Here is a 42,033-nt window from a genome sequence, read left to right on the forward strand (position 1 = left end):
CCCGTCCGCCCCGTCTGGCGTCCCGTTGGCGCCTCAGCGCCGCCGGTGAGGGGCTATCTACGGATAACCGCCAAACCCTGCAACAGGAAAAATCACTGATCGTCGTATTTTCTTCATTTAAGCGGATTTGCCAACGAAAACGGGGCTTTGCGGACAAAATATTGCGGTGACCCCGCGTCCGAACGCAAGAAAGATGTATGCCCTCACCGGTCCTCCGGGGGCACTTCGGGCGAGCGCTGCGGATGTGTCCCCGTATGGGGCCTTCGCCCGCTGAATCACCGCCCGAGTCACGCCTCAAATTCCGTCTGAGCCGCCTGAATCGGCCCCCTCGGGTGCGAAGTTCTTACGATTCACCCGGCCCGATCCTCCCGACTCGCCGAGTCGCAGGGGAATCGACGTCGTCGCGCGACCAGGTTGCCGGCTCGTCCCTGCCTCTGACGACTCGCAACATGTCGTGCCCGTGGGCTGAGCGGTCGTTGAGTTCGACAGTCTCGTGGCTCTGCGACCATAGCCCGGCATCAAACGGGAGTTCGGAGATCCCGCTGCATACAGAGAACGCGCGCGTGCGCGCGCGCGAGGGGAAGCGCAAGGCCCGATTATCCCTTTGCGTCGGGACCGATCCGGGGCTGCGCCGAACACGACCACTCACGAACTTGTCGTTGACGGGAAAAATTGGCGCGGCTTAGCGCCAGTCGCCTCTCGGTCAAGCCGGCATTGCGCCGATTTTTGAGAACCGGAACCGCCCGCGCCGCGTAGCAGGGACGACACCAAGCACGGTGTCAGTCATGTAACCTTGAGGAGACACGACATGTTCCGCAGAACGACCCTCGCCCTCGCCGCAGGCGCAGCCATCACCGCGATGACCGGGGCCGCCTACGCCGCGTCGCACGAGTCTGACGACGGCTCGATGGACGGCGCGTCCATGAACATCGTCGAGACCGCGCAGGACGCGGGCGACTTCACTACCCTTCTTGCAGCCGCCGAAGCCGCCGGCCTTGTCGAGACGCTGACCGGCGAAGGTCCGTACACGGTCTTCGCTCCCACGGACGAGGCATTCGACGCGCTGCCCGAGGGCACCGTGGACGAACTGCTGCTGCCCGAGAACCAGGATCAGCTGACCTCCGTGCTCACCTACCACGTGGTGCCGGGCGCAGTGATGTCCGCGGACCTCTCGGACGGCATGGAAGCCGAGACCGTCGAGGGTTCCTCGGTCACCGTCTCGATCGACGGAGATACCGTGATGGTCGGCGACGCCACGGTGACCCAGCCGGACATCGAAGCCTCGAACGGCGTGATCCACGTGATCGACACCGTCCTGATGCCGTAAGACGGCCACTACCCCGCGCCGCCGCGTCCGATACCCGGCACGGCGGCGTGTCTTCTCGGGCAACGTCCGCGCGCTATGTCGTTCTCCATTACCGATACGCCCGCGATCCGACCGGGAAGGAGAGCCAGATGAACCGACGCGATTTCACTCTCACCGCAGCTGCCGCCGTCGCGGGCTTCGCGACCCCCGCCGTGGCGTCTCCGCGGCTCGACATCGCCTCCGAGATCGGCGCGCTGGCAGAGCTTCTGCCGTTGCACGACGCGCTGGTGGCATCAGACCTCATCGGGCTTCTCGCGCATCGCGGGCCCTATACCGTGTTCGCACCGACCCGGCGCGCCTTCGATCGCCTCTCCTACCAGACCAAGGCGTTCCTCATGTCCTCGCCCCGCCGACCCGAGTTGCGCCGGATCATGGCGTTCCACGTGGTCGAGGGGGCGCACTCCGCCTTCGACATGATGGGGCGCACCACGACGCTGCGCACGCTGATCGGCCGCCCGCTTGTGGTCGATGGCCGTGGGTCCGGCCTACGGATCGGCACCACGCATGTGGGCCTCGCCGAAATCCAGGCCTCGAACGGCTACGTGCACCAGATCGACCAAGTGCTGCGGCCGGCCTGAGCCACCCAAGGCTCGCCTCCGTCCGCACCGACGACAGACAGACCGAAAGGTTGCATTTCATGAACAGACGAGACCTTCTCAACGGCGCACTGGCGCTGTCGGCAGGGGCGACCCTTATGCCGAGCGCCGTACTGGCCCAGGCCGACGACACCACAGCCGGGACCGTGGCCGGCATCGTCTCGAACGACCGCGACCTCGACACGCTGGCATCGCTTCTGATCGCGGCGGACCTCGTGGACGCGCTACAGGGCGCCGGCCCTTTCACCGTCTTTGCCCCGGTGAACGCCGCCTTCGAGGCGTTGGGAGAGGCGACGATCGCCGATCTCACCGCCGAAGAGAACCAGGACCGCCTCCGCCGCCTGCTGCAGCACCACGTTGTCCCGCAGCGGATCGAGGCGGCCGGGCTGAACGCCGGAACGAGCCTCGAGACGCTTGCCGGAACCACGATCGAGATCACGGACGAGGACACGCTCCTGATCGGGGATGCCGAACTCCTGCGGCCGGACATCACGTGCCCGAACGGGGTGGTTCACAAGATTGGCTCCGTGCTGCAGCCGCCGGAGGAAACCTGATTCTGTTCCTTCCATATATGCAAAGACGCCATATTGCTGTCGCAAACCCCGCAATACGGTGAGCTGGCGGCAATTGCCATTCGGGGGCGTGGGAATGGCCTCCCACCGTCCCCGATTGTTTCGCGATTCAATGAAATTAATCAAACTCGTTGCCATCCATTCAACTTACGGGCCTCATCGTGACACGCCCGGATTGTCCAGCCAGCCGTATGCAGCATTCGGCATGGACGTGACGGGCCTCGCGGGGGCGCGACACGAACTGGAGCATGGCTCACATGACATATTTCACCGGAACGGCAGGCGACGATTCCATTACCGCAACCGACTCGAGCGACGTTATCGACCTTCTCGGTGGCCATGACTGGGTCATGGCCGGAAACGGGGCCGACGACATCACCGGCGGCGACGGCAACGATACCATCCTCGGCGGCAACGGCAGCGACCGGATGTGGGGCGACGATGGCAACGACGTGATCGTGGGGGCCTGCGGGCACGACACGATCTATGGCGGCCTCGGAGCCGACAGCATCGACGGGGGCAATGCCGACGATTACGTCGAGGGTGGCGACGGCGACGACACGCTCTTCGGCGGCAACAACAACGACACGCTGCTGGGCGGCCTGGGCAACGACCTTCTGGATGGCGGCAACGAATCCGACACCCTCGACGGCGGCGACGGCGACGACACCATCCTGTCCGGCAAGGGCGCAGATGTCTTCACCGGTGGCGCAGGCGCGGACGTGTTCCGCATGACCTCGTGGGAGGCCGACACCGACACAGTCACCGACTTCACCCTCGGCACCGACAAGATCGACGTGAGCGTTCTGGGCGTCGACGTGATCGAGGAACTGACGATCAGCTACGATGCCGGGGGGGCCACGGTCTCGGTCTACACCGGCGCGTCGCTGTATCTCGAGGGTGTGGGCTACTGGACCCTGACCGACGCCGACTTCATCTTCGACGATCGCCCGCCGAGCACCGCCTCGGAAGCCGATGACACCATCATGGGCACTGACGCAGCGGACTGGATCGACGGCTTCGGCGGCAGGGACGCGCTCGACGGCCGCGACGGCGCCGACACACTCAACGGCGGCGACGGCAACGACAAGCTCGAGGGTCGCGGCGGCGAGGATCACCTCGACGGCGGCGCGCAGAATGACCGGCTCTACGGGGGCGCGGACGGCGACGTTCTCGACGGTGGCGACGGCAACGACAAGCTCTGGGGCGGGTCCGAGGACGACCGCCTCGACGGTGGCACGGGCAAGGACCTGCTCTACGGCGGCGTGGGCTCCGACACCCTGGAAGGCGGCGCCGGGCAGGATACGCTGACCGGTGACGCCGGCGCGGACACCTTCGTGTTCGGCGCGGACTGGATCGAGGACGTCATCACCGACTTCGAGGACGGAATCGACCTGATCGACCTCGCCTCGACCTCGGCAGCCGACATGTCGGACGTGACCATCAGCCAGGTCGCGGCGGACACCGTCATCGACCTTGGCTCCAACGGTGCGATCACCCTCCTGAACACGAACGCGGCGCTGATCGGCGCGGACGATTTCAGCTTCTGAGCAACCGTGCCCCGGAAACGAAAAAGGCCCGCCAAACGGCGGGCCTTTCTCATGTCGTATCGGCTGCGACGATCAGTGCACCACGGCGTCGTCGGGACGTGGCCGGTTGCTGGCGGCAACGCGGTCGCCGATCACCAGACCGTCCTCTCCGGCATGGACCGGCACGGTGTCCCCGTCCCCGATCTCGCCCGCGAGAAGCATCTCGGCCAGCGGATCCTGCAGCGCGCGCTGGATCACGCGCTTGAGCGGACGCGCCCCGAAGACCGGGTCGTAGCCTTCCTCGGCCAGCCAGGCCTTGGCGCCCTCGTCCAGCTCCAGCCGGATCTTGCGCTGCGCCAGCCGCTTGAGCAGCCTCGCCACCTGGATGTCGACGATCCCGCCCATGTCCTCGCGCGCGAGGCGGTCGAAGATCACGGTCTCGTCGAGACGGTTCAGGAACTCGGGGCGGAAGTGCGACCGCACCGCATCCATCACGTCGCGCTTGGCCTGCGCCGGATCGGCCCCGTCGGGCAGTTGCGACAGTGCCTGCGACCCGAGGTTCGACGTCAGCACGATCAGCGTCTGCTTGAAGTCCACGGTCCGGCCCTGACCATCGGTCAGAACACCGTCATCGAGAACCTGCAGCAGGACGTTGAACACGTCCGGATGCGCTTTCTCCACCTCGTCGAACAGCACGACCTGGTAAGGCCGACGCCGCACGGCTTCGGTCAGGACGCCGCCCTCGTCGTAGCCCACGTAGCCCGGAGGCGCGCCGATGAGACGTGCGACCGCGTGCTTCTCCATGAACTCGGACATGTCGATCCGGACCATGGCCTGATCGTCATCGAACAGGAACTCCGCGACGGCCTTGGTCAGCTCGGTCTTGCCGACGCCCGTGGGTCCGAGGAACAGGAACGAGCCCAGCGGCCGGTTCTCGTCGTTCAGGCCCGCGCGCGCCCGGCGCACGGCATTGGCAACCGCACGCACCGCCTGGTTCTGCCCGATGACCCGCTTGTGCAGGCCGTCTTCCATCCGCAAAAGCTTCTCGCGCTCGCCTTCCAGCATCCGCGAGGTCGGGATGCCGGTCCACCGCTCGACCACCTGGGCGATCTGCTCGGGGCGCACGGCCTCCTCGACCATCAGCTCGCCCTCGGCCTCGGCTTCCTCGGCCTGGCCCAGCTCGGTCTCGAGCTGCGGGATGATGCCGTAGGACAGCTCGCCGGCCTTGGCGAGATCACCGTTGCGCTTGGCGATCTCGAGGTCGGCGCGCGCCTTGTCCAGCTTCTCCTTCAACTCGCGGGCCGACGCCAGCTTGTCGCGTTCCGCCTGCCACTTGGCCGTCATCTCCGAAGCGCGCTCTTGCAGCTCGCCCAGCTCCTTCTCGAGCTTCTCGAGCCGATCGCGCGAGGCGGCGTCATCCTCCTTCCGGAGAGCCTCCTGCTCGATCTGCATTTGCAGGATCTGGCGGTCCAGCGCGTCGAGTTCCTCGGGCTTGCTGTCCACTTCCATCCGCAGGCGCGACGCGGCCTCGTCCACGAGGTCGATCGCCTTGTCCGGCAGGAAGCGGTCCGTGATGTAGCGGTGCGACAACTGGGCCGCGGACACCAACGCGGAGTCCGAGATGCGCACGCCGTGGTGCAGCTCGTACTTTTCCTTGATCCCGCGCAGGATCGAGATCGTGTCCTCGACCGTGGGTTCCTGCACCATGACGGGCTGGAAGCGACGGGCCAGCGCCGCGTCCTTCTCCACGTGCTTGCGGTACTCGTCGAGCGTGGTCGCACCGATACAGTGCAGCTCGCCGCGTGCCAGCGCCGGCTTCAGAAGGTTGGAGGCGTCCATGGCGCCATCGGCCTTGCCGGCGCCGACGAGCGTGTGCATCTCGTCGATGAACAGGATGACCTCGCCGGCGGCGGCCTCGATCTCTTTCAGGATGGCCTTGAGCCGCTCCTCGAACTCGCCCCGATACTTCGCGCCAGCGATGAGTGCGCCCATGTCGAGCGCGAGCAGACGCTTGTTGCGCAGCGATTCCGGCACATCGCCGTTGACGATACGCAGCGCGAGGCCTTCGGCGATGGCGGTCTTGCCGACGCCGGGCTCACCGATCAGCACCGGGTTGTTCTTGGTCCGGCGCGACAGCACCTGCATCGCGCGGCGGATCTCGTCATCACGACCGATGATCGGGTCGATCTTGCCCTCTTCGGCACGCTCGGTCAGGTCCAGCGCGTACTTCTTGAGCGCGTCGTAGCCGTCCTCGGCATTGGCGGTGTCGGCGGTGCGGCCCTTCCGGATCTCGTTGATCGCGGAGTTGAGGCCCTGCGCGCTCACCTTGCCGGCCTCGAGCGCCTCCTTCGCGGGGCTGCGCACCACGGCCAGCGCCGTCAGCATCCGCTCGACGGGCACGAAGCTGTCGCCGGCCTTCTTGGCGATCTTCTCGGCCTCGTCGAGGACGCGACCGGTGGCACTGTCGAGATAGACCTGCCCCGCGTCACCCGAGACCTTCGGGATCTTGGCAAGCTTGAGATCAAGCGCCTGGCGCACACGGTCCGGTTCGCCGCCCGCGGCCGAGATCAGATTGGTGGCCAGTCCCTCTTCGTCGTCGAGGAGGGCCTTCAGGATGTGCTCGGGCGTCAGCTTCTGGTGACTGTCCCGCATCGCGATCGTCTGCGCGGCCTGGATGAATCCCCGCGCACGCTCCGTGAACTTCTCCAAGTTCATGGCTTTTCTCCTTTTTTCAAAGCGCCCCGTGGCAAACGCCCGCTTTGCGGCACGTCTTCGTGGGGCCTCCGGCACTGAGATGGGGTGCGGATGCGACCGATGCAAGATTGCAACAGAAAGGAAAAGGGCGCCCCGCGGGACGCCCTTTCGAGGATCGTAGGAAAGGTCCGATCACTGGCGGCTTTGCAGCGCCTCGCTGGCCTCGCGCAGACGCTCGAACGCGTCCGCCGCGGCTTCTGCCGCCTGGTCGGCGCGTTGCGCGGCGTTCTCGGCCGCGCTCGATGCTTCCTGCGCGGCTTCCATCGCCTGCGTAGCAGCCTCTGACAGCGCCTGCATGTCCGCAGCACTCATCGCCGGCTCGGACTGGTCCGACCCCGACTGGTCAGAGGACTGCGCTTGCTGGCTGTCGTCGCTCGACTGTTCCTCGGCAGACGAACTGTCGGACGCGGACTGTTGGTCGCCCGAGGACGCCTCGTCGCTCGACGCCTGCTGCCCATCGGCGGATGCACTGTCGCCCGATGCCTGCTGGCCGTCGTCCGAGGACTGCGTCTCATCGCTCGCGGATTGTTCGTCAGAGCTTTCCGACGACCCGCCCTCGCTCGACGACGCCTGATCGGAGCTTTGGCCGGACTGCTCGGCCGTCGCCTGCGCGGCGCCCGCGCCGGCGGCCCCACCCGCAGCCGCACCAGCGGCCTGTTCGGTGCTGCCATCCGAGCCGCTGTCACCCGAGCTGCCCGAAGACTGCGCCTGCTCGGTGTCACCGGACTGCTCGGCCGTCTCACCCGATGTCTCCGAACCGGACTCATCTGATGCGGCCTGCTCGCCATCCTCCGAAGAGGCTGTTTCCGAGCCGCTCTCGCTTTCGCTGCTGGACGCGCTGTCGCTGCTGGACCCGGATGCGTCAGAGGATTCGCCCGAGCTGCCGTCACCTGAGGCCTGCTGACCCGCGGCCGAGCCCGCGGCGCCACCGGCAGCCGCCCCGGCTGCCGCGTCCGAAGACCCGCTGTCGCTGGATTGCGCCTGCTCGCTGCTGTCCGCACCTTCCGAGCTGTCCGATCCGCTGTCCGCAGCGGCAGCGTCGTCCGAGGAGTCCGAACCGCTTTCCGCTTCGGCCGACTGGCCTTCACCCTCGGCGGCTTGCGCCTCTTCCGAACCGGCTTCGCTATCGGCCGACTGCGCCTCTTCGCCCGAAGCGCTTTCGCCCTCGGCCGACTGCGCGTCGTCACCCGATGCTGTATCGCCCGAAGCCGCTTCGCCTTCCGCGGCCTGCATCTCTTCGCCCGAGCCGCTCTCGCCGCCCGACGCTGCGCTGTCGGAACCGGCGTCCTCGCTCGTAGCGGCTTCGTCACCACCGCTCTCGCCCGAGCCGGACTGCGCGGCGTCGGCGCCTTCCTCGTCCGCCTGCCCGGCTTCCGGCGCCTCTTCGGTCGAGGCCTGGGCGGCCTCGTCGCCGGCGTCGCCCGCGGCCTCGGCATCCTCTTCAGACGCGGACGCATCCTCGGCCTGCATGCCCTCGTCGCCGCCTTCCGTTTCGGCGGCCGCCATCTGGGTCTCGGCTTCTTCGCCGCCGCCCTCGGACAGGTTCAACGTGATCGCGATGGCCAACGCGACGACCACCGCCGCGCCGAGTGTGATCGGGGCGACGCTGGACGGCTTCTTGGCCGCCTCGCCCTTCGGTGCGTTCGCCTTCGGACCCGTCTCGGTCGTTCCGGTGGTGTCTTTTTCGTCAGCCATGGCAGTCCCCGAAATAATGCTTTACCTGACACGAACGATCCCAAGGCGTATCCGTTCCCCCTCGTCGCGCGCCTGCACGTGCGAGACAGACGACACGCCGCACGCACCGGCCCGAGACGCGCAGGAGACAGGCATGGCCCCCACCCCCGATGACAGACTGATCGTCGCCCTCGACGTGGCCGACGGGCTCACCGGCCTGACCCTGACGCAGCGGATCGGGCCGCGGGTCTCGTTCTACAAGATCGGGCTGGGAATGCTGACCGGAGGCGGCCTCGCCCTAGCGCACGAGCTGAAGCAAGAACACGGCAAGCGCGTCTTCCTCGACATGAAGCTTTTCGACATCGGCGCGACGGTCGAGGCGGCGGTGCGTGGCCTTTGCCAGTTCGACCTCGACTTCCTGACGGTGCACGGTGACCCGCACGTGGTGCGCGCCGCGAAAGAGGGGGCGTCCGGGCGCGACACGAAGATCCTCGCGGTGACGGTGCTGACGTCGCTCGATCGCGAGGATCTCGACGCCGCGCTGATCCGCGACGGTGCGGTGAGCGATCTCGTGGTCGATCGTGCGGCGCGCGCCTTCGAGGCCGGGGCGGACGGCGTGATCGCCTCGCCGCACGAGGCCGCGGCGATCCGCGCCCTGCCCGAGGCCGAGGGCCGCCTGATCGTCACACCCGGCGTGCGCCCGACCGACTCGGCCCGCAACGACCAGAAGCGCGTGGCAACGCCGGTCGAGGCGATCTCTGCCGGCGCGGACCACATCGTTGTCGGCCGCCCGATCTGGGCCGCCGCCAACCCGGCCGTAGCCGCAGGCGACATCCTCGACACCCTGCGCTGAACCGTCTCCGGCCCGTCCGGAAACGACCGGCGGAGCGCACAATTTGACGCCGTCGAACTTGGCGGACCATCGGGCGTGATGGCCCGCGGACAGAGCGTATAGCGCCGTGCCAGTCGAAGCCCGGCGGCTCGATGGCGCCAGTGGACAGAGCATTGCCGGCCGGGGACGAGCAGTTCTCTGTGTAATCGCTTTCCGGTTCAGCCAACGCTGCCGGCTCGGCCTTGCGGGATGCCGGGACCGACGCTTTCGTCTGGCGAAACCGCCGCCGCGCCCCTCAACGGCACCGACCGAAACCCTTGCATCCTGACCGTTCCGGCACACGACCCGCGCACCGAACGTCGCCCTGCACCGGACGAAACCTCTGTGCAAAGCGCGAAGGCCCGTGCCGGCCTGTCCATTAACCCCGGCACCCGGCGCCTGGATCGCGGGGTCGAAACGGGCCTCGCTTCAGAAGATCGAACCGGGCGCAAGCAGGATTGTGTCGTTTTCGGGAACGAGATGCGTGTCGTGGCGTTATCCACACAAGCAACGATATCGATCGAGGCATAGCATGTACCAGTCCCGTCCCAGCGTCAGCGACCTTCGCTACAACGCCGCGAGCAGCGCGTTCGAAGGCATCGTCACGTTCCATTCCGAGTCCGGCCGCATCCGCATGGCATCCTCATTCGAGGCGCCGCTCGACACCAGCTACGATGCCGCTGTGGCCGGCTTGCGTGAGGATGCGATCCGCTCGCTGGACCGCCCCGACGCCCTGCGTTCGCGCCGCGCCGCGCGCCGCACGCAGGCTCGCTCGGGTAGCCGCGCGCCGGCATTTCCATTTGGCCGTCTCCTCGGCCAATTTTTCGGGAACCGCGCCGCCTGACGCGCAGTTACGTCCCTGTTCCCCCTGAGGTCTTTTCCTGTCCCGAGGACCTCTTGACGGCCGGGACCGGTCCATTCCCGCCGGTCCCGGCCAATTCGTTTCCGGCCTCCGTGTCGTGCTAGTACCGGCCTTCGGCCAGATATGAACGAACGACGTCTCGGAATCGTGGCACGACGTCCCCGCGATGCGGCACCGCCTCGGGCCGGATCAACTGCCAGCCCGTTCCTTCCGATCCTAACCGAACCGCGCCGCGCATTTCCGATCCCAGGTGCGCCGCGAAGTAGCAGGTTGCGCCGTCCGGCCAGTCGTACCAAGCGCGCCAGGAGAGGTCCCCGGCGGTCAGCGCCAGTCCGACCTCCTCGCGTGTCTCGCGCACTACGCAGGCCTCGGCGCTCTCGTTGCCCTCCCGGCCACCGCCGGGCAGGTCGAGCGCCCCGGGGTGGATGAGACCCCCGATCACGTCCCGCCGGATCAGCAACAGACGCCCGCCGATGTGGAGAAGCAGTTTGGCGCCGAGGAAGGGTCTCTCGGTGTCGGGCATGGCGCAGGGCTCCGTTCGATCCTATGCTCGGGGCTACGCCAATCCACGCTTCCGTGACACCCCATGCCCTCGCTCTGCCGCGCCTGCTTTACCCGGTTCGAGACCGGAGCCCGCTGCCCCGCCTGCCGCAGCCCGCGCGTTCTGGCGCACCCTGAGCTCTGGGACCTGCCGGTCGCTCACATGGACTGCGACGCGTTCTATGCATCGATCGAGAAGCGGGACGCGCCAGAGCTCGCCGACAAGCCGGTCATCATTGGCGGTGGCCGGCGCGGCGTGGTCTCGACCGCGTGCTATGTCGCGCGCATTCGCGGCGTGCGCTCGGCCATGCCGATGTTCAAGGCGCTGGAGCTTTGTCCCGACGCGGTGATCGTGAAGCCCCGGATGGACGTCTACGCCGAGGTCAGCCGCGCGGTGCGGGCGATGATGCTCGACCTCACCCCGGCGGTGGAACCGCTGTCGCTCGACGAAGCGTTCCTCGACCTGACCGGAACCGCGCGGATGCACGGCGCGCCACCGGCGGTGATGCTTGCGAAGCTGGTCGCGCGGATGAAGGCCGAGCTGGGGATCACCGGCTCGATCGGGCTGTCGCACAACAAGTTCCTCGCCAAGATCGCCTCGGACCTCGACAAGCCGTCGGGCTTTGCGGTGATCGGCGCCGCCGAGACCGCCGACTTCCTTCGTGACAAACCAGTTCGGATGATCTGGGGCGTCGGAGAGGCCACGCAGGCCAGCCTCGACCGCGCCGGCATCCGCACCTTCGACGACCTTCGCCGCTGGGACGAACGCGACCTGACCGCGCGGTTCGGCGCGATGGGCACACGGCTGTGGCACCTCGCCCGCGGCGAGGACCGGCGCCGGGTCAGCGCGAACGCGCCGGTGAAGTCGGTGTCGAACGAGACCACCTTCCACGAGGACACCAGCGATCCCGAGCTTCTCGACGGCCACCTCTGGCGCATGGCCGAAAAGGTATCGGACCGCGCCAAGGCGAAGGGGCTCGCGGGGCGGGTGGTGGTGCTGAAGCTCAAGCGGGCGGACTTCACGCTCATTAGTCGCCGCCAGTCGCTGCGCGAGCCGACCCAGATCGCCGACCGTCTCTACCGCACCGCGCGCGACCTGATGGACCAGGTGCCGGCGGGCCAGGCCTACCGGCTGCTCGGCGTGGGGCTGTCGGACCTGTGCGACGCCTCCGTTGCCGATCGCACGCCGGACCTTCTCGATCCGCAGGCCGCCCGTCGGAGTGCCGCCGAACGCGCGACGGACCGCATCCGCGCCCGCTTCGGCCCGGACGCGATCCTCAAGGGGCGTGCCCTGCGGTAAGGCGGCACAATTTTAGATAAAATTGTGCGCCGGGGCGCCCTCGGGCCAAAATCTCAGTTAAGATTTTGGCGCCTTCTCAGCCGACGATCCGGTAGTAGAGGCTCTGCGGAAGAAACTGCGTGCTGCGCAGCAGCCACGAGAACGGACGCGGGAAGGCCCGGTGGAACCGGTCCGTCCCCATGTGCTTGAACACGATCTCGGCGGCCTTCTCGGGCTCCATCCGTTGCGGCATCTTGAAGTCGTTCTTCTCGGTCAGCTGCGTCCGGATGAAGCCGGGCGACGCAAGCTGCACCTTCACGCCGGTTCGGCGAAGGTCGCAATACATGCACTCGGCGATGGACATCACGCCCGCCTTCGACGCGGTATACGCGACCGAGTTCGGCAGGCCCCGGAACCCGGTCAGCGACCCGGTCAAAAGAATGTGCCCCCGGTCACGCGCGACGAAGCGCGGCACCACCCGGCCCATCAGACGCATCGGGCCGGCGAAATTCACGTCGGCCATGAGCGTCGCCTTCTCGGCGTCCCACTCGTCGGCGCCGAAGGGCCAGTAGACCGCGGCGAGGTAGACCACGCCGTCCACGTCCCGCAGGTCGTCCAACGTCTCGACCGCGGCGTCGATCGCGCTCTCGTCGGTCACGTCCATCGGCACCACCTGCGCCTCGCCCGGCAGCTTTCCGGCGAGGTCGTGCAGCTTGTCCTCGCTCCGCGCAGACAGCACGAGGCGGGCGCCGGCCGCGCTCATCTTGTGGGCCAGCGCGGCGCCGAGCCCGTCGCTCGCCCCCACCAGCCAGTAGCGTTTTCCGGTCCAGTCGGTCATGCGGTTTCCCTTCGGCGCATGGTGGCCACGAGCTCGGCGACTTTCAGGCCGAACTTCCGGAACTGCGACCGGTTCACGATCGTCCCGTTCGGCGCGAGGTACATCCAGTCGATCGCGTCGAGGACATGGCCGCCCGCATCCTCCTCGAGACGGATACGGTAGCGCAGCATCACCGAGGGGCCGGACTGCCAGCCGTGACCGGTGCCGATCACGTCCTTCGCATGGGCCTCGATCTCGCCGCTGTCCTTGAGCTTGAGGTGCCACGCGCGCCGCTGCACCTCGCCGCTGTCGTAGGTGAACGTTTCTTCCATCACCCCGCGATCGCCGTCCCACGTCACGTTGAAATCGCCAACGAAACGCGACGAGACGCGACCGAGCGGGCCGTAGACCACCCCCTCGCACAGGATCGGCCCGGACAGATGCGTGCGCAGGTCGAACTCGGGCTCCATGTCCGCGTAGTCCTTCGGACGTTGCGCGGCGAAGGAGGCCATCCGGTCGCGCAGGAGCACGAAGCCCAGGATGACCGCGAGTGCGACGGCCAGGCCGGTCATTATCGCCATGTCAGTCCTCCTCGAGGGGGGTTGCGGCCAGGACCGCGAGGGCCGCGAGCTTCAGAAGGCAGGGCAGTCCCGCATACATCAGGGACAGGACCCGGAGCGCCTCCGGCGCGTTCTCCGCGCCCGGCTCGAACCCGGCCCGACTGAGGCTCGGAAGTAGGGCGATCGCGGCGAAGGCCAGTGTCGATTTCTGCACGAACGACCATAACGCGAAGCCGGACGTCGCCGACGGCGCGACCCGCGCCATGCGCGCGGCGAAAATCGCGGGCAGCAGCGTCAGGTCCGCGCCGGTCGCCACCCCGGTCAGAACGCAGATTACCGCGAAGGCCGCGACGTCGCCCGCGCCCAGCGCCAGAACCGCGGCGAAGGACGCCAGCGACAGAACCATCGCCGCCATCAGGGTGCGCTTGGACCCCGTCCGCTCGGCCACGCGGCCCCAAACGGGCGCGGCGGCGGCAGCGGACAGGAAGAACAGCAGAAGGAGCGGCCCCTCCCAGCCCGGCGCGGCCAGTCGGCTCTCCACGAAGAACAGGAACAGCGTCGAGGTCACCGCCACGGGGGCCGCGTTGGCGAAGGCCGCGACCAGCAGGCGCCGCGCCACCCTGTCGCGCAGGATCGGGCGCAGCCCCGCGTCGGGAAGGTTTGCGCCCCCCGGCCAGTCGTGCCGCATGAGCCATAGCGCGCCGAGCGTTGCCATCACGAAGAGCACGGCGAAGAGCGGAAAGGCCGGGAGTCCCGCCCCGGCCAGCACGGTCGGCAACGCCGCGCCCGTCGCCACACCCAGAAGCGACCCGGTTTCGCGCCAGCGGGCAAGGCGCACGTGTCCCGCTGCCCCGAGTTGACCGGCCGCGGTCACTCCGCGCGCGTAGAAGATGATGGTCAGGAAGCTGAAGCTCGTGAACACCAGCGTCATCGTCCCCGCGAACCACCACAGCGGCGCCACCGGCGGCGTCACGGCGAAGAGACCCACCATCCCTGCAGCCAGTCCCGCACCGCCCACCGTCACCGCGAGTCCGCGCTGCGCGCTCACGGCGCCTGCAAGGCGCCCGAGCAGCGGGTCCTGCACCACGTCCAGAAGTCGCAGCACGAACAGGACCGTGCCCAGCGCCCCGAGGCTCACCCCGTAGGCATCCGCGTAGACCTTGGGCGCGTGGACATAGAGAGGCAGCCCCGCCATCGCGAGCACCGCGGCGAAGGCCGCGTGACCCACAAGCCGGGGGCTTCGGGATGCGGGCTCCGGTGCGGTCGGCGAGTTGGTTGCGGCGCTCACGACACATCATGGGCCGGCGGCACGGGCCGGGCGCGATAGACCGCACCCTTCCACCACAGCTTGATCGCCTGCCAGTGGATGAGCGCCAGCACCCGGCGCGACCCGAACGGCCGGCGCAGCATCGCCCGCCAAAGGGCGCCCGAGCTCAGCGGGCGGCGCGGCCCGGCAAGGGTGGCGACCAGACCGCCATCCGCGCCATCGCCGTAATCGATGCGGATCGCCACCCGCTCGGCAGTGATCGAGAAGCGGAAGCGGTAGGTCCCTTCAACCGGCTGGAACGGCGAGACGTGGAAGATCTTCTGGGCCTGCAACACGTCCGAGGTCCGGATCGGGCGGCTTTCGGGATGAACGCAAAGGTAGGAATGGCGGTCGCCGAAGGTGTTGGAGACCTCGGCGATCACCGCCACCAGCCGGTCGATGTGATCGTGCGCCAGCCAGAGGCTCACCGGGTTGAAGACATGCCCCAGAAGGCGCGGCTGGGTCAGAAGCAGCAAAGGCCCCTCGGCCCGGACCTGATGCGCCCTCAGCACCTCGCGGGCCCAGGACGGGCCCCGCCCGGCGCCCGGCGGGCCGCCGTGGTCACGGTCCTGCACGCTGGCGATGTTGCGGCGGTTGCGCGAGAAGTTGAGCGGCGCGGCCACCGGCGCCTCCGCGTCCAGCAGCACGTAGTCCACCGAGTAGGCGAAGGCATTGCGGATCGCCCCGCGCCGGCCGTGCCAGGTCCGGCCGGGGACGTGCTCGACATGGCCGCGGGGGCTCATTCGGCGGCCACCAGTCCGGCCCGCGCGCGGATCGCCCCGGCGACGTCGAAGGCGCTCGACAGCCCGTCTTCGTGGAACCCGTTCTTCATCCAGGCGCCGCAATACCACGTGTTGCGCGTGCCGTTCCAGTCACGCATCGCCGCCTGCGCTTCGAACGCCCCTAGGTCGTAGACCGGGTGGCGCAATTCGCACTCGTCGAAGATCGCCTCTTCGCGCACGGCGCGGCGGGGATTCAGGGTGACGAACAGGGGATCATCCTCGGGGATCGGCTGAAGCGAATTCATCCAGTAGGTCAGATCGATCGGGCCGCCGAGTTCCGAGACATCCTCGGTGTAGTTCCACGACGACCAGCATGCGCGTCGCCTCGGCATGAGCGCGGTGTCGTTGTGCAGGACCATGCGGTTCGGCTGGTACGCGATGGCGCCGAGGATGCGCCGCTCGGCCGCCGATGCATCGGACAGTAGCGACAGGCTTGTATCCGAATGGGTGGCGAGGATCACGTCGTCGAACCGCTCCCATTCCCCTCCGTGGGCGCGCACCTCGGCGCCGCGCACATCCCGGCGGATGCCCGCGACGGCGGCGCCGGTGCGCAGGTCGGCCCCCTGCTGGGTGAGGGACGCCGCGAGGCGGCGGACGTACTCCACCGACCCGCCGCGGACCGTGAACCACTGGTGCTGGCCGGTATGATGCAGAAGAGCGTGGTTCTCGAAGAACCGCACGAGCGCACGGGCCGGAAAGTCCAGCACCTGCTGCGACGGCGTCGACCAGATCGCACCCGAGAGCGGCAGAAGGTAGCGGTCGCGGAACCATGGGCCCGTGCCCATCTCGGCCAGGAAATCGCCCAGCGGCTGGGTATCGTCCCGTGCCGCATCAAGGGCGCGGGCGTTGAAGCGGACGATGTCGCGCAGCATCCGCAGGAACCGCGGATCCACCGCGTTCTTCGGCTGTGCGAAGAGCGCTCGGACCGAGGCCAGCCCGTATTCGAACGCACCGCCCCCGAGGCTCGCGGCAAAGCTCATGTTCGACGGCGCGACGGGCACGTCGAGCCGCGCGAACAGATCGCAGAGCAGCGGGTAGTTGGCGCGGTTGAACACGATGAACCCCGTGTCCACAGGCTGATCGCCATTGCGGCCCGCCACACGGGTCCGGGCATGACCGCCCAGCCGCTGTTCGGTCTCGAAGAGGGTGACGTGATGATCGTCGGCAAGGTAGTGCGCCGCGCCGAGCCCCGAGATGCCACCGCCGATCACGGCGATGCGGCGGGGAGAGGCGGACAGGCGTTCGAATGGCATTCTGGTTCGGTCTCCGAGAGCGAAGTGGTCGCAGCTATTACGGAACCCACGTGGCCCCGGATGACTTTGGTTCACATAAAGTCATAGTGATCCAAGTCCGGAGCCCCTCCGTATGCCGGATATGTTGCGCACCGCCCGATACGTCGATGACATCTCGGACCCGCTCGAGCCTTCGCTTGAAGCGGCGCCCGTCAGTCCGTCCCAGTCACCCGACCCGGGTGCAGAGGCGGCGCTGTGGGCGTCGCGGGTCTTCGACATCCGCGACAACCGAAGCGAAGCCGCCTTCGTTGCGGTTTTCGAGCACTTCGCCCCGCGCCTCAAGGCGTTTCTGATGCGCGGCGGCAACGATGCCGCCACCGCCGAGGAAGTGGTGCAGGACGTCATGTCGACGGTCTGGCGCAAGGCGCACATGTTCGACCCCTCGCGGGCCAGCGTTTCCACCTGGCTGTTCACCATCGCCCGCAACCGGCGCATCGACATCGCCCGGCGCCGCAATGCCCGGCCCGAGCCCGAGGCGTTGCCTTGGGGCCCCGACCATGCGCCGGCGCCCGAGGAGGTGATCGGTTTGCAGGAGGACAGCGCCCGGCTTGGCGAGGCTATGCGCACCCTACCCGAGAAACAGCGCCGCCTGATCGAGAGCGCCTACTTCGGAGAGCTGACCCACCGCGAGATCGCGGCGGAGACCGGCCTTCCGCTTGGAACGATCAAGTCGCGCATCCGCCTGGCGCTCGACCGTCTGCGCCATGCCATGAGCTGAGCGAGTATCATGATTTCACACCACCTCACCGACGAGCTCCTGATGGCCTACTCTGCGGGCACCTTGCCCGAGGCGTTCGACCTGGCCATCGCGACGCACCTGTCGCTGTGCGACACCTGCCGCGCCTCCGCCGAGAGCTATGATGCCGTCGGCGGAGCGTTGGTGGAGGATGGCACCCAGGCCGAGATGTCGGATGGCGCGCTTTCGGAGATGCTCGAGCGGATTCGAAGCGAAGCGCCGGAACCGGTCGGCACGACGCCCCGGCCCGAGGCCGCCGGTGCCCCGTCGGTGCTGCCCGCCCCTCTCGCGGCCTTCATCGGCGGTGATGTCGACGCGGTGAAGTGGCGCCCGGTGGGTATGGGCGTGAAGCAGGCGATCCTGCAGACTGCGGACGACGCGGCCTCGGCGCGCCTTCTGTTCATTCCGGCGGGCACCGCGATGCCCGACCACGGGCACCGCGGCACCGAGCTGACGCTCGTGCTGCAGGGCGCGTTCTCGGACGAGGCGGGCACGTTCGCGCGCGGCGACGTGGAGATCGCCGAATCGGATGACGACCACATGCCGGTCGCCGATGCGGGCGAACCCTGCATCTGCCTCGCCGTCACCGACGCCCCGTTGCGCTTCAAAGGATGGTTGCCGCGACTGGCCCAGCCTTTTCTGAATATCTGAGTCACATTTTAGGCAAGGCGCCGCCGGTCGGGGGAACCCCCGGGCCGCAGTCGCGTTTCCCGAAGCCTGCACCACGGAGGAGGGCAGGCCTCACACCCGGACAAGATATCCGTTCCGGATGCACGGTTTGCGCCGATTTTCGGCAAACCGGGGCACCGTCCGCGCGTTGACGCGGCACCTGCCCGAGACGACGCCGTTTCGCTGCCCTGCGGCGTGACAGGCAGGCCCGGCATCTCTACAACCCTTGGTTGGGGATGCGGGGGAGACAAATATGGGAGGCCGTCATGAAGACAGAAGCGCAGGAAAGCCGGCGCAAGCTGGTGGAACTTCTTGAGGCAAAGCTCGGGAACGAGCGCGCCCGGGAGTTTCTCCGCACGCCGAATCCGCTGCTGGGCTACCAGGCCCCGCGCGAATTGATGGATGCCGATCACCTCGGCCTCATGCGCCTGACCGTTCTGGTCAGCGCGATGGGGACGACGTCACTGGCCGGCTGACGCGCCACGGGCCGCATCCCGAGCCCGACAGAAACAGGAAAGGCGGCGCCGGGGGGCGCCGCCTTTTTCGTGCCGGCCGTCCGCGATGGACCGGATCAGCCCTTTTTCTTCTTCGGCGGCATGAGGTCGGTAATCGTGCCCTCGAACATCTCGGCCGCGAAGTTCACCGTCTCCGACAGCGTCGGGTGCGGGTGGATGGTGTGGCCGAGATCGACCGCGTCCGCCCCCATCTCGATCGCCAGCGCCACTTCCGAGATCAGGTCGCCCGCGTTGGTGCCCACGATCGCGGCCCCGACGACGCGCTGATCCTCGGGATCGAACAGCAGCTTGGTCATGCCCTCGCTGCGGCCGTTCGACAGCGACCGGCCCGAGGCGGCCCAGGGGAACACGCCCTTCTCGACCTTGATGCCCTTCTCCTTGGCCTGCGCCTCGGTCAGGCCGCACCACGCGACTTCGGGGTCGGTGTAGGCCACGGAGGGAATCACCCGCGCGTCGAAGGCGCGCTTCTCGCCCGAGGCGACCTCGGCCGCGACCTTGCCCTCATGCACCGCCTTGTGCGCCAGCATCGGCTGGCCGACCACGTCGCCGATGGCGAAGATGTGGGACTGACCGGTGCGCTGGAACTCGTCCACGGCGATGAAGCCGCGCTCGTCCACCGCGACGCCCGCCTTGTCGGCATCGATGATCTTGCCGTTGGGCTTGCGGCCGACGGCGACCAGCACCTTGTCGAAGCGATCGTCGAAGGTCTCGCCCTTCTCGTCCTCGAAGGTGACCTTGAGACCGGACTTCTGCGCCTCCATCCCCGTGACCTTGGTCTTGAGGTGGATGTTCTCGTAGCGGCCCTTGATGCGCTGCATCAGCGGCTTCACGAGGTCCTTGTCCGCGCCGGGAATGATCTGGTCCATCAGCTCGACCACGGTGACCTTGGAGCCAAGCGCGTCGTAGACGCAGGCCATCTCGAGACCGATGATCCCGCCGCCCAGAACGAGCATCCGCTTCGGGATGTCCTTGAGCTCGAGCGCACCGGTCGAATCGATCACACGCTCGTCGTCGTGGGGGATAAACGGCAGCTCCACCGGCTCGGAGCCGGCGGCGATGATGCACTGGTCGAAGCTGACCTTGGTGGTGCCGTCGTCGCCCTCGACCGCGATCATGTTGGGACCGGTGAACTTGCCCAGCCCGCGCACGACCTTGACCTTGCGCTGCTTGGCCAGACCGTCGAGGCCGCCGGTCAGCTTGCCGACGACGCCGTCCTTGAAGCCGCGCAACTCGTCGAGGTCGATCTTGGGCTTGCCGAAGCTGACGCCGTGGCCGCCCATCTCGTCGGCCTCGGTAATGACCTTGGCCACGTGAAGCAGCGCCTTGGAGGGGATGCAGCCCACGTTCAGGCATACGCCGCCGAGCGACGGATACCGCTCGATCAGGACGACATCCATGCCGAGGTCGGCCGCGCGGAACGCCGCCGAATAGCCGCCGGGGCCCGAGCCGAGCACGACCAGCTGGCCGTGAACGTCGCCCTTGCCCTGATCGCCACCTGCGGGCTCCACCTTTTCGGGCGCGCCCTTGGTGTCCGACCCGCGGTCGCCGTAACCGCCGCCCTGCTGGCCGCCCTGGCCCTTGGGCTCCTCGGCCTTGTCGGCGCCGCCATCGTCCTCGTCGCCGCCCGCGTCCTCATCGGATGCTTCGAGCACGAGGATCACGTCACCTTCGGTAACCTTGTCGCCTTCCTTCACCTTGATCTCGGTGACCTTGCCCGCGTGGGACGAAGGCACCTCCATCGTGGCCTTGTCCGACTCCAGCTCGACGAGCGGGTCTTCCTTCTCGATCGTGTCGCCGACGCTCACCAGCACGGTGATGACGGGCACGTCGGAAAAGTCGCCAATATCGGGGACTTTCACTTCCATGTCGGTCACCTCAGAGCATCAGCCGGCGCGGATCGGCCAGCAGGTATTTCAGATGGGCGCAGAATCGCGCGGCCAGCGCGCCGTCGATCGCCCGGTGGTCGTAGGACAGGCTCATCGGCAGCATGTTGCGGGGCACGAACTGTTCGCCGTCCCAGACCGGCGCCATCTTCGACCGCGTGAGGCCGAGGATCGCCACCTCGGGCGCATTGACGATAGGGGTGAACGACGTTCCGCCGATCCCGCCCAGCGACGAGATGGTGAAGGTCGCGCCCTTCATGTCATCGCCCTTGAGCTTGCCTTCGCGCGCCGCGGCCGAGAGGTTCATCAGGTCCTTCGAAATGTCGACGATACCCTTGCGGTCCGCGTCCTTGATGACCGGCACCATCAGACCATTCGGCGTGTCCGCCGCGAAGCCGATGTTGAAGAAGTCCTTCTTGATCAGCTTGTCGCCATCGGGATGGATAGAGCTGTTGAACTCCCAGTGCTTCTTGAGCGCCGAGACCGACGCCTTGACGATGAAGGACAGCAGCGTGACGCGGTAGCCTTCCTCCTTCGCCTGCGTGTCCAGCTCCTTGCGGTACTTGTCGAGGTCGGTGATGTCCGCGTCTTCGTTGTGCGTGACGTGCGGGATGTTGAGCCACGAGCGGTGCAGCGCGGGGCCGGAGATCTTCTTGATCCGGCTCATCTCGACATCTTCGGTGGGACCGAACTTGGAGAAGTCGACCGGCGGGATCGGCGGGATGCCCATGCCGCCCTGAGCGGCCGCGCCGCCGCCCGCCGCCGCGGCGGGAGCCGCCGACTTGAGCGCTTTCTCCACGTCCTCGCGCAGGATCCGGCCCTTGCGGCCCGTTCCGTTCACGGTGCTCAGATCGATGTCCACCCGGCGCGCGAAGGCGCGCACGGAGGGCGAGGCATGGACCTTGCCGAACCCCTGATCGGTCACGGCACCCGCGGCGCCACCCGGACGCGGACCAGAGCTGCTCTGCTGCTCCGAACCGCCGCCCGACGACGCACCGCCACCGGACTGCGCCTTGGGCGCCTCCTCGGTCTTCGGCTTCTCTTCCTTGGGCGCGTCCTCGGCGGCCTTGTCGCCGCCTGAGGCATCGTCCGAGCCGCTTTCCTCGATCACGAGGATCACGTCACCCTCTGTGACGGAGTCGCCTTCGCCGACCTTGATCTCCTTCACCGTGCCGGCGTGCGACGAGGGAACCTCCATCGTCGCCTTGTCCGACTCCAGCTCGATCAGCGGGTCTTCCTTCTCGATGGTGTCACCCACGCTCACCAGCACCGAGATCACCGGCACATCGGAGAAATCACCGATGTCGGGCACTTTCACTTCAGTCGTCATGTCTTTTTCTCACTCCCTCGGGTGCCGTCAGCTGAGGCGCGGGTTGGGCTTGCCGCCGTCGATGTCGTATTTCTTGAGCGCCGCCTCGACGTCTTTCTTGTCGATGGCGCCCTCACGCCAGAGGTCGACCATAGCCGCCGCTGCGATGTGGTTGGCGTCCACCTCGAAGAAGCGGCGCAGGTTCTCGCGGCTGTCCGAGCGGCCGAAGCCGTCGGTGCCGAGCACCGTGTAGCGCTGCGGGACGAACGCCCGGATCTGGTCGGCGAAGCTCTTGATGTAGTCGGTCGCCGCAATGACCGGCCCCTTCACGCCATCGAGCTGCTGCGTGACGTAGGGCACGCGCTCTTCGCTCATCGGGTTCAGGCGGTTGTGGCGCAGGCAGTCCTGGCCGTCGCGGGCCAGCTCGTTGAAGCTGGTGGCCGACCAGATGTCGGACGTGACGCCGAAGTCTTCCTTCAACATCTCCGCCGCGCGGATCGCCTGGATCAGGATCGTGCCCGACCCCATCAGGTTCACGTGCTTCTTGCCCGGACGAGACGTCTTCTTCATCCGGTAGAGGCCCTTGATGATCCCCTCCTCGGCGCCCGTAGGCATCTCGGGGTGATGATAGTTCTCGTTCATCAGGGTCAGGTAGAAGTACACGTCCTCCTGATCGACGAACATGCGCTGCAGGCCGTTCTGGACGATCACCGCGACCTCGTAGCTGAAGGTCGGGTCGTAGCTGACGCAGTTCGGGATCGTGCCGGCCATGATGTGGCTGTGGCCGTCCTCGTGCTGCAGGCCTTCGCCGTTCAACGTTGTCCGCCCGGCGGTGCCGCCCAGCAGGAAGCCGCGCGCCCGGCTGTCACCGGCGGCCCAGGCGAAGTCGCCGATCCGCTGGAAACCGAACATCGAGTAGAAGATGTAGAACGGGATCATCGGGACGCCGTGCGTGGAATACGCGGTGGCGGCGGCGATCCAGTCGGCCATCGAGCCGGCCTCGTTGATGCCTTCCTGAAGCACCTGGCCGTCCTTCGACTCCTTGTAGTAGGCCATCTGGTCGGCGTCCTGGGGCGTGTAGTTCTGCCCCAGCGGGTTGTAGATGCCGACCGAGCGGAACAGGCCCTCCATGCCGAAGGTGCGGCTTTCGTCCGGCACGATCGGCACGACGTTCTTGCCGATCTTCTTGTCGCGCAGCAGCGTCGTGAGAATCCGCACGAACGCCATCGTCGACGAGAATTCGCGGTCGCCGGACGACTGAAGCTCCTTCTTGAACTTGTCGAGGCCGGGAATTTCCATCTTCTCGACGTCCGAGTGACGGATCGGGAAGCTGCCGCCCAGTTCCTTGCGGCGCTCGCTCAGGTAGGACTTCTGCGCGTTGTTGAGCGTGACGAACGGCACCTTCTCGAGGTCCTCGTCCTCGATCGGGATGCGGAACCGGTCGCGCATCGCCTTGAGCTGGTCGACCTGCATCTTCTTGGACTGGTGGGCGATGTTCTGGCCCTCGCCGGCCGTGCCCATGCCGTAGCCCTTCACCGTCTTGACCAGCAGGCAGGACGGCTGACCGTTGGCCTGAGAGGCGCGCAAGTAGGCGTTGTAGACCTTCTTGGGATCGTGCCCGCCACGGCGGAGCGCCCAGATCTCGTCGTCGGTCCAGTCCTTCACCAGCTCGGCGGTCTCGGGATACTTGCCGAAGAAATGCTCGCGGATGTAGGCGCCGTCCTTCGACTTGAAGGTCTGGTAGTCGCCGTCGATGGTCTCGTCCATCAGCTGGCGCAGCTTGCCCGAAGTATCACGCTCGAGCAGGTCGTCCCAGCCACGGCCCCAGAGCAGCTTGATGACGTCCCAGCCGGCGCCGCGGAACGAGCCCTCGAGCTCCTGCACGATCTTGGAGTTGCCTCGCACCGGGCCGTCGAGGCGCTGAAGGTTGCAGTTGATGACGAAGATCAGGTTGTCGAGCCCTTCGCGCGCGGCGATGGAGATGGCACCGAGGCTTTCGGGCTCGTCCATCTCGCCGTCGCCGAGGAAGGCCCAGACCTTGCGGTCCGACTTCTCGATCAGGCCGCGGTTCTCCATGTATTTCATGAAGCGCGCCTGGTAGACCGCCATCATCGGGCCGAGGCCCATCGAGACGGTCGGGAACTGCCAGTAGTCCGGCATCAGCCACGGGTGCGGGTAGGAGGACAGACCCTTGCCGTCGACCTCGTGGCGGAAGCTGGCGAGGTCCTCTTCGGACAGCCGGCCTTCCATGAACGAGCGCGCGTAGATGCCGGGGATCACGTGCCCCTGGAAGAACACCAGGTCGCCACCGTGCATGGTCGAGCGGGCGCGCCAGAAGTGGTTCAAGCCCACGTCGTAGAGGGCCGCCGAGGACGCGAACGACGCGATGTGGCCGCCGATGCCGTCGGTGGACTTGTTCGCACGCACCACGGTTGCCATCGCGTTCCAGCGATTGATGGTGCGGATGCGCCATTCCATCTCGTTGTCGCCGGGCAGATCGACCTCGTCATCGGGCGAGATCGTGTTCTGGTAGGGCGTCGTGGCCGAGAACGGCAACTTTGCGCCGGCAGCGCGCGCCCGCTGCACCGCCTTGTCGAGCAGGAAGTGCGCGCGGTCGGCACCGTCGCGCATGATGACGTCCTCGACGGCGTCCTGCCATTCCTGGGATTCGACCGGATCGATGTCGTTCGGCGTGTCTTTCATGAGCGATATCCTTCGCGACCGGTAACTGGCGCTGACTTCTGTTTAACGGTGAACATTTATTCGACCACCCCTCCCACGGGTCCGCGTGCCCGGCCAAGCCGGCCGGCACTCTCCTCAATGAACAATGGGATAGCAGGCAAGGACCCGGGGATACACCACGCGCGGCGAATATCAGTCCTGCGGTCGCCGCATGACGGATAGTTCAGCGTTAAACATGTATCTAGCCGGATCGTGTCCACGGCATCCTCCCTCGGTGCGGTCCGGCCCGCCTCTCGTGGGCGGGTCACGGTCCGTCCGGCGCCGGCGGTGCGGCCGAACGCCACGTCAGAATGCGTCAGCTAGACCGCTCCGGCAAAGAGGAAATGCCTGAAAGATCGGGTGTGCGCCCCTGCGCCGGTCAGGAGGACGTGTCCTGGATCAGCTCGCGGGCCTGAAGATTGCGCGGCTCGCCTTCCACATGGCTCACCTGATCGAGGCTCTCGTTCGGCGCCACGACACTCAGGCTCTCGAACTTTCGGGCCGAGGGCAGAACCCGCCCCTCGAGCGAGCCGACCGACTTGTTGTAAGACTCGACAGAGGCACGAAGGCTGCGGCCGACCTTGTCGAGATGGCCGGCAAAAGTGCCGAGCCGCTCGTAAATCTCGCGCGCCACGCGTTGAACCTCGGCGGCGTTCTCGGCCATCTTTTCCTGCTGCCAGCCGTAGGCGATGGCCTTGATCAACGCCATCAGAGTGGTCGGCGTGGCGATCAGCACGCGCTTCTCGAAGCCGAACTCCAGAAGACCCGGATCTGCTTCGCAGGCCGCCGACACGAAGGTCTCGCCGGGGATGAACATGACGACGAAGTCGGGCGTCGAATCGAGCTGGTCCTGGTAGGCCTTCGATGCCAGCCCCTTGATGTGCTCGCGCACTTGCCGGGCGTGCCGGGTGATGTGGGTCTCGCGCAGCTCGGGCGTCTCGGCCTCGAGCGCGTCGAGATAGGCGTCGAGCGGGGTCTTGGCATCGACGATGATGCTCTTGCCGCCCGGAATACGGACCTGCGCGTCGGGACGCCGCCGCCCGTCATCCGTCTCCATCGAGGATTCGGAGAGGAAGTCGACCTCCTCGGTCATGCCGGCCATCTCGAACACCTGGCGGAGCTGCATTTCGCCCCAGCGGCCCCGCGTCTTGGGCGCGCGTAGCGCCTGCACCAGCTTGCGGGTCTCGGCGTTCAGGGTGGTCTGGCCCAGCGTCAGCTGCTCGACCTGAGTGCGGATCGCGCCGTAGGCCTCGTTGCGGGCCTTCTCGATCTCGCCCATGCGCTCGTCGAACCTGGACAGCCGGTCCTGCAGCGGCTTCACGAGATTGCCGATCGCCTCCTGTCGCGTGGACAGTTCCTTGTCGGCGGATTCCTTGTGCTTCTCGAATCGCTCGCTCACCAGATTGAGGAAGCGCTTTGAATTGTCCTCGAGCACCGATCCGGCAAGGGTCGAGAATTTCTCTTCCAGCTGTTTCCGGATATCGCGCAATTCGGCGAGCTTTTCCTCGTTCGACTGTTTCAGCGCCGCCATTTCCGTTTCGAGCCGCGCGTTGATTTCCTGCGCCTCGTAACGAGCGCTCCTCTCGCGGCTTAGCGCCTGCTCGACCTCGGGCAGACGTTCGGCGCGGGTTGTCGCGGCGGAAAGCTGCGTGGCAAGGTCCGAGCGCTGCGCGCGTTCCTCGGCCAGCGCGGCCCGTTCCGCCTCAAGGCTGCGCGACAGGTCCGCGGTCTCGCGCCGTGTCGCGGCCAGGCGCCCGCGCAGGACGATGGCCACCACTGCGAGAACCAGGGCCAAAGCCGCGGCCCCCAGAACGACCGGCCAGGCCGGCCCCAACGTATCGAGCAGGAATTCCATTTACTGACTTTCCGAATATATACTTGCCTTCAGGCGCATTGGACGAGCCGCTGCGAATTCCGTCAAGTGCGGCCGAACAGACGCTCTATGTCCGACAGCTTCAATTCGACGTAGGTGGGCCGACCGTGGTTGCACTGACCGGAATGGGGCGTGGCCTCCATTTCCCGCAGCAGCGCATTCATCTCATCCGCGTGCATCCTCCGGCCCGACCGGACCGAGCCGTGGCAGGCCACCCGGCTGAGGATCGCCTCCACCTTGTCCTGCACCAGCGACGACGCGCCGCCGTCGGCCAGTTCGTCGAGGATGTCGCGCAAGAGCGCCTCGGCATTCACCTCGCCGAGGATCGCCGGCGTTTCGCGCACGGCCACCGCACCGCCGCCGAAGGGCTCCACGGTCAGGCCCATCCGGGCGAGGTCGTCGGCCGCTTCGAGGATCAGGGCGGCGTCGCCTTCGGAAAGCTCGACGATCTCGGGGATCAGCAGCGCCTGCGCGGGCACGCCGCGTTCGGCCATCTGGCGCTTGAGCTTCTCGTAGACCAGCCGCTCGTGCGCGGCGTGCTGATCGACGATCACGAGGCCATCGGCGGTCTGCGCGAGGATGTAGTTTTCGTGCACTTGGCCGCGGGCCGCACCGAGCGGCAGCGCCGCGGGCGGCGTTTCGGGCTCGGGCGTCTCGACCACGGGTTCGGGGTCGGGCTCCACGGTGCGCGCGCTCCACGCCGTCTCCATCTCGGCAAAGCCCGGCGCCTGCGCCGCGTAGGACGCGGCACGCGCCGCCGGTGAGGGTCGGCGGTCCATCTGGTAGATGCGCGGCGCGCCCGTCGCGGTCGGTCCGGGCTCGGGCCGCATGGCGCCCAGCGTCGCCCCCGCAACGGTCGTGGAGGCGCGATGCCCGGCCTCGGCCAGTGCGTGGCGCAGGGCGGTGACGATCAGGCCGCGCACGACGCCGGGCTCGCGGAACCGCACCTCGGATTTCGCCGGGTGCACGTTCACGTCCACGGCGCGCGGGTCGCAGTCTACGAACAGCGCCACCGCCGGGTGCCGGTCCTTGGACAGGAAATCCTGGTAGGCCCCGCGCAGCGCCCCCAGCAGCGTTCGGTCCTTCACCGGGCGACCGTTGACGAAGAGATGCTGCGCCACCGCCGAGCCGCGCGAATAGGTCGGTAGCCCGGCAAGACCGCTGAGGCGGATGCCCTCGCGCGTGGCGTCGATGCTGACCGCGTTGGTGGTGAACTCGGTGCCCATGACCTGCCCCAGCCGCCCCCGCAGGGCGTCGAACAGGTCCCCGGTGACGGGGTCGGCGCGGAAGGTCACGCGGCCTTCGCCACCGCCCGAGACGTCGCGGAGCGTGAAGCCCACGCTTGGTTCGGCCATGGCGAGACGGCGAAGGGTCTCGCCCACCGCCTGGCTCTCGGCGCGGTCGGTGCGCAGGAACTTGAGCCGCGCCGGCGTGGCATAGAACAGGTCCGCGAGCGTGACGGTGGTGCCCCGGTCGCGGGCGCAAGGGCGGGGCGCCGAGGCCACGCCGCCCGAGACACGGACCTCGCAGGCCTCGGCCCCGTCGGCGCGCGACTGCACGGTCAGACGGCCCACGGCGCCGAGCGAGGGCAGCGCCTCGCCCCGGAACCCGAAGGTGTGGATGTTCAGCAGGTCCGAACCGTCGATCTTCGACGTGGCGTGCCGGGACAGGGCCAGCGGAAGATCCTCGGGCGTCATCCCGCAGCCGTCGTCGATCACGCGGATCAGCGTCTTGCCGCCATCGGCGATCTCGACGGTGATGCGGCGCGCACCGGCGTCGATGGCATTCTCCACCAGCTCCTTCACCGCGGAGGCCGGGCGCTCCACCACCTCGCCCGCGGCGATGCGGTTGATCGCGGCGTCGTCGAGTTGGCGGATGACCGGGCGGTCCGCGTGGATATTGGGGCTGTGGGTATTCATGCCACTAAACCTAGCAGCCGCGCGCCGAGTCGGGCAATGGGGTTCACCGGGTCACAAGGCGGAAAAGGCTGGGGTCGGGTCTTGAAAAGGCTGGGGTCGGGTCTTGGAGGTTCGCGCGGCCCGACACATCGCTGCGCGCTTGTTAGAGCGCGAACCGGGGTGGCTGCAAGGTGTCGTTTTCGCTCACAGCCGTGACGCCCCCGGCACCCAACCTCAGGCACGGTCGGCCCGCGCGGACAGCGACCTAGCCGCCCGTCGCCGCGGCGAACCAGTCGCGGATGGCGGCGCGGTCGTCCTCCGATACCGAGGTCACGTTGCCCGGCGGCATGGCGTGGCTCAGTCCGGCCTGAAGGTAGATGCCGCGGGCATGGGCCGCGATGTCGGCCTCGGCCTCGAGCTTCACGCCCTTCGGCGGCCAGAGCACACCGGACCAGACAGGCTCGGCCGCGTGGCACATGGAGCACCGCGACATGACGATGTCGGCAACCTGCGTGTAGCCCTCGGCCTCGGTGAAGCGCGCGGCCTTGGCGGCGACCTCCTCGGGGCTGTCGCGGAACATCGGCGCGGTCGAGAGCCACATGATCAGCAGGAACAGGATCGCCGTCGCGGCCCAGGTCCACGTCGGCTTGCCCTTCCGGGCATGCATCGAGTTGAAGTAGTGCCGGATCGTCACGCCCATCAGGAACACGAGCGATGCAATCACCCAGTTCCACTGGCTCGCGAAGGCCAGCGGGTAGTGGTTCGACAGCATCAGGAAGATCACCGGCAGCGTCAGGTAGTTGTTGTGGGTCGAGCGCTGCTTGGCGATCTTGCCGTATTTCGGATCCGGCGTCCGCCCGGCCTTGAGGTCCGCCACGACGATCTTCTGGTTGGGGATGATGATGTGGGCGACGTTGCCGGTCATGATCGTCGCGGTGAACGCGCCGAGGTGCAGCAGCGCCGCGCGCCCCGAGAACACCTGCGTGTAGAACCACGCCATCGCCACCAGGACGCCGAACAGCAGGACCATCAGGCCGGTGGTGTGCTGTCCGAGCGGTGATTTGCAGAGCTGGTCGTAGACGATCCATCCAACGACCAGAGAGGCCGCCGAGATGCCGATGGCCTGCCAGACCGCGAGGTCCAGCGTCACCGGGTCGATCAGGTAGAACTCCGCCCCGAACCAGTACACGATCACCAGAAGGGCCGCACCCGAGAGCCACGTCCAGTAGCTCTCCCATTTGAACCAGGTCAGGTGTTCGGGCATCGCCGCAGGTGCCACCAGATACTTCTGGATGTGGTAGAAACCGCCGCCGTGGACCTGCCACTCCTCGCCGTCCGCGCCGGTCTCGAACTCGCGATCGCGGCGCAGGCCGAGGTCCAGCGCGATGAAATAGAAGGACGAGCCGATCCACGCGATCGCCGTGATGACGTGCAGCCAGCGCACCGCGAATTCCGCCCATGCGCCCATCGCCGCCAAGTCGTACATGCCCGTTCCTCCGAAAGTGCCGATCCGCCCGGACGCTATACGCCCCGGCGGGGCGCTGTTAAGGCTGGGCTTCGCGAGACAGTTTCAAATCAGACCGAACGGTCGCCCCAGCGAAATCGGCCATGGCTTACCTGACGAACCTGCGGATGTTCGTGCGTGTCTACGAATTGGGCAGCATGAGCGCCGCCGCCCGAGACCAACGTTGCTCGCCCGCCGTGGCGTCGGCCCGCATCGCCGAACTGGAACGGCACCTGGGCCTGCGCCTGTTCAACCGCACCACCCGGACGCTGCGCCCCACCGAGGCGGGCCGCACGTTCTACGATGGCGCGCGCGAGGTTCTGGAGGCCGTCAGCGCTGCCGAGGCACGCGTGCGCGAGGATGCCGACGCGCTGCGCGGCACGGTTTTCGCCGCGGCGCCGCTGGGGCTCGGGCGACGCGTGGTGGCACCGGCCATCCCCGCCTTTCGCGCCGAGTTTCCCGACGTGCACGTGCGCCTGCGCCTGACCGACCGGGTGGTGGACATGGCGACCGAGGGCCTCGATCTCGCGCTGCATCTCGGCCCTCTTGCGGACAGTGACCTGAAAGTGCGCGCCATCGCCGACTGCCCGCGCAGCCTCGTGGCCGCACCGGACTACGTGGCGCGGCACGGGATGCCCGCGGACGGCGAGGCGCTGGTGCGCGATGGCCACGACTGCCTGATGCTGCGCTTCCCCGGCGCGCAGGAGTTCCGCTGGACCCTTCGCACGCCGAACGGTCCCCGCGCCTTCGCCGTGCAGGGCCCGGTCGAGAGCGACGACGGCGACGTGCTGACCGGCTGGGCGCTCGACGGTCTCGGGGTCGCGCTCAAGCCGGATTTCGAGGTGGCGGATCATCTGGCTGCCGGCCGTCTGGTGCGGGTGGCCGAGGCGACGCCGCCGGACCCGGTGCCGCTGGCCTGCCTCAGCCCGGCGCGGGCCAGCGCCGATCCCCGCGTCCACGTCTTCGCCGAACGGATGATCGCCGCCTGCCGCGCCGGCGTGGCGGTGGGCGCCCCCTCCTGAGGTCTGCCGCGGGGCGAGTGGCGGGGGGAACCACGGACCGCCCCCGAGGCTTTCTTCCCAGTTCGGACAAACCGGAAAGGGCCGAAAGAATGCAGACCGAAGACCTCAACGGCGCCACCTTCGAACGCTGGGATACAGAGGAAGTGCGCGCGGGGCTCGACGCGGGCGAGATCGTCCTCATCGACGTTCGCACCCCGCTCGAATACGGGTTGGAGCACATCCCCGGCGCGCTGAACTTCCCGATGGCGTTCTTCGATCCCAAGGCGCTACCGACGCAGGACGGCAAGCGGCTGGTTCTGCATTGCGGCGCGGGACTGCGCTCGGAACGGATGGCGAAGTGGGCGGCCGAGGCCGGCTTCGACCGGATCGCACATCTCGAGGGCGGCTTCGCCGCTTGGAAGGAAGCCAAGCTGCCTTACCGCGCCACCGAGATGAGCACCGGCGCCCCCAAGATGGTCACGCCGGAAAAGTGAACCCGGCAGACCGGCCCGGCGGTGCTCAGCCCGCCGGGTTCGGCACCTCGCGGCCCGCGAAAAAGGCGTCGAGATTGTCGGCGACCATGTGCCCCATCGCCTCGCGCGTCTCGAGCGTGGCCGAGCCGAGATGCGGCAACAGCACCACGTTTTCCATCCGCGTCAGGGCCTCGGGCACGCTTGGCTCTCCGTCATAGACGTCAAGGCCCGCGCCCGCGATGGTTCCGGCCTCCAGTGCCGCGATCAACGCGTTCTGGTCGACCACGTCGCCGCGGGCGGTGTTGATGAGCATTCCGGACGCGCCCAGCTTTTCGAACTGCGCCGCGCCGATCGTCTTGGCGTTGGCGCCCCCACCGGGAATGTGCAGAGAGGCCACGTCAGCCGCTGCCATCACGTCGTCGATCGTGTCGAGCCGCTCGGCCTCCAGCCCCTTCAGCGCGGCGGGGTCCACCTCGCTGCGATTGTAGTAGACTACCTTCATGCCGAAGCCGCCCTGCGCGCGCCGTGCCGTGGCGATGCCGATCCGGCCCATGCCGACGATGCCCAGCGTCTTGCCCGACAATTTGGTGCCGATCAGGTGCGTCGGGCGCCAGCCGGACCAGTCGCCCCGGCGCAGCTCGCGCTCGCCCTCGCCGGCACGCCGGGCGAGCATCAGCATCAGCGTCAGCGCCAGATCGGCGGTGCAGTCGGTCAGGCAGCCGGGCGTGTTGGTCACCGTCAGCCCCGCGGCCCGAGCGGCATCGAGGTCGATGTGGTTCACGCCGACGCCGTAATTGCCGAGGATCCGCGTCCGCATCTTGCCGTCGAACAAAGCGGCGGGCAGCGAATCCGACACCGTCGGACAGACGGCGTCGTAGTCACCCAGTGCCGCGCCGATCTGCTCGGCGGTCATCGGCGTGTCGTCAGTGTTGAGCGTCACGTCGTAGTCGCGCGACAGGCGGTCCTCGACCGCCTGCGGCCACCTCCGCGTGAGGAGGATCTTCGGTTGTGCCATGTCTTACGCTGCGGCCTTCTTGCCCGAGAGCACGGCCTCCACGGTCTCACCGAAGGAGGCGGGGTTCGGGATGATGGTATGTCCCGCCTCGCGGATGATTTCCACCTTCTCCTGCGCGCTTTCGCCGAACGCCTGCACGATGGCGCCCGCATGACCCATCTTCTTTCCCTTGGGCGCCGACAGGCCCGCGACATAGGCCATGAGCGGTTTCTTCATGTGCGACCGCGCCCATTCCGCCGCCTCGGCCTCTTGCGGGCCGCCGATCTCGCCGATCATCACGACGGCATCGGTGTCGGGATCTTCCTCGAAGAGCTGCAGGATGTCCTTGAAGGACGAGCCGTTGATCGGGTCGCCGCCAATGCCGACGCTGGTCGAGATGCCGATCCCGTGCGCCTGCATCTGGCTCGCCGCCTCGTAGCCCAGCGTGCCCGACCGGCCCACCACACCCACGCGCCCCGGCGTGTAGATGTGACCCGGCATGATCCCCAGCATCGCCTTGCCCGGAGAGATCGTGCCGGCGCAATTCGGCCCCGTCAGGCGCATCTTCAGGTCTGCCTTGTAGCGGCGCATGTAGCGCTTCACGCGCATCATGTCCTGGGCCGGGATACCGTCGGTGATGCAGGTGCAGTACTTGATGCCCGCATCGGCGGCTTCCATGATCGCGTCGGCCGCGAAGGGCGGCGGCACGAAGATGATGGAAGCTTCGGCGCCGGTTTCCTGCACCGCACCCTTCACCGTGTTGAACACCGGGCGGCCAAGGTGCGTCTGCCCGCCCTTGCCTGGCGTGGTGCCGCCCACGACGTTGGTGCCGTAGTCGATCATCTCGCCGGCATGGAAATTGCCGATCCGTCCTGTGAAGCCCTGGATCAGGACAGGCGTGGTTTCGTCGATCAGGATTGCCATGTCGGTTCCTCCCCTTACGCGGCTTCGCTGGCGGACTTGCCGCCCTTCCAGGCCGCGACCGCCTTTTCAGCCGCGTCCTTGAGCGTGTCGGCCACGATGACCGACGGTGCCTTCTCGGCGAGGATGCGGCGCCCCTCCTCGACCTTGGTGCCCGACAGCCGGACCACCAGCGGCACCGGCACGCCGACTTCGTCGAGCGCCTTGGCGACACCTTCGGCCACCCAGTCGCAGCGGTTGATGCCGGCAAAGATGTTGACCAGAACGACCTCGACCTTCTTGTCCTGAAGCACCGCACGGAAGGACTTGGCCACCCGCTCGGGGCTTGCGCCGCCGCCGATGTCGAGGAAGTTCGCGGGCTCGCCGCCGGCGATCTTGATCATGTCGAGCGTGGCCATCGCGAGACCCGCGCCGTTGATGATGCAGCCGATATTGCCCTCGAGTCCGACGTAGCTCAGGCCGCGATCCGACGCGAAGGTTTCGCGCGGGTCCTCCTGGCTCTTGTCGCGCAACTCGCTGATCTCGGGCCGCCTGAACAGAGCGTTCTCGTCGAACGACATCTTGCAGTCCAGCGCGTAGATCTCGTCGTGCGAGACGACCAGCGGATTGATCTCGAGCATCGAGGCGTCGTAGTCGCGAAACACCCGGTAGCAGCCCATGATCGCCTGCACCGCCTTTCCGATCAGCGCCCCGTCGAGCCCGAGCCCGAAGGCCAACTCGCGCGCCTGGAAGTCGAGCATCCCCACGCCCGGGTCCACGACCTGACGCACGATGCTGTCAGGCTCCTTCTCGGAGATTTCCTCGATCTCCATGCCGCCCTGACCGGAGGCGACGATCATGATCCGCTCTTCCTTCCGGTCCAGCACGAAGCCGAGGTAGATCTCGCGGTCGATCTGAACCGTCTCCTCGATGTAGAGACGGCCCACCATCTTGCCACGCTCGCCGGTCTGGTGCGTGACGAGCCGCGCGCCCAGAAGCTTCTCGGCGGCGTCCTCGACCTCTTTCTCGGACTTGCAGAGGATGATGCCGCCGGCCTTGCCGCGGGCGCCCGAGTGGATCTGCGCCTTCACCACCCAGGATTCGCCGCCGATCTCGGAGGCGCGGTAGGCCGCCTGTTCGGGGCTGTAGGCCAGCCCGCCGCGCGGCAGGCGGATGCCCTGCTTCGCCAGCAGTTCCTTGGCCTGATACTCGTGGATATCCATCGTCTTTCCTCCCTTTCGCGGGGTTCAGGCGGCGCGGGCGCGCAGGGTCTCCTGCACGGCCAGCACGTTCTTCGCCATCTTCTCGGACGCGGCGTCGATCATCTTGCCGTCGAGGCTGGCCGCGCCCTTGCCCTGGGCAGCGGCCTCCTCGAGAGCCTTGAGGATCTTCTCGGCGCGCTCGACCTCGGCGTCGGTGGGCGAATACTCATCGTTTGCCAGCTCGATCTGGCTCGGGTGGATCGCCCACTTGCCCTCGATGCCCAGCGCAGCGCCACGCTTGCAGGCATCCCGAAAGCCGTCGGGATCGCTGAAGTCGCCGAAGGGTCCATCGATGGGACGAATGCCGTAAGCGCGACAGGCGGTGGTCATCCGGCTGAGCGCCGCGTGCCACTGGTCGCCCGGGTAGTTCGGGTTCAGGCCACCGATGTTGACCGTGCGCGCCTTGTGGAACGCCGCGTAGTCGGCCACCCCGAAATGCATTGCCTCGAGCCGCGAGGGCGCGGCGGCGATCGCCTCGACATTGGCCATGCCGAGCGGTGTCTCGATCAGCGCCTCGATACCCACCTGCCGGTCGTAGCCCATGGCCATTTCGATCTGGTTGAGCATCGCCTCGACCATGTAGACGTCCTGCGGCAGCCCGACCTTGGGGATCAGCACCACGTCGAGGAACTGCCCGGCCTGCTCCATCACGTCGACCACGTCACGGTACATGTAATGGGTGTCGAGGCCGTTGATCCGGACGCTGGTGACCTTGTTCTTGCCGCGCCAGTCGATCTCGTTGAGCGCCTGAATCGCGTTCTTGCGCGCCTGCTCCTTGTCGTTCGGCGCGACGGCGTCCTCAAGGTCGAGGAACACCACGTCCGCTGCGCTGTCAGCAGCCTTCCGCACCATCTCCATGTTCGAGGCCGGGACCGCCAGCGTGGATCTCTGAAGGCGGTTGGTGCGCATTCCGTGAACTGTGTGGGACATCTGCGATTACTCCGCGGCCATAGTCTGCGCGCGCGCCGCGGCGCCGGTGAAGTGCGCGACCGCCGCGCCGGTGCCCGAGCCCGGCTTCACGTCGAAGCCCGCGTCGATCATCGCCATCTCGGCCACGCCGAGCGCGGTCATCACCATGCCCTCGTTGAGCCAGCCCAGGTGGCCGATGCGGAAGACCTTGCCCATCACCTTGTCGAGTCCGGTGCCGAGCGAGGTGTTGTAGCGGCTGTAGGCCGTCGAGATCACGTCGCGGGCGTCCTTGTCCTCGGGCACGACGATGGCCGACACGGTGTCGGACCACAGCTCGGGCCGCTTGGCGCAGAGCTTGAGGCCCCAGGCATCGACCGCGGCCCGGACCCCCGAGGCGAGGTGCCGGTGCCGGGCCCAGACATTCTCGAGCCCCTCGTCGAGCAGCATGTCGCAGGACACGTCGAGCCCGCGAAGGATTTGCGTCGCGGGCGTGTAGGGGAAATAGCCGTTGTCGTTGTGCTTCATCTGGTCCTCGAACGAGAAGAAGCAGCGGCCGAACTCCGCGGTCTTGTGCGCCTCGAGCGCCCATTTGCTGACCGACAGGATGCCGAGGCCCGCAGGCAGCATGAAGCCCTTTTGGGAGCCCGACACCGCGCAATCGACGCCCCAGGCATCCTGGTCGAACTCGATCGAGCCCACCGAGGACACGCCGTCGACCATGAGAAGCGCGGGGTGGTTCGCGTCGTCGAGCGCGCGGCGCACGCCCGCGATATCCGAGGTCACGCCGGTGGCGGTCTCGTTGTGGGTGGCGAAGACAGCCTTGTAATCGTGCGTCTTGTCGGCCTTCAGCCGCTCGGCATACTTTTCGACCGGGACGCCCTCGCCCCACTCGCAATCGATGACATCCACGTCGAGGCCCATGCGGATCGCCATGTCGGCCCAGAGATTCGAGAACTGGCCGAAACGGCTCATCAGGACCTTGTCGCCTGGCGACAGCGTATTCTGGATCGCCGCCTCCCAGGCGCCTGTGCCCGAGGAGGGGTAGAGGAACACCCGGCCCGAGGTGTTGCGGAAGACCTTCTGCACCTTCTCGAAGATCGGCTTCGTCAGTTCGGGGAAGTCCGGCGCGCGCATGTCCTGCATCGCGACGTTCATGGCCATGCGGACGCGCTCGGGCACGTTCGTGGGGCCGGGAATGCAAAGGTGGGTGTATCCGGGCATGTCGCGCTCCTCCCTTGGGCGTGATGCATCGTGTCTCTGTCCTGGTCAGGATGCGCGCGGGCGGCCCGCGCTCCCACACACCGACGGATAGGATTCGCGCGCCCGGGGGTGGGGGGCGCCTACCCGTTGAGGGGCGCCCGGCCTCTGCCTTGCAGCCGCCCGGGCCCATCCCCATAGAGATGCTGCAACCGCAAAAGTTTCAGGACAGGACCATGACGGCCCGACAGCGCCTCGCCGCCCTTCTCGACCGCCCGGTAACCCGCAACGCGATCACGGCCGTGATCCTGTTCAACGCCGTGATCCTGGGGTTCGAGACCTCGGACGCGGTGATGGCCGCCGCCGGCCCGCTGATCGTCACGCTGGATTGGCTGTGCCTCGCCGTCTTCGTTCTCGAGATCGTGGCCAAGATCGTGGCACGCGGCCCGGCCTTCTTCCGCTCGGGGTGGAACGTGTTCGACTTCGCCGTGGTCGCGGTGGCGCTGGTGCCGGACGTGCACGGGCTGTCGGTGCTGCGCGCGCTGCGGATCCTGAGGCTGCTGCGCCTGATCTCGGTCGCGCCGACCCTGCGCCGCGTGGTCGAGGGCCTGATCGCGGCGCTTCCGGGGATGGCCTCGGTCTTCCTGCTGATGGCGCTGATCTTCTACATCGCCTCGGTCATGGCGACGACGCTCTTCGGCGAGAGCTTTCCCGAGTGGTTCGGCTCGATCGCGGTGTCGGCCTACTCGCTGTTCCAGATCATGACGCTTGAAAGCTGGTCCATGGGCATCGTGCGCCCGGTGATGGAGGTCTACCCCTTCGCCTGGCTGTTCTTCGTGCCGTTCATCCTGGTGACCACCTTTGCCGTGGTGAACCTCGTCGTGGGCCTGATCGTGAACTCCATGCAGGAGGCGCATTCCGAGGAATCGGAGGCCGCGACCACGGATTACCGCGACGAGGTGCTGCGCCGCCTCGAGGCGATCGAGCGCCGGCTGCCCGAACGGGACTGACCGGGCCGCGTCGGTCCGTGCGAAGCGCTGGCACCGGCGGACGGACGCCTCCGGCGGGAGTATTTGGAACGAGAAGAAGGTGGCGCGTCGCGCGATATGCCGGAACTTCGGGCGGGACGTCGGGCGTCGACTGCCCTTGACTGGAAGTAGCGCGATGGCATCGGCTGGTCAGCGGGCCGCGTTCGGGAGCATGGGGGCGGACGATCCCGTCCTCAGCCCTCGACTTCGCGCGAGTAGATCGCGACTGCCATGGCCCGATTCCGCACGCCGAGCTTCTCGTAGAGGTTCTTGAGGTGATATTTCACCGTGTTCTCCGAGATACCGGTGCGGTTGGCGATCTGCTGGTTGGTCCAGCCCCGCGCCAGCACGTCGAGCAGCTCGCGCTCGCGCACGGTCAGGCTTGCCAGCGGCGTGTCGTTGATCGCGGTCACGTCGATGAAGGGCACGCAGATGCGGCCATTGGCGACCGCGTGCAGCGTGTCGAAAAGCACCGAGGGATCGTCGAACTGGTAGCAGTAACCCTGCGCGCCCAGCCGCACCGCCTGCCGCACCGTGCCGAGATCGCGGGTGTTGGAGAACACCGTCACCGGCTCGGTCCGGCCCGCCGCGCGCCAGGCGCGCAGAATCTCGGCGGCGCCGATATCGGTCGTCTGCCACGCCACCACGGCCACGTCGAAACTGCCGCGCGGGGCCTCGAGAAGCGCCGCGCCGGATTCGCAGGACGCCGAGAGCTCGAAGCGCGGATCGCCCGCGAAGCAGACGCCGAGCGCCGAGACGACGAGCGGGTTGGGCTCCACGAGATGCACGCGCACGGGATGCGCGCCCGCGACGTCCGCGGGCGGCACGGCCTCTGCCGGCAGCGTCCTGGGCGTCATGTTCATCGCGGTCTCCTCCGTCCCGTCATCGTCATCCGTCATGTCCGTTCAGTGCGGCGTCAGCCGTCGCCGCGTCCCTCCCCCGGTCGCCGCTCCACGCGCCTCGACGCCCGCGAAACGGCGGGCGGTCCACCAAAGGTTGCGGGCCGGGGTCACGAAGTCACGGTATTCTTGGGTATTCTTCCGCCGCGGCGCGGCATTCGGGGGCCCGACTGCCGGAACGGGTAGGCGCCCTGCCCCCGAGGGGATGGAAAGTGACGCCCGACCCGGCGAAGTGCCGTCTGAAGCGTTGTCCGCGGCCGACATTCCATGCTTCATGCGGCCAAAACCTGCGCGGGAGGACCACATGGCACCGAAATCCGACATCGAAATCGCCCGCGCGGCGCAGAAACGGCCGATCCAGGAGATCGGCGAGGCCCTGGGCATCGGGTCCGAGCACCTGCTGCCCTACGGCCACGACAAGGCGAAGGTCAGCCAGCATTTCATCGACGGGCTGGCCGACCGGCCCGACGGCAAGCTGATCCTGGTGACCGCGATCAACCCCACACCCGCGGGCGAGGGCAAGACCACCACGACGGTGGGCCTCGGTGACGGTCTGAACGCGATCGGGAGGAAGGCCGCGATCTGTATCCGCGAAGCCTCGCTCGGTCCTAACTTCGGAATGAAGGGCGGCGCGGCGGGCGGCGGCTACGCACAGGTCGTGCCGATGGAGGACATGAACCTCCATTTCACCGGGGACTTCCACGCGATCACCAGCGCCCACAACCTGCTGTCGGCGATGATCGACAACCACGTCTACTGGGGCAACGAGCAGGAGATCGACACCCGCCGGGTCACCTGGCGCCGCGTGCTCGACATGAACGACCGGGCGCTGCGGCAGGTGACCACGTCGCTCGGCGGCGTCGCCAACGGCTTCCCGCGCGAGACCGGCTTCGACATCACCGTCGCCTCCGAAGTCATGGCGATCCTCTGCCTCGCGTCCGATTTGTCGGACCTCCAGGACCGGTTGGGGGCCATGATCGTCGCCTACCGCCGCGACAAGACGCCGGTCTACGCCCGGGACATCAAGGCCGACGGCGCGATGACGGTGCTCTTGCGCGACGCGATGCAGCCGAACCTCGTGCAGACGCTCGAGAACAATCCGGCCTTCGTGCACGGCGGGCCGTTCGCCAACATCGCGCATGGCTGCAACTCGGTGATCGCCACGAAGACGGCGCTGAAGCTGGCCGACTACGTGGTAACGGAGGCGGGCTTCGGTGCGGATCTCGGCGCCGAGAAGTTCATGAACATCAAGTGCCGCAAGGCCGGCCTCGCCCCCGACTGCGTGGTGCTGGTGGCCACGGTGCGCGCCATGAAGATGAACGGCGGGGTGGCCAAGGCCGATCTCGGAACCGAGAACGTGGACGCGGTGAAGGCCGGCTGCGCCAATCTCGGGCGGCACATCGAGAACGTGACCGGCTTCGGCGTGCCGGTGGTCGTGGGCATAAATCACTTCGCCGGCGACACCGACGCGGAGGTGCAGGCGGTGAAGGACTACGTGGCCGGCCAGGGCGCGGAGGCGATCCTCTGCAAGCACTGGGCCGACGGTTCGAAGGGCATGACCGAGATGGCGACCCGCGTGGCCGAGATCGCCGATGGGGGCAGCGCGAACTTCTCGACGCTCTACCCCGACGACATGGGGCTGATGGAGAAGATCGAGACGGTTGCACAGAAGATCTACCGCGCCGGATCGGTCAGCGCCGACAGCAAGGTGCGCAAGCAGCTCGCCGAGTGGGAGGAACAGGGCCACGGCGCCCTGCCCGTCTGCATGGCCAAGACGCAGTATTCGTTCTCGACCGACCCGACGCAGCGCGGTGCGCCCGAGGGCTTCGACCTGCCGGTGCGCGAGGTCCGGCTCTCGGCCGGCGCGGGCTTTGTCGTTGCGATCTGCGGAGAGATCATGACCATGCCCGGCCTGCCCCGCCAGCCCGCTGCCGAGAGCATCCGCATCGGGCCGGACGGCGAGGTCGAGGGGCTGTTCTGAAGCCCCGCTCCCGACACACGCCGCCCCGTCCGGCGGCCCCGCGCGTCCGTCCTGCGGCGGGCGCGCAGACACTTCGCAACATCGAACAGGAGACGCCATGAGCGCGGACATCATCGACGGCAAGGCCTTCGCGGCCGAGGTGCGGACCCGCGTGGCGGAGCATGTCCGCCGCCTGACAGACGAGCACGGCATCGTTCCCGGCCTTGCCGTCGTGCTGGTGGGCGAGGACCCGGCCAGCCAGGTCTACGTGCGATCCAAGAACAAGCAGACCGTCGAGGCGGGGATGAACTCCTACGAGCACAAGCTGCCCGCCGACACGTCCGAGACCGATCTGCTGGCGCTGATTCGGCAACTGAACGAGGACCCCGCGGTGCACGGCATCCTCGTGCAGCTGCCCCTGCCCGATCACATGAACTCGGACATCGTGATCAACGCGATCTCGCCGGCCAAGGACGTGGACGGCTTCCACATCTCCAACGTGGGCCTTCTGGGTACCGGGCAGAAGAGCATGGTGCCCTGCACGCCGCTCGGCTGCCTGATGCTGCTGCGCGACCGCCTGGGGTCGCTGTCTGGGCTGAACGCGGTCGTACTGGGCCGGTCGAACATCGTCGGCAAGCCCATGGCGCAGCTGTTGCTGGGCGACAGCTGCACCGTGACCATCGCGCATTCCCGCACCAAGGACGTGGAGGCGGTATGCCGTGGCGCCGACATCCTCGTGGCCGCGGTGGGCCGACCGCAGATGGTGACGAAGGACTGGGTCAAGCCGGGCGCGACGGTAATCGACGTGGGCATCAACCGGATCGACGCGGGCGAGGGCAAGACCCGGCTCGTGGGCGATTGCGACTTCGACAGCTGCGCGGAGGTCGCGGGTGCGATCACGCCGGTGCCGGGCGGAGTCGGACCGATGACGATCGCGTGCCTGCTGGCGAACACCGTGACGGCGTGCTGCCGGGCGAACGGGTTGGCCGAGCCGGACGACCTGACCGCCTGATCCGTAGCTTCGGGAAAACGAAAAACGCCCTCCGACGCGGGTCGGAGGGCGTTTTTTAATGGTGCTCGGGCCGGGCGCGGGCGGCGTGGCCCGCTTGGGGAGTTGGAGGGCCGAGAGGTCACCGCTCCGCGCCCGTGCCGTCGCTTGCACCGCCCCGGGAGGAGCGGGGCGGTGTGTCTCACGATTCCGGATAGATCGGGAAGCGGGCGAGCATCTCCGCGACCTCGGCGCGGACCTTGGCCTCGACGTCCGCGGTGTCGTCGGGGTTGGCCGCCAGCGCGTCCACGATCTCGACGATCCAGTCGGCGACCTGGCGGAACTCGGCCTCGCCGAAGCCGCGGGTCGTGCCGGCCGGCGTGCCGAGACGGATGCCGGAAGTCACCGTGGGCTTCTCCGGGTCGAACGGCACGCCGTTCTTGTTGCAGGTGATGTGCGCGCGGCCCAGGGCGGCCTCGGTCGCGTTGCCCTTCACGCCCTTGGGACGCAGGTC

General features: G+C 67.6%; 35 protein-coding genes and 1 pseudogene. 15 read left to right on the plus strand and 21 right to left on the minus strand.

Annotation, left to right across the window (positions count from 1 at the left end; genetic code table 11):
• The first annotated feature begins 808 nt into the window (after positions 1 to 808).
• From BMX29_RS17875 to BMX29_RS18975, 4 genes are all read left to right on the plus strand, one after another.
• The gene (locus tag BMX29_RS17875; RefSeq protein WP_092815612.1) at positions 809 to 1,327 is read left to right on the plus strand and encodes a fasciclin domain-containing protein; all 519 of its coding nucleotides are present in this window, start codon (positions 809 to 811) and stop codon (positions 1,325 to 1,327) included.
• A 128-nt stretch (positions 1,328 to 1,455) separates the two neighbouring features.
• Complete coding sequence (locus tag BMX29_RS17880) at positions 1,456 to 1,944, plus strand: fasciclin domain-containing protein (RefSeq protein WP_092815614.1); 489 nt, start codon at positions 1,456 to 1,458, stop codon at positions 1,942 to 1,944.
• A gap of 59 nt (positions 1,945 to 2,003) precedes the next feature.
• Entirely contained in the window at positions 2,004 to 2,516 is a 513-nt protein-coding gene (locus tag BMX29_RS17885) for a fasciclin domain-containing protein (protein ID WP_092815616.1), read from the plus strand.
• 275 nt (positions 2,517 to 2,791) lie between these two features.
• Positions 2,792 to 4,084: a calcium-binding protein gene (locus BMX29_RS18975; RefSeq protein ID WP_175471230.1), complete on the plus strand. Its 1,293-nt coding sequence runs from the start codon at positions 2,792 to 2,794 to the stop codon at positions 4,082 to 4,084.
• A gap of 72 nt (positions 4,085 to 4,156) precedes the next feature.
• On the opposite strand, the gene clpB is transcribed toward BMX29_RS18975, so the two are convergent.
• Positions 4,157 to 6,778 carry an ATP-dependent chaperone ClpB gene (gene clpB / locus BMX29_RS17900; RefSeq protein WP_092815625.1) on the minus strand — a complete coding sequence of 874 codons (2,622 nt, stop codon included), beginning with the start codon at positions 6,776 to 6,778 and terminating at the stop codon, positions 4,157 to 4,159.
• Positions 6,779 to 6,949: 171 nt separating this feature from the next.
• Entirely contained in the window at positions 6,950 to 8,512 is a 1,563-nt protein-coding gene (locus BMX29_RS17905; protein WP_092815628.1) for a putative sodium/potassium/calcium exchanger, read from the minus strand.
• Between the two features lie 133 nt (positions 8,513 to 8,645).
• On the opposite strand from BMX29_RS17905, the gene pyrF reads away from it, so the two are divergent.
• Positions 8,646 to 9,344, plus strand: coding sequence for an orotidine-5'-phosphate decarboxylase (pyrF, locus tag BMX29_RS17910; RefSeq protein ID WP_092815631.1), 699 nt, complete (start codon positions 8,646 to 8,648; stop codon positions 9,342 to 9,344).
• A 550-nt stretch (positions 9,345 to 9,894) separates the two neighbouring features.
• Entirely contained in the window at positions 9,895 to 10,206 is a 312-nt protein-coding gene (locus BMX29_RS17915; protein ID WP_092815634.1) for a hypothetical protein, read from the plus strand.
• 118 nt (positions 10,207 to 10,324) lie between these two features.
• Here the strand turns inward: BMX29_RS17915 and BMX29_RS17920 are convergent, their stop codons facing one another.
• Complete coding sequence (locus tag BMX29_RS17920; RefSeq protein ID WP_092815636.1) at positions 10,325 to 10,747, minus strand: NUDIX domain-containing protein; 423 nt, start codon at positions 10,745 to 10,747, stop codon at positions 10,325 to 10,327.
• 63 nt (positions 10,748 to 10,810) lie between these two features.
• On the opposite strand from BMX29_RS17920, the gene BMX29_RS17925 reads away from it, so the two are divergent.
• The gene (locus BMX29_RS17925) at positions 10,811 to 12,064 is read left to right on the plus strand and encodes a DNA polymerase IV (RefSeq protein ID WP_092815639.1); all 1,254 of its coding nucleotides are present in this window, start codon (positions 10,811 to 10,813) and stop codon (positions 12,062 to 12,064) included.
• A 76-nt stretch (positions 12,065 to 12,140) separates the two neighbouring features.
• Here BMX29_RS17925 and BMX29_RS17930 read toward each other — a convergent pair whose 3' ends face one another.
• The 5 genes from BMX29_RS17930 to BMX29_RS17950 are packed head-to-tail and all read right to left on the minus strand — an operon-like array spanning position 12,141 to position 16,761.
• Positions 12,141 to 12,881, minus strand: a complete 741-nt coding sequence (locus BMX29_RS17930) for an SDR family NAD(P)-dependent oxidoreductase (protein ID WP_092815641.1) — start codon at positions 12,879 to 12,881, stop codon at positions 12,141 to 12,143.
• Positions 12,878 to 13,441 (minus strand): DUF3833 family protein, encoded by a 564-nt coding sequence (locus BMX29_RS17935; protein WP_092815644.1) that lies wholly within the window; start codon positions 13,439 to 13,441, stop codon positions 12,878 to 12,880. The genes BMX29_RS17930 and BMX29_RS17935 overlap by 4 nt, the downstream gene beginning before the upstream one ends.
• A 1-nt stretch (position 13,442) precedes the next feature.
• Positions 13,443 to 14,708, minus strand: a complete 1,266-nt coding sequence (locus tag BMX29_RS17940; RefSeq protein WP_280513631.1) for an MFS transporter — start codon at positions 14,706 to 14,708, stop codon at positions 13,443 to 13,445.
• Complete coding sequence (locus BMX29_RS17945; RefSeq protein ID WP_092815647.1) at positions 14,705 to 15,469, minus strand: DUF1365 domain-containing protein; 765 nt, start codon at positions 15,467 to 15,469, stop codon at positions 14,705 to 14,707. The genes BMX29_RS17940 and BMX29_RS17945 overlap by 4 nt, the downstream gene beginning before the upstream one ends.
• On the minus strand, positions 15,466 to 16,761 hold the full coding sequence (locus tag BMX29_RS17950) for an NAD(P)/FAD-dependent oxidoreductase (RefSeq protein ID WP_092815650.1): 1,296 nt from the start codon (positions 16,759 to 16,761) through the stop codon (positions 15,466 to 15,468). Before BMX29_RS17950 ends, BMX29_RS17945 begins: the two co-directional genes overlap by 4 nt.
• 112 nt (positions 16,762 to 16,873) lie before the next feature.
• Between BMX29_RS17950 and BMX29_RS17955 the strand changes: the two genes are divergently transcribed.
• The 3 genes from BMX29_RS17955 (at position 16,874) to BMX29_RS17965 (ending at position 18,681) form a co-directional block, all read left to right on the plus strand.
• Positions 16,874 to 17,518 (plus strand): sigma-70 family RNA polymerase sigma factor, encoded by a 645-nt coding sequence (locus BMX29_RS17955; RefSeq protein WP_092815653.1) that lies wholly within the window; start codon positions 16,874 to 16,876, stop codon positions 17,516 to 17,518.
• Positions 17,519 to 17,527: 9 nt separating this feature from the next.
• Positions 17,528 to 18,187: a ChrR family anti-sigma-E factor gene (locus BMX29_RS17960; protein WP_043847083.1), complete on the plus strand. Its 660-nt coding sequence runs from the start codon at positions 17,528 to 17,530 to the stop codon at positions 18,185 to 18,187.
• A gap of 284 nt (positions 18,188 to 18,471) precedes the next feature.
• Complete coding sequence (locus tag BMX29_RS17965) at positions 18,472 to 18,681, plus strand: antitoxin Xre/MbcA/ParS toxin-binding domain-containing protein (RefSeq protein WP_043847085.1); 210 nt, start codon at positions 18,472 to 18,474, stop codon at positions 18,679 to 18,681.
• Between the two features lie 95 nt (positions 18,682 to 18,776).
• On the opposite strand, the gene lpdA is transcribed toward BMX29_RS17965, so the two are convergent.
• The 6 genes from lpdA to BMX29_RS17995 form a co-directional block, all read right to left on the minus strand.
• Entirely contained in the window at positions 18,777 to 20,585 is a 1,809-nt protein-coding gene (lpdA, locus tag BMX29_RS17970) for a dihydrolipoyl dehydrogenase (RefSeq protein ID WP_112324821.1), read from the minus strand.
• A gap of 10 nt (positions 20,586 to 20,595) precedes the next feature.
• Positions 20,596 to 21,933 (minus strand): dihydrolipoyllysine-residue acetyltransferase, encoded by a 1,338-nt coding sequence (gene aceF, locus BMX29_RS17975; RefSeq protein ID WP_043847089.1) that lies wholly within the window; start codon positions 21,931 to 21,933, stop codon positions 20,596 to 20,598.
• A 27-nt stretch (positions 21,934 to 21,960) separates the two neighbouring features.
• Positions 21,961 to 24,615, minus strand: coding sequence for a pyruvate dehydrogenase (acetyl-transferring), homodimeric type (gene aceE / locus BMX29_RS17980; RefSeq protein ID WP_043847091.1), 2,655 nt, complete (start codon positions 24,613 to 24,615; stop codon positions 21,961 to 21,963).
• 397 nt (positions 24,616 to 25,012) lie between these two features.
• The gene (locus BMX29_RS17985; RefSeq protein WP_092815656.1) at positions 25,013 to 26,488 is read right to left on the minus strand and encodes a DNA recombination protein RmuC; all 1,476 of its coding nucleotides are present in this window, start codon (positions 26,486 to 26,488) and stop codon (positions 25,013 to 25,015) included.
• A 62-nt stretch (positions 26,489 to 26,550) separates the two neighbouring features.
• Positions 26,551 to 28,425 carry a DNA mismatch repair endonuclease MutL gene (mutL, locus tag BMX29_RS17990; protein WP_092815659.1) on the minus strand — a complete coding sequence of 625 codons (1,875 nt, stop codon included), beginning with the start codon at positions 28,423 to 28,425 and terminating at the stop codon, positions 26,551 to 26,553.
• A 244-nt stretch (positions 28,426 to 28,669) separates the two neighbouring features.
• Complete coding sequence (locus BMX29_RS17995; RefSeq protein ID WP_092815662.1) at positions 28,670 to 29,890, minus strand: urate hydroxylase PuuD; 1,221 nt, start codon at positions 29,888 to 29,890, stop codon at positions 28,670 to 28,672.
• A 122-nt stretch (positions 29,891 to 30,012) separates the two neighbouring features.
• Here BMX29_RS17995 and BMX29_RS18000 point away from each other — a divergent pair, with 122 nt between their 5' ends.
• Both BMX29_RS18000 and BMX29_RS18005 read left to right on the plus strand, forming a co-directional pair.
• A complete protein-coding gene (locus BMX29_RS18000; protein WP_092815664.1) occupies positions 30,013 to 30,930 on the plus strand; it encodes a LysR family transcriptional regulator in 918 nt (305 codons plus the stop codon).
• 89 nt (positions 30,931 to 31,019) lie between these two features.
• The gene (locus BMX29_RS18005) at positions 31,020 to 31,403 is read left to right on the plus strand and encodes a rhodanese-like domain-containing protein (protein WP_043847098.1); all 384 of its coding nucleotides are present in this window, start codon (positions 31,020 to 31,022) and stop codon (positions 31,401 to 31,403) included.
• Positions 31,404 to 31,428: 25 nt separating this feature from the next.
• Here BMX29_RS18005 and BMX29_RS18010 read toward each other — a convergent pair whose 3' ends face one another.
• Genes BMX29_RS18010 through BMX29_RS18030 form a run of 5 tightly spaced genes read right to left on the minus strand, consistent with a single transcriptional unit; the run spans position 31,429 to position 36,668 of the window.
• On the minus strand, positions 31,429 to 32,397 hold the full coding sequence (locus tag BMX29_RS18010) for a 2-hydroxyacid dehydrogenase (protein WP_092815667.1): 969 nt from the start codon (positions 32,395 to 32,397) through the stop codon (positions 31,429 to 31,431).
• Between the two features lie 3 nt (positions 32,398 to 32,400).
• Entirely contained in the window at positions 32,401 to 33,300 is a 900-nt protein-coding gene (gene sucD, locus BMX29_RS18015; RefSeq protein WP_043847100.1) for a succinate--CoA ligase subunit alpha, read from the minus strand.
• A 14-nt stretch (positions 33,301 to 33,314) separates the two neighbouring features.
• Positions 33,315 to 34,499, minus strand: coding sequence for a malate--CoA ligase subunit beta (locus BMX29_RS18020; RefSeq protein WP_092815670.1), 1,185 nt, complete (start codon positions 34,497 to 34,499; stop codon positions 33,315 to 33,317).
• 24 nt (positions 34,500 to 34,523) lie between these two features.
• Positions 34,524 to 35,468, minus strand: a complete 945-nt coding sequence (locus tag BMX29_RS18025) for an HpcH/HpaI aldolase/citrate lyase family protein (RefSeq protein WP_043847103.1) — start codon at positions 35,466 to 35,468, stop codon at positions 34,524 to 34,526.
• 6 nt (positions 35,469 to 35,474) lie between these two features.
• Positions 35,475 to 36,668 carry a pyridoxal-phosphate-dependent aminotransferase family protein gene (locus BMX29_RS18030; RefSeq protein WP_092815673.1) on the minus strand — a complete coding sequence of 398 codons (1,194 nt, stop codon included), beginning with the start codon at positions 36,666 to 36,668 and terminating at the stop codon, positions 35,475 to 35,477.
• Between the two features lie 212 nt (positions 36,669 to 36,880).
• Between BMX29_RS18030 and BMX29_RS18035 the strand changes: the two genes are divergently transcribed.
• Positions 36,881 to 37,654, plus strand: a complete 774-nt coding sequence (locus tag BMX29_RS18035; protein ID WP_092815676.1) for an ion transporter — start codon at positions 36,881 to 36,883, stop codon at positions 37,652 to 37,654.
• A gap of 212 nt (positions 37,655 to 37,866) precedes the next feature.
• Here the strand turns inward: BMX29_RS18035 and BMX29_RS18040 are convergent, their stop codons facing one another.
• On the minus strand, positions 37,867 to 38,535 hold the full coding sequence (locus BMX29_RS18040; RefSeq protein ID WP_217644404.1) for a response regulator transcription factor: 669 nt from the start codon (positions 38,533 to 38,535) through the stop codon (positions 37,867 to 37,869).
• 340 nt (positions 38,536 to 38,875) lie between these two features.
• On the opposite strand from BMX29_RS18040, the gene BMX29_RS18045 reads away from it, so the two are divergent.
• Positions 38,876 to 40,552, plus strand: a complete 1,677-nt coding sequence (locus BMX29_RS18045) for a formate--tetrahydrofolate ligase (protein ID WP_092815679.1) — start codon at positions 38,876 to 38,878, stop codon at positions 40,550 to 40,552.
• Positions 40,553 to 40,649: 97 nt separating this feature from the next.
• On the plus strand, positions 40,650 to 41,543 hold the full coding sequence (gene folD / locus BMX29_RS18050; protein ID WP_043847109.1) for a bifunctional methylenetetrahydrofolate dehydrogenase/methenyltetrahydrofolate cyclohydrolase FolD: 894 nt from the start codon (positions 40,650 to 40,652) through the stop codon (positions 41,541 to 41,543).
• A gap of 178 nt (positions 41,544 to 41,721) precedes the next feature.
• Here folD and glyA read toward each other — a convergent pair.
• Positions 41,722 to 42,033: pseudogene (glyA, locus tag BMX29_RS18055) on the minus strand (serine hydroxymethyltransferase); the annotation flags it as partial.

It is taken from the genome of Roseivivax marinus (assembly GCF_900109705.1).
Classification (GTDB): domain Bacteria; phylum Pseudomonadota; class Alphaproteobacteria; order Rhodobacterales; family Rhodobacteraceae; genus Roseivivax; species Roseivivax marinus.

Bases quoted from the DNA above. Each gene is read 5' to 3' on its own strand.
- BMX29_RS18005 (WP_043847098.1), top strand. From the start codon at position 31,020: ATGCAGACCGAAGACCTCAACGGCGCCACCTTCGAACGCTGGGATACA.
- BMX29_RS18040 (WP_217644404.1), bottom strand. From the start codon at position 38,535: ATGAACATGACGCCCAGGACGCTGCCGGCAGAGGCCGTGCCGCCCGCG.
- folD (WP_043847109.1), top strand. From the start codon at position 40,650: ATGAGCGCGGACATCATCGACGGCAAGGCCTTCGCGGCCGAGGTGCGG.
- BMX29_RS18010 (WP_092815667.1), bottom strand. From the start codon at position 32,397: ATGGCACAACCGAAGATCCTCCTCACGCGGAGGTGGCCGCAGGCGGTC.
- BMX29_RS17955 (WP_092815653.1), top strand. From the start codon at position 16,874: ATGCCGGATATGTTGCGCACCGCCCGATACGTCGATGACATCTCGGAC.
- BMX29_RS18020 (WP_092815670.1), bottom strand. From the start codon at position 34,499: ATGGATATCCACGAGTATCAGGCCAAGGAACTGCTGGCGAAGCAGGGC.
- BMX29_RS18000 (WP_092815664.1), top strand. From the start codon at position 30,013: ATGGCTTACCTGACGAACCTGCGGATGTTCGTGCGTGTCTACGAATTG.
- BMX29_RS17925 (WP_092815639.1), top strand. From the start codon at position 10,811: ATGCCCTCGCTCTGCCGCGCCTGCTTTACCCGGTTCGAGACCGGAGCC.
- BMX29_RS17935 (WP_092815644.1), bottom strand. From the start codon at position 13,441: ATGGCGATAATGACCGGCCTGGCCGTCGCACTCGCGGTCATCCTGGGC.
- BMX29_RS17930 (WP_092815641.1), bottom strand. From the start codon at position 12,881: ATGACCGACTGGACCGGAAAACGCTACTGGCTGGTGGGGGCGAGCGAC.
- BMX29_RS17945 (WP_092815647.1), bottom strand. From the start codon at position 15,469: ATGAGCCCCCGCGGCCATGTCGAGCACGTCCCCGGCCGGACCTGGCAC.
- mutL (WP_092815659.1), bottom strand. From the start codon at position 28,425: ATGAATACCCACAGCCCCAATATCCACGCGGACCGCCCGGTCATCCGC.
- BMX29_RS18030 (WP_092815673.1), bottom strand. From the start codon at position 36,668: ATGCCCGGATACACCCACCTTTGCATTCCCGGCCCCACGAACGTGCCC.
- aceE (WP_043847091.1), bottom strand. From the start codon at position 24,615: ATGAAAGACACGCCGAACGACATCGATCCGGTCGAATCCCAGGAATGG.
- BMX29_RS18045 (WP_092815679.1), top strand. From the start codon at position 38,876: ATGGCACCGAAATCCGACATCGAAATCGCCCGCGCGGCGCAGAAACGG.
- BMX29_RS17920 (WP_092815636.1), bottom strand. From the start codon at position 10,747: ATGCCCGACACCGAGAGACCCTTCCTCGGCGCCAAACTGCTTCTCCAC.
- BMX29_RS17880 (WP_092815614.1), top strand. From the start codon at position 1,456: ATGAACCGACGCGATTTCACTCTCACCGCAGCTGCCGCCGTCGCGGGC.
- BMX29_RS17915 (WP_092815634.1), top strand. From the start codon at position 9,895: ATGTACCAGTCCCGTCCCAGCGTCAGCGACCTTCGCTACAACGCCGCG.
- BMX29_RS18975 (WP_175471230.1), top strand. From the start codon at position 2,792: ATGACATATTTCACCGGAACGGCAGGCGACGATTCCATTACCGCAACC.
- BMX29_RS17950 (WP_092815650.1), bottom strand. From the start codon at position 16,761: ATGCCATTCGAACGCCTGTCCGCCTCTCCCCGCCGCATCGCCGTGATC.
- BMX29_RS17985 (WP_092815656.1), bottom strand. From the start codon at position 26,488: ATGGAATTCCTGCTCGATACGTTGGGGCCGGCCTGGCCGGTCGTTCTG.
- BMX29_RS17905 (WP_092815628.1), bottom strand. From the start codon at position 8,512: ATGGCTGACGAAAAAGACACCACCGGAACGACCGAGACGGGTCCGAAG.
- BMX29_RS18025 (WP_043847103.1), bottom strand. From the start codon at position 35,468: ATGTCCCACACAGTTCACGGAATGCGCACCAACCGCCTTCAGAGATCC.
- BMX29_RS18035 (WP_092815676.1), top strand. From the start codon at position 36,881: ATGACGGCCCGACAGCGCCTCGCCGCCCTTCTCGACCGCCCGGTAACC.
- BMX29_RS17965 (WP_043847085.1), top strand. From the start codon at position 18,472: ATGAAGACAGAAGCGCAGGAAAGCCGGCGCAAGCTGGTGGAACTTCTT.
- aceF (WP_043847089.1), bottom strand. From the start codon at position 21,933: ATGACGACTGAAGTGAAAGTGCCCGACATCGGTGATTTCTCCGATGTG.
- lpdA (WP_112324821.1), bottom strand. From the start codon at position 20,585: ATGGAAGTGAAAGTCCCCGATATTGGCGACTTTTCCGACGTGCCCGTC.
- BMX29_RS17960 (WP_043847083.1), top strand. From the start codon at position 17,528: ATGATTTCACACCACCTCACCGACGAGCTCCTGATGGCCTACTCTGCG.
- BMX29_RS17995 (WP_092815662.1), bottom strand. From the start codon at position 29,890: ATGTACGACTTGGCGGCGATGGGCGCATGGGCGGAATTCGCGGTGCGC.
- BMX29_RS17875 (WP_092815612.1), top strand. From the start codon at position 809: ATGTTCCGCAGAACGACCCTCGCCCTCGCCGCAGGCGCAGCCATCACC.
- clpB (WP_092815625.1), bottom strand. From the start codon at position 6,778: ATGAACTTGGAGAAGTTCACGGAGCGTGCGCGGGGATTCATCCAGGCC.
- pyrF (WP_092815631.1), top strand. From the start codon at position 8,646: ATGGCCCCCACCCCCGATGACAGACTGATCGTCGCCCTCGACGTGGCC.
- BMX29_RS17885 (WP_092815616.1), top strand. From the start codon at position 2,004: ATGAACAGACGAGACCTTCTCAACGGCGCACTGGCGCTGTCGGCAGGG.
- sucD (WP_043847100.1), bottom strand. From the start codon at position 33,300: ATGGCAATCCTGATCGACGAAACCACGCCTGTCCTGATCCAGGGCTTC.